The organism is Mucilaginibacter ginsenosidivorax, from assembly GCF_007971525.1.
Classification (GTDB): Bacteria; Bacteroidota; Bacteroidia; order Sphingobacteriales; family Sphingobacteriaceae; genus Mucilaginibacter; species Mucilaginibacter ginsenosidivorax.
This window is the reverse complement of sequence record NZ_CP042437.1, coordinates 570,533-628,203: the sequence shown is the minus strand read 5'-3', so window position 1 is coordinate 628,203 and position 57,671 is coordinate 570,533. Positions and strand designations below refer to the sequence as shown.

42 protein-coding genes (1 of these 42 cut by a window edge) are annotated in these 57,671 nt (G+C 44.2%); 26 read left to right on the top strand and 16 right to left on the bottom strand.

Features of this window, described 5'->3' with window-relative positions:
* Both FSB76_RS02635 and FSB76_RS02630 read right to left on the bottom strand, forming a co-directional pair.
* Positions 1–1,271, bottom strand: the 5' portion of a protein-coding gene (locus FSB76_RS02635; protein ID WP_147052051.1) for a TolC family protein. 187 nt of this gene lie to the left of the window's left edge; the window shows 1,271 of its 1,458 coding nt (coding positions 1–1,271); it begins with the start codon at positions 1,269–1,271; its stop codon lies off the left edge, out of view.
* A 105-nt stretch (positions 1,272–1,376) separates the two neighbouring features.
* Positions 1,377–2,621: an efflux RND transporter periplasmic adaptor subunit gene (locus FSB76_RS02630; RefSeq protein WP_147052050.1), complete on the bottom strand. Its 1,245-nt coding sequence runs from the start codon at positions 2,619–2,621 to the stop codon at positions 1,377–1,379.
* Positions 2,622–3,125: 504 nt separating this feature from the next.
* Between FSB76_RS02630 and FSB76_RS02625 the strand changes: the two genes are divergently transcribed.
* From FSB76_RS02625 to FSB76_RS02595, 7 genes are all read left to right on the top strand, one after another.
* Entirely contained in the window at positions 3,126–4,436 is a 1,311-nt protein-coding gene (locus FSB76_RS02625; RefSeq protein WP_147052049.1) for a hypothetical protein, read from the top strand.
* A 6-nt stretch (positions 4,437–4,442) separates the two neighbouring features.
* Complete coding sequence (locus FSB76_RS02620; protein ID WP_147052048.1) at positions 4,443–5,372, top strand: nucleoside hydrolase; 930 nt, start codon at positions 4,443–4,445, stop codon at positions 5,370–5,372.
* A 153-nt stretch (positions 5,373–5,525) separates the two neighbouring features.
* Complete coding sequence (locus FSB76_RS02615) at positions 5,526–7,010, top strand: IS1182 family transposase (protein WP_147052047.1); 1,485 nt, start codon at positions 5,526–5,528, stop codon at positions 7,008–7,010.
* Positions 7,011–7,301: 291 nt separating this feature from the next.
* Positions 7,302–9,518 carry an outer membrane protein assembly factor BamB family protein gene (locus FSB76_RS02610; RefSeq protein WP_147052046.1) on the top strand — a complete coding sequence of 739 codons (2,217 nt, stop codon included), beginning with the start codon at positions 7,302–7,304 and terminating at the stop codon, positions 9,516–9,518.
* A gap of 116 nt (positions 9,519–9,634) precedes the next feature.
* Complete coding sequence (locus FSB76_RS02605; protein WP_147052045.1) at positions 9,635–12,607, top strand: T9SS type B sorting domain-containing protein; 2,973 nt, start codon at positions 9,635–9,637, stop codon at positions 12,605–12,607.
* A 139-nt stretch (positions 12,608–12,746) separates the two neighbouring features.
* On the top strand, positions 12,747–14,729 hold the full coding sequence (locus FSB76_RS02600) for a M1 family metallopeptidase (RefSeq protein ID WP_147052044.1): 1,983 nt from the start codon (positions 12,747–12,749) through the stop codon (positions 14,727–14,729).
* A gap of 116 nt (positions 14,730–14,845) precedes the next feature.
* Entirely contained in the window at positions 14,846–15,094 is a 249-nt protein-coding gene (locus FSB76_RS02595; RefSeq protein WP_147052043.1) for a hypothetical protein, read from the top strand.
* Between the two features lie 3 nt (positions 15,095–15,097).
* On the opposite strand, the gene FSB76_RS02590 is transcribed toward FSB76_RS02595, so the two are convergent.
* Complete coding sequence (locus tag FSB76_RS02590) at positions 15,098–16,381, bottom strand: hypothetical protein (RefSeq protein WP_147052042.1); 1,284 nt, start codon at positions 16,379–16,381, stop codon at positions 15,098–15,100.
* 133 nt (positions 16,382–16,514) lie between these two features.
* Here FSB76_RS02590 and FSB76_RS02585 point away from each other — a divergent pair, with 133 nt between their 5' ends.
* The 10 genes from FSB76_RS02585 (at position 16,515) to FSB76_RS02540 (ending at position 30,372) form a co-directional block, all read left to right on the top strand.
* Entirely contained in the window at positions 16,515–17,159 is a 645-nt protein-coding gene (locus tag FSB76_RS02585; RefSeq protein WP_147052041.1) for a hypothetical protein, read from the top strand.
* 27 nt (positions 17,160–17,186) lie between these two features.
* Entirely contained in the window at positions 17,187–17,834 is a 648-nt protein-coding gene (locus tag FSB76_RS02580; RefSeq protein WP_147052040.1) for a LamG domain-containing protein, read from the top strand.
* A gap of 2 nt (positions 17,835–17,836) precedes the next feature.
* Positions 17,837–18,667, top strand: coding sequence for an alpha/beta fold hydrolase (locus FSB76_RS02575; RefSeq protein WP_147052039.1), 831 nt, complete (start codon positions 17,837–17,839; stop codon positions 18,665–18,667).
* A gap of 93 nt (positions 18,668–18,760) precedes the next feature.
* Positions 18,761–19,975: a glycoside hydrolase family 88 protein gene (locus FSB76_RS02570; RefSeq protein WP_147052038.1), complete on the top strand. Its 1,215-nt coding sequence runs from the start codon at positions 18,761–18,763 to the stop codon at positions 19,973–19,975.
* A 27-nt stretch (positions 19,976–20,002) separates the two neighbouring features.
* Positions 20,003–20,605, top strand: coding sequence for a TMEM175 family protein (locus FSB76_RS02565; RefSeq protein WP_147052037.1), 603 nt, complete (start codon positions 20,003–20,005; stop codon positions 20,603–20,605).
* Positions 20,606–20,760: 155 nt separating this feature from the next.
* On the top strand, positions 20,761–21,405 hold the full coding sequence (locus tag FSB76_RS02560; RefSeq protein WP_147052036.1) for a sigma-70 family RNA polymerase sigma factor: 645 nt from the start codon (positions 20,761–20,763) through the stop codon (positions 21,403–21,405).
* A 90-nt stretch (positions 21,406–21,495) separates the two neighbouring features.
* Positions 21,496–22,710 (top strand): FecR family protein, encoded by a 1,215-nt coding sequence (locus FSB76_RS02555; RefSeq protein ID WP_147052035.1) that lies wholly within the window; start codon positions 21,496–21,498, stop codon positions 22,708–22,710.
* Positions 22,711–23,060: 350 nt separating this feature from the next.
* Entirely contained in the window at positions 23,061–26,390 is a 3,330-nt protein-coding gene (locus FSB76_RS02550) for a TonB-dependent receptor (protein WP_225976397.1), read from the top strand.
* Between the two features lie 23 nt (positions 26,391–26,413).
* Positions 26,414–27,916: a RagB/SusD family nutrient uptake outer membrane protein gene (locus FSB76_RS02545; protein WP_147052034.1), complete on the top strand. Its 1,503-nt coding sequence runs from the start codon at positions 26,414–26,416 to the stop codon at positions 27,914–27,916.
* Positions 27,917–28,089: 173 nt separating this feature from the next.
* Positions 28,090–30,372 (top strand): GH92 family glycosyl hydrolase, encoded by a 2,283-nt coding sequence (locus FSB76_RS02540; protein WP_147052033.1) that lies wholly within the window; start codon positions 28,090–28,092, stop codon positions 30,370–30,372.
* Between the two features lie 333 nt (positions 30,373–30,705).
* Here FSB76_RS02540 and FSB76_RS02535 read toward each other — a convergent pair whose 3' ends face one another.
* A complete protein-coding gene (locus tag FSB76_RS02535) occupies positions 30,706–31,320 on the bottom strand; it encodes a trimeric intracellular cation channel family protein (RefSeq protein ID WP_147052032.1) in 615 nt (204 codons plus the stop codon).
* Positions 31,321–31,785: 465 nt separating this feature from the next.
* Entirely contained in the window at positions 31,786–33,027 is a 1,242-nt protein-coding gene (locus FSB76_RS02530) for a dicarboxylate/amino acid:cation symporter (RefSeq protein ID WP_147052031.1), read from the bottom strand.
* Between the two features lie 142 nt (positions 33,028–33,169).
* Here FSB76_RS02530 and FSB76_RS02525 point away from each other — a divergent pair, with 142 nt between their 5' ends.
* Both FSB76_RS02525 and FSB76_RS02520 read left to right on the top strand, forming a co-directional pair.
* Positions 33,170–33,748 carry an HD domain-containing protein gene (locus FSB76_RS02525; RefSeq protein ID WP_147052030.1) on the top strand — a complete coding sequence of 193 codons (579 nt, stop codon included), beginning with the start codon at positions 33,170–33,172 and terminating at the stop codon, positions 33,746–33,748.
* A gap of 10 nt (positions 33,749–33,758) precedes the next feature.
* A complete protein-coding gene (locus tag FSB76_RS02520; protein WP_147052029.1) occupies positions 33,759–34,637 on the top strand; it encodes a YitT family protein in 879 nt (292 codons plus the stop codon).
* Positions 34,638–35,021: 384 nt separating this feature from the next.
* Here FSB76_RS02520 and FSB76_RS02515 read toward each other — a convergent pair whose 3' ends face one another.
* From FSB76_RS02515 to FSB76_RS02500, 4 genes are all read right to left on the bottom strand, one after another.
* The gene (locus FSB76_RS02515; RefSeq protein ID WP_192910119.1) at positions 35,022–36,065 is read right to left on the bottom strand and encodes an adenylate/guanylate cyclase domain-containing protein; all 1,044 of its coding nucleotides are present in this window, start codon (positions 36,063–36,065) and stop codon (positions 35,022–35,024) included.
* Positions 36,065–36,442, bottom strand: coding sequence for a response regulator (locus FSB76_RS02510; protein ID WP_090651949.1), 378 nt, complete (start codon positions 36,440–36,442; stop codon positions 36,065–36,067). Before FSB76_RS02510 ends, FSB76_RS02515 begins: the two co-directional genes overlap by 1 nt.
* Before the next feature lie 81 nt (positions 36,443–36,523).
* Positions 36,524–37,894 (bottom strand): sensor histidine kinase, encoded by a 1,371-nt coding sequence (locus FSB76_RS02505; protein WP_147052027.1) that lies wholly within the window; start codon positions 37,892–37,894, stop codon positions 36,524–36,526.
* Between the two features lie 105 nt (positions 37,895–37,999).
* Entirely contained in the window at positions 38,000–38,875 is an 876-nt protein-coding gene (locus tag FSB76_RS02500) for a helix-turn-helix domain-containing protein (RefSeq protein ID WP_147052026.1), read from the bottom strand.
* 888 nt (positions 38,876–39,763) lie between these two features.
* Here FSB76_RS02500 and FSB76_RS02495 point away from each other — a divergent pair.
* The 3 genes from FSB76_RS02495 to FSB76_RS02485 all read left to right on the top strand — a co-directional run bounded on the left by FSB76_RS02495 (position 39,764) and on the right by FSB76_RS02485 (position 45,142).
* Positions 39,764–42,997 (top strand): DUF1553 domain-containing protein, encoded by a 3,234-nt coding sequence (locus tag FSB76_RS02495; RefSeq protein WP_147052025.1) that lies wholly within the window; start codon positions 39,764–39,766, stop codon positions 42,995–42,997.
* 7 nt (positions 42,998–43,004) lie between these two features.
* A complete protein-coding gene (locus tag FSB76_RS02490; protein WP_147052024.1) occupies positions 43,005–44,507 on the top strand; it encodes a DUF1501 domain-containing protein in 1,503 nt (500 codons plus the stop codon).
* Positions 44,508–44,656: 149 nt separating this feature from the next.
* Positions 44,657–45,142, top strand: a complete 486-nt coding sequence (locus FSB76_RS02485) for a DUF4126 domain-containing protein (protein WP_158642823.1) — start codon at positions 44,657–44,659, stop codon at positions 45,140–45,142.
* On the opposite strand, the gene FSB76_RS02480 is transcribed toward FSB76_RS02485, so the two are convergent.
* Complete coding sequence (locus FSB76_RS02480) at positions 45,139–46,257, bottom strand: mechanosensitive ion channel family protein (protein ID WP_147052022.1); 1,119 nt, start codon at positions 46,255–46,257, stop codon at positions 45,139–45,141. The genes FSB76_RS02485 and FSB76_RS02480 overlap by 4 nt on opposite strands.
* A 172-nt stretch (positions 46,258–46,429) precedes the next feature.
* On the opposite strand from FSB76_RS02480, the gene FSB76_RS02475 reads away from it, so the two are divergent.
* Entirely contained in the window at positions 46,430–47,050 is a 621-nt protein-coding gene (locus tag FSB76_RS02475) for a TetR/AcrR family transcriptional regulator (protein ID WP_147052021.1), read from the top strand.
* A 279-nt stretch (positions 47,051–47,329) separates the two neighbouring features.
* On the opposite strand, the gene treY is transcribed toward FSB76_RS02475, so the two are convergent.
* Genes treY through glgX form a run of 3 tightly spaced genes read right to left on the bottom strand, consistent with a single transcriptional unit; the run spans position 47,330 to position 53,970 of the window.
* Complete coding sequence (treY, locus tag FSB76_RS02470; protein WP_147052020.1) at positions 47,330–50,014, bottom strand: malto-oligosyltrehalose synthase; 2,685 nt, start codon at positions 50,012–50,014, stop codon at positions 47,330–47,332.
* Entirely contained in the window at positions 50,007–51,845 is a 1,839-nt protein-coding gene (treZ, locus tag FSB76_RS02465) for a malto-oligosyltrehalose trehalohydrolase (RefSeq protein ID WP_147052019.1), read from the bottom strand. Before treZ ends, treY begins: the two co-directional genes overlap by 8 nt.
* Complete coding sequence (gene glgX / locus FSB76_RS02460) at positions 51,823–53,970, bottom strand: glycogen debranching protein GlgX (RefSeq protein WP_147052018.1); 2,148 nt, start codon at positions 53,968–53,970, stop codon at positions 51,823–51,825. Before glgX ends, treZ begins: the two co-directional genes overlap by 23 nt.
* A 218-nt stretch (positions 53,971–54,188) precedes the next feature.
* Between glgX and FSB76_RS02455 the strand changes: the two genes are divergently transcribed.
* On the top strand, positions 54,189–54,554 hold the full coding sequence (locus FSB76_RS02455) for a response regulator (RefSeq protein ID WP_147052017.1): 366 nt from the start codon (positions 54,189–54,191) through the stop codon (positions 54,552–54,554).
* A gap of 239 nt (positions 54,555–54,793) precedes the next feature.
* Here FSB76_RS02455 and FSB76_RS02450 read toward each other — a convergent pair whose 3' ends face one another.
* The gene (locus FSB76_RS02450) at positions 54,794–55,282 is read right to left on the bottom strand and encodes a DUF2238 domain-containing protein (RefSeq protein ID WP_225976396.1); all 489 of its coding nucleotides are present in this window, start codon (positions 55,280–55,282) and stop codon (positions 54,794–54,796) included.
* Positions 55,283–55,396: 114 nt separating this feature from the next.
* Between FSB76_RS02450 and FSB76_RS02445 the strand changes: the two genes are divergently transcribed.
* On the top strand, positions 55,397–55,603 hold the full coding sequence (locus tag FSB76_RS02445; protein WP_147052016.1) for a helix-hairpin-helix domain-containing protein: 207 nt from the start codon (positions 55,397–55,399) through the stop codon (positions 55,601–55,603).
* 8 nt (positions 55,604–55,611) lie between these two features.
* Here the strand turns inward: FSB76_RS02445 and FSB76_RS02440 are convergent, their stop codons facing one another.
* Positions 55,612–56,130, bottom strand: a complete 519-nt coding sequence (locus FSB76_RS02440; RefSeq protein WP_147052015.1) for a DUF2306 domain-containing protein — start codon at positions 56,128–56,130, stop codon at positions 55,612–55,614.
* Positions 56,131–56,240: 110 nt separating this feature from the next.
* The gene (locus FSB76_RS02435; protein WP_147052014.1) at positions 56,241–56,954 is read right to left on the bottom strand and encodes an SGNH/GDSL hydrolase family protein; all 714 of its coding nucleotides are present in this window, start codon (positions 56,952–56,954) and stop codon (positions 56,241–56,243) included.
* Between the two features lie 243 nt (positions 56,955–57,197).
* Here FSB76_RS02435 and FSB76_RS02430 point away from each other — a divergent pair, with 243 nt between their 5' ends.
* Positions 57,198–57,509, top strand: coding sequence for a hypothetical protein (locus tag FSB76_RS02430; protein WP_147052013.1), 312 nt, complete (start codon positions 57,198–57,200; stop codon positions 57,507–57,509).
* The last annotated feature ends 162 nt before the right edge of the window (positions 57,510–57,671 follow it).

Here is a 57,671-nt window from a genome sequence, read left to right as displayed (position 1 = left end):
TGGTATTTTTCGGAAGCTATACTGTCGGCCTCGGCGGTGTATACCAGCTGTTCTTTCATTACATTAAAAAGCGATACCTGGGTTATAATTTGCTGTTTAAAAGTTTGCTTGTCTTGCTCAACCGCGTATTCGGTAAACTGCTGGTTGGCCAGTGCCGTTTTAGTGCGCGATTTGGAGCGGCCCCAATCCAAAATCGGCACGGCTAACTGCACCTGCAATACCTGCTGGTTTTGCGGGTTTTTGTAAACACCCGGTATGCTGGTTGATGTATTTGAGTAACCCAAATTGGCATTTAATGTAGCTGTTAACCCGTTTTGGCCCTTTGCCTTTGCCACATCCCGCTTAGCCTCGGCCACGCGGCGCAAAAACGCAATGGCATCCGACCGGTTGGAGAATGCCTCGGCCAAAACTTTATCTGCTGATACCTGCATCTGGCTAATGTGTTCGGGTACTACCAGTACAATTTTCTCTGCGCCTTCCTGCCCGGTATAGCTGCGCAGGTTAAGGGTGGCAATTTCCATATCGCGTTTGGCGGTACCCACAGCCTTTTTGGCGTTTATCTGTTCCAGTTGCAATTGCAATATCTCGTTTTTGGAAACCTTGCCCAATTCAAATTTGGTGTTGGCAATGCTCATGATTTTTTGGGTATTAGCGTAATTGGTTTCGGCAATTTTAAGGTTAACCTGGGCCAGCAGTAAATCAAAAAAGAACCCCTCTACATCTATGGCTATTTTTTCCTGTGCTTCAATGTAGGCCTGCTTACTTTCGTTATATTTTAAAGGCTCAATGCGTTTATCCCATTTTAAACTATTAAACTGAAACAGGGGCTGGGTATAGCCAATGCCATAGGGGATTCCATTGTAAAGCACATTATGCCTGTCGAAATCATCAAAACGCTGCAATTGCGTGGTCCCGTAAATCGTTCCGCCGGTGGCGGTGATACTCTGGCTAAAATTAAGCGCCAGTGACGAGTTATCATTATGTATCGGCTGAAACTGTATGGTGCCATCGGGCTGCTGTACCTGGGTAAACGTTTTGGTGTATCCCGGTAAAATGCCGCTGAGTGATAGCTGCGGCTGGTAATTTGATTTGTAGGTGCGGTATTCCCAGTATTTGGTTTCGCGCACGGTAGCCGCCTGCTTGGCAGCTATAGAGTTGGCCTTGGCCATCTCAACCACCTGCTGCAGGGTAAGCCTAAGCGTATCGCTACTGCCCGCGGCAAATGCCGCTGAACAAATGGTTAGCAATAATATGGTGTATAAAAATTTCATTTGGTATGTATTTAGTCCACAGCCCCCTCTAAATCTCCCCCGGTAGGGGAGACTTTTTAACATTACTCTTAAAGTCCTCCCTACCGGGGAGGGTTTGGGTGGGGCTTATTTTATCGTTACTTCTTTCGAGTTCTTAAACTCCGTCATATCCGATGTAATCACAACATCCCCGGGTTTAACCCCGTCCTCAATCTCCACATAGTCAAAATTGGTGAGGCCAATGTGAACGGTGCGCCGTTCGGCTTTGCCGTTGTTAATCACAAAAATGTCCTGCACTGTAGGGCCTTTAAATGCCGGGCCGTTGGCTACCCGCAGTATTTTGTTATGGGTGGCAGTTACCAAAAACACATCCACTTTCATGTTTGGACGAAGTTGTTTGTTGGCACGGTCATCCAGCTGGATATCGAAGGATATAATGCTGTTTTGTATCGATGGCGAAACATTGGTAACATGCCCGCGCAGTTGCGTATCGTTAATGCGTATAATAATCGGAATCCCGCTGTGCAGCTGTTCCATCGAATTATCTGATATACTGCCCGATACCTTAAAACTGCCCAGGTTGGCAATGCGGGCAAGGGTTTCGCCCTCGTGCACGTTGGCGCCTATGTTTTTATTTACATAGGTAATAACGCCGGTGCGGGTAGCCACCACATTAGCCAGTGCAAGCTTGCGTTGCAGGGCTTTTAAATCGTTTTCCTGTATGGCAGCAGCAATCTGGGCCTCTTTAATCTCTATCTGCATGGTTTGCTGCTTGTTTTTAATCTCGTTTTCCAGTTGCTTTTTTTCCAGTTGGGCAACTTTTAGATTAAGTTCGGCCTGTTCAATCCCCTCGCGGGTACCACCGCCGGCTTTAAACAGGCGTTTGGCATTTTCAACGGCATCGGCCAGGCTGCTGATGCGCAGTTGCTTAATGTCGTTGTTTGATTGGATATCGTAAAAGCTTTTAGCAAGGTCGAGTTTTAGTTTAGCAATCTCGTTACGCTTTGATTCGAGGGTAAAATTTAGCTTATCAAATTCTGTTTGGGTGGCCGATTTATCTAAGGTTAATATCGACTGGCCCGGAGCAATTTTATTTCCCGCATCCATCAGCGCACTTTTTATAGATGCATTTATCGGGCTGGTGATGATCTCCTCAAACTCAGGCAAAACCTCGCCGGTAGCGTTAAGGGTATTTTCTATATTGCCAACTTCTACGGTGGAGGTAGTGATCTCTGCTTTTTTTACCGATGATTTTATATATCCCCGAAGAGCAACAATCAGCAGTACCAATACCGCTATACTGATCACCGCTATCACCGCGCCTTTTTTTCTTTTTTGCGATGTTACCTCGAGCGTAATTTCTTTATCCATTGTGCTATAATTTGCATAAGGTTTTGCAATAGGTGTACCAATGCTAAAGTGTTTGTTATTAGTTATTTATGTAATTTTTATTTTGAAAAAGCGTCCGGTATCGGACAGGTTTTTCGATTTTGGACGGGAAGGTGTCTGAACTCGAATTAAACGAATTAAAGAATTAACAGAATTTATAAAAGCAAATTCGAGAAATTCTAAAAATTCGTTTAATTCGAGTTCAGACAAATGCGTTAGGGACAAAAGCGGATACCGGCCTCGCGGTTAATGCCTGTGTAGTATGAGCGGCTGGCCCGGGCCGCAGGCAACGCTAAAAAGAGAGTCAAGAATCAAGAGCCAAGAATCAAGACTTTTGAAAAAAGAGGCTTTAATATATAGATTGCCGAAAAATACGATCTTCATTCTGCTAATTCAAAAATCCTGCAAATTCTGATTCAGACAAACATTCGTAAACAATGTAATTATTATCTTGTTCCACATTTACATCGAACCGGATACTTGGCTATGAAGAAAATATTGCTCTATTTACCTCTGTTTTTTATGTTATCATGCGGACATGGACCGGCACAGCTGGACGAGAATAAGAAACTTAACACCCTTGCTACTGAATACGTTAGGCTGGGCCTTAACATTGGACAGTATGATACTGATTTTGTGGATGCCTACTACGGCCCCGACTCGTTAAAGCCAAAATTGCCGCCTGCAAAAGAGTTTCCGAAGGATAGTTTGCTGGCAAATACCAATATTTTGATGAACGAGTTGAAAATAATTTCGACTAATGCGCAAGTTGATAGTAATAAAATGCGGGCAGATTGGATGATCAATCAACTCGTGGCATTTGGCCGGCGCATCAGGATTTACTCGGGCGAGGAGCGCCCCTTTGACGAAGAGTCGAAAGAACTTTTTGGCGTATCGGCACCTGTTTATGACGAGGATCATTTTAAAGCGAAGATAGCTTTGCTGGATAGTATTTTGCCGGGCAAGGGCAGGGTAAGCGAGCGTTTTCAAAAACTGGCCAATAAATTCATTATCCCCAAAGATAAATTAGACCTCGTTATTAAAGCCGCAATTGCCGAAGCCCGCAAACGTACCATGGCGCATTACAGCCTGCCCGCCGGCGAGGCTTTTACGCTGGAATATGTAACCGATAAGCCCTGGAGCGGATACAATTGGTATAAAGGTAATTATAAAAGCACAGTTCAAATTAATACCGATTTAAAGATTTTTATCGATCGTGCCATTGATGTGGGCAGCCACGAAAGTTACCCCGGCCATCATGTATACAATATGCTGCTGGAGAAACACTTATACCATGATAAGGGCTGGGTAGAGATTTCGCTTTACCCACTGTTTAGCCCGCAAAGTTTAATTGCCGAAGGGAGTGCCAATTATGGTATTGAGGTGGCTTTCCCGGGGGAGGATAAAGTAAAATTTGCCAAAAATGTGTTACTGCCGCTGGCCGGTTTAGATACTGCCGGTATTGAGCTGTATTTTAAGGCGCTGGCTATCCGGGGACAGCTGAATTATGCCCGTAACGAGGCTGCAAGGGGGCTGGTAAACAACACCATGTCTAAAGATAAAGCGACCAATTACCTTACCAAATATTGTTTGATGAACGATGAAACGGCGGCAAAATCAATCAGCTTTATTAAAAAGAATCGCAGTTATGTAATTAACTATAATTACGGGCAGGATTTGGTAAAGAATTATATTGAAAGAAATGGTGGCACTGCCAAAAATCCTGCGAAGCAATGGGAACTTTTTGGTAACTTGCTGAGCAATGAGGTCGGCCCCGACCAGTTGCTCCAAAAGTAAACCACTATGTTTAAAAAAGTTGTACCCATTTGCCTCGCGGCTATATTATTGGCCTGCTGTTGCTATGCGCAAAAACGAATAGTTTGGCTTGATTCTGACACGGCCAATGAAATGGACGATTTGTACGCTATTACTTACCTGCTTAAGGATGCAGGTGTAAATGTAGTTGGCTTAAGTTCGGCCCATTTTAATAGTGCCGATATGCTTGTTGGCGAAAAATGGCATTATTACCCCACCAAAAACATCAATACGGTACAGCTAAGCCAGGATTTAAACGAGGAGATGTTAAAAATTATGGGCCGCACAGATATACCACACCCCCTGGGTGGCCGCGGAACCATAGGCCATGCCTGGGGTGGCAAAGAAATGGTGCTTTCGCCAGCCGAAAAGGGTATTATAGCTACCGTACACCAGCTCAAAGCGGGCGAAAAGCTGGATGTTTTGTGCATAGGCGCGGCATCAAACCTGGCATCGGCTATACAAGCCGATACCTCCATTATTCCACATATACGGGTTTACCTGCTGGCTGCCCGTTATTTTAGCGACCGTAAGGTTTGGGACAAAAGCGAATTTAATGTGCGCAACGACCTGAATGCCTTCGACTTATTACTGAACTGCAAAGGTTTGGATTTAACAATTATGCCTATTAATACTGCCATTGCCTTAAAATTCGACCGAACGGTTTGCCGCGATAATTTGAAAGATAAAGGCAAATTAGGGCAACTGTTGTATAACCGCTGGGATTTTGTAGAAGCCGGCCAAACCTGGATAATGTGGGACCTTGCCCTGGTAATGGCCTACCTTGATCCCACCAAAGCCGAAAAGATAAGCGCACCCGTGCCGCCAGAGAATGATGCTCGCGAAATATCGGTTTACAAAACCATTGATGCAACAAAAATGCAGGCCGATTTTTGGAATAGGATGGCGGGGAAGTAAGGACAAAGGCATTCGGTTGAACGCAGGCGAAGACTCACCCGGCGAGGCTTCGCCCGCCACCCTCTCTTCACCTGCGGTGGTTGTTGCACAACGCGACGATAAAAAGTTCTTTGAAGTATTGATTAAAACAGTGCTTTTTAGTAAATTAAAGGCATGCAAGGGAAAAAGGTACAGCAGGAAAGCTTGTTCATTCAGTTTCAGCTTTCAGACTATGTTCCGGCCGATAATTTCTACCGTCGGCTGAAAGGAATGCTTGATTTGGATTTTTTATATAAAGCCACTTCAAAGCACTACGGTAAAGAAGGTCAAAAAAGCATAGATCCTGTCGTGTTTATGAAATTGATGCTGGTAGGTTACCTGGAAAATATCAATAGCGACCGTCGCATCATTACCTCGTCGGGAATGCGCATGGATATCCTTTATTTTCTTGGATACAATCTTGGCGAGGATTTGCCTTGGCACTCTACTCTAAGCCGTACCCGTAAGCTGTTTGGCGAGAAAGTTTTTCTTGAAATTTTTAAACAAGTGCTGAAGCTATGCATTGACAAAGGCTTGATTTCGGGCAAGCGGCAGGCTGTCGACAGTGCATTGATACCGGCAAATGCTTCCAAACATAGTATGGTTGAAAGGATTGTAATGGAAGATGCATCCGTTTTCAGCCGGGAACTCAATGATAATATAGAAGATGTGCCTTCGAAACCGGAAACGCCGAAAGAAAACAACAAGAATGACCAGGAGAAAAAGGATAAAAAAGGACCGACGAATCAAACACATTACAGTCCTTCAGATCCTGATGCCCGCTTAACCACTAAACCCGGAAAACCGATGAGGTTATATTACCGGGCACAGATGAGTGTGGATACCGCCAGTCACTTTATTACCTATATCCAGGCTTTTAAGGGGAATGAGACCGATAACACCAGCCTGCCGGTGATGTTGCCGCAGATCATGGACAACCTTTCCGGCGGTCATGTTTCGCCGCCCAGAGAAATCCTGGCAGATACAGGCTATAGCAGTGGCAAGGCTATCAGGGCTTTAACGGCAAACAAACTTAAAGGATATATACCTAACCCCGGAAGTTATAAATCTTCAAGGGAAGATGAAGGCTTTAAATATGATGACAAATATGACAGATACATTTGTTTAATGGGAGTACAGTTACCCTTCAGACGTGTCGAGTGTGCTTATAACGAACCAACAGTACATAAAAAGATCTATGAATCAAACATCAGCGATTGCAAGAACTGCCCCCTCAAAGAAATCTGTGCCAATAAAAAAGGGTTTAAAAAGCTGGTTGATTCGGCCGATAAGCCACTCTATGAATATATGCGGCAGCGAGTAGAAAGTCCCAAAGGTAAACTGATGAAGTCGCTACGCTCCAGTACCGTTGAGCCGGTCTTTGGTTCCTTAATTAACTATACCAGTTTAAGAAGGATAAATACTAAAGGTCTTAAACAAGCTAACAAAGGGATGCTTTTAGCTGCTGCCGCTTACAATATCAAAAAACTGCTCGCCTACAAACCCAAGCGGTTAAAAGAACTGAAAATGCCAGTCATAAGAGCAATAAACGACTTATTTTACCGAATGTATACTTTATTTACTCAGCATTATCTTTCAAATCCAATGCTATCGTTTTAATCAATATCTCAAAGAACGTTGTACAATCTCACGACTGTAATTATTATTAGTAGTTGCGCAACGATCACCTGCGGTGGAAAGAGGGACTCGAACGGTTAACAGCGCAGAAATGAAAAAAATTGCAAAATTTTCAAGCCCCTCTTTCCGGCGAAGCCGAAGAGAGGGTGGCGGGCGCAGCCTCGCCGGGTGAGTCTTCGCCGCCCTGCGATACACGTAATGCCCCTTTAGTATTTCGCAAAATTTAACGGCTCAGCGTGCCCAGTATAATAATACCATTAACCTATTATAACAATGAAGTCCCGATTTTTAATAGCCCTTTTAATTGCAACCGGCATTTACCCATCGTGTAGAAATCCGAAGCCCAGGCATATCCCAAAACCAGGGCCGCCAAACAGTGGCTGGGGAACCTATGCGGGATCAAAAGAGGGCAACAGGTATTCGTCAAATGAAGAAATTAATTTAGCCAATGTAAGCAAGCTGAAAGTGATTTGGCGATACAGCACTAACGATAAAGACTCGGCCAACCGCAGCCAAAACCAGTGTAACCCCATTATGGTTGATGGTATTTTATATGGCACCAGCCCCAAACTAAAGCTGTTTGCATTGGATGCGGCAACAGGCGAACAAAAATGGCTGTTTGACCCGGCCAAGACCGACACCACCAACAATGGCGACCCAATGGCTTACTACAAAGTGAGCAGGGGAGTTATTTACTGGCAAAACAAAAGCGGTGGCGAAAAACGTTTGTTTTATAGCGTTGGCGCCAAAACTTTTGCCATCGACGCCGAAACCGGCAGCCCCATTATGACCTTTGGAAAAAACGGTTACCTGGACCTGACGAAAAATCTCGACAGGGATACCAAATCATTTGTGGCCGGTACAACGCCGGGTGTAGTTTATAAAGATTTGCTTATAGTTGGTACGCGCGTAGCCGAATCGGCAGATGCCGCGCCGGGGCACGTTAGGGCCTATGACGTACGTACAGGGAAATTGCGCTGGATTTTTCATACCATACCACACCCCGGTGAGGCTGGTTACGAAACCTGGATGGATACAGCCGCTTATAAAAAGTTCGGAGGGGCTAATAGCTGGTCGGGAATGGCGTTGGATGAAAAGCGAGGGTTGGTTTATATCCCAACCGGTTCCGTCGGCGGCGATTTTTATGGCGGTTTCCGTAAGGGGCAAAATTTGTTTGCCAATTCACTATTGGCTTTAGATGCTGCCACCGGCAAGCTTAAATGGCATTTCCAGGTGGTACATCATGATCTGTGGGACAGGGACTTGCCGGCCAACCCCAATTTGGTGACTATTACGCACGATGGTAAAAAGATTGACGCGGTAGCCCAGATAACCAAACATGGTTATATTTTTATGTTCGACAGGACAAATGGCAAACCCGTTTTCCCGATAGTGGAAACCCCTGTGCCAACCAAAGGATTGCCGGGCGAGGCGCCATGGCCAACACAGCCAATCCCGACTTTACCACAGCCCTTTGCCCGGCAAATGTTTAACCCCGAAGATGTTACTGACCGCACACCCGAGGCGCACAAAGAAATGCTGGATAAATATAACCAGGTTAAAAACCGTATTATGTTTACGCCGCCAAGTAAAGAGGGAGGCTGGATATTTCCGGGTTTTGATGGCGGAGGCGAGTGGGGAGGTGCCGCGGTTGATATACAAACCAATATCATGTACATCAGCTGTTCTGAAATGCCCTGGGCGCAGGTAATGATTGATGTGCCCAAAGCCACAAGCGATGGATCGCTGGCCGGCAACGGGCAGGTTATTTACAATAAAAACTGTATCGGTTGCCACGGCCCCCAACTGAAGGGCAACGGCTCGTCGTATCCGTCATTGGTCAACATTAGTAAAAAATATAAGGAGGACCAGTTGAGCCAAATCATAGCCAGTGGCCGCAATATGATGCCGTCTTTTAAACAGATAACACCGCAGGATAAAAAAGCATTGCTGGCGTTTCTGCTTAAATTACCCGATGCCGGGGCAAATAAAGCATTGGCCAAAGAACCAACCGGCGACCGTACCGCAGCCACCAAAACTGAGCAGAAAGTAGTTGACGAAGTACCATACACCATGACCGGTTACAACCGCTTTTTGGATAAGGATGGTTATCCGGGCATTAAACCGCCATGGGGTACGCTTAACGCGGTTGACCTTACCACCGGCAAGCTGCTTTGGAAGGTACCGGTGGGCGAATATCCGGAACTGAAGAAAAAAGGCATCCCCATTACCGGTACCGAATTGTATGGTGGCACACTGGTAACCAAAGGCGGCCTTGTATTTGTGGCAGCAACCAAGGACGAGAAAATTCATGCTTTTGATAAAAAAACAGGCAAAATGGTTTGGGAGGCCCAACTGCCCGCCGCCGGGTATGCAACCCCTGCTACCTATGCTATAGATGGAAAACAATACGTGGTTATAGCTTGCGGCGGCGGCAAAATTGGCAGTAAATCGGGCGATGAGTATGTTTGTTTTGGGTTGGGGGAGTAAGGTATTATCTGGAAATTAAAAACGATCCCCAATGTAAATCCTGGTTTATAAAACCATTAAGTAATAGCTAATTTATTTATCGCCCGCTAAATATTTCTATCTTAGTGGCTCTTATCATGATTATATTAAAAGCGTTAAAAGTAGCCATATGGCTGCTGATATTGCCGGTTTGTGTTTTTGCGCAGGTAAAATATCAACAAAGCACCTTATTGGGCTTTGCTGAGGATTCGGGCGCAGGTATTTTTGATATTGATAACGCTGGCAACGCTTATGTCGTAATGTCAAGCAGGTACGATATCAATTTTGGTGGTAAATTGTTTGACCGGCACGCCGCAAGTGACTACTCGGTAGTTGGCAAATTAAATGCCGCGGGCAAGGTAATGTGGTCAAGAACATTATCGGCCGTTACCGGGTTCGATCAGATCTATGACCTTAAGGTCGATAAAAATGAAAATGTATACATTTCTGGAGCGGGCGGCGGTATCACGCTTGATGATGGCACAGTTTTGCAGTCGGGTTTGTTTTTAATAAAACTAGACAAAAACGGAAAAACCAGTTGGGGAATCATCTCTGATGGTTACCGTGATCCCGAGATAACAGGCCCGCTGGCGCTGGCTCCCGACGGCGTTTTTTGGAGCGCTATATTTTACGATAATTTAAAGATTCAAGGTTACAGCATCAACGCTTTTTACCCTAATACAACAACCCCCGAAGGCATTGTTGCAAAAGTAACATCGGCAGGTAAAATAACTGCCGTATACCATGATCCGGCGCGGGGTTCAATTCCGCAGATAATGGTATCGTCAAATAACGGTTTAGCAACAGTGATTATGAGCAGGGGAGGTATTCCTAAAAACCAGGTAGTCCTTGATGCCAACTGTCAGGTGGTATCTGATAAACCGTGGCTTATTTATGGCGATTTTCCGCTCCCGGTAAGGGCTGCCGGCAGTGGTTATCAAATGCTTACCAATATTTATAATGACACACCCAATGGCCTTGCTTACAACGGTTTTTATGATTACAGTTTCGACGATAAACTAAATACTATCAGCGCAACCAGGGTATTTGCCGATAAAGAAAACCTGGGGCTGATTTACGGCACGTTGAAATTCAATGATCAGTACTTTATAACACTGCCTAAAACATGCTGCTTTGGCTACAATTTCGATTGGTTTTTGGCCGACGGAAAGGGTAACTATAACCTTTTGCCCGATGATAACATCGGCGCTTTTGGCGACGACCCGATAACACGAACTTATGTAAAAATGGTTGGTGATACGCTGAATATGCTGGTGAGGCATTTAAGTTATTATACTACCGATTATACTTTTAATGGCAAACACTATTCCACACCGTCAAATCTGGATGAAAGCTATTTTTGGTGTAAATACCTTTACGACGACGCCGATTCCTGTAAAAAGGTACACGCCTCGGTGCTTAAAAACGGCATAGAGGGTAGTCAGGATGTTATATTGCACCTGGCTTTGCCCAGGTCATGCCCGGCGGGCGAAGATATTGCGGTGAAATTGTCGCAAAAAGATCCGTCCCTTAATCAAAACGACTTTGTTTTACCTGCTACGGCTGTCATCAAAAAAGGAGATACCAGCACCAATGTCACGGTGAAAGTGATTAATGACGAGGTTGTTGAAAATACCGAAACATTTACAGCCAACCTGGATATTGGCGCTAATGCTGCCGGCTATAAGCTTGCAACAGGATCAACTACCCGGGATTTTACCATTGCCGACGACGATAATACGCCGGCCAACAGAATTTATACCATTAGCTATACACCCCAGATAACAGAAGGAGCATCCGGATTGATAACTGTATCGTTACCAGCCGGTACCTTGTTATCAGTGCCGCTAAGTTTTAATTTTTTACCCCTTGCCGATCCTTTTGCAGCGCTGCCAGGCGCCGATTATACGCCTATTGCCATCACAATACCGGCAGGCCAGAATTCGGTACAGTTTAAGGTTGATGCCAAAACAGATAATTTAATTGAAGGCGACGAATTTATTAACGGACTGCTGAGCCCGGTATTAAATGACCTTGGCACATTTACCACGGCTAATGATGCTATCCGCATAAAAATAAACGATTTGAATAATACTGTAGCCAATAGGGTGATATTGGTTACCCCGGTTACCGATACCCTAAAAGAAGGAGGCAACATTGCTTATGGTTTTAACTTACTGCAACCTAATAAACTGGTACGGCAGCTGCCGGTACAAACGGTGCAAACACGATGGTTTACACCGTTACAACAATCGCAAAATGATATTTTGATAGATACGCCATCGGTTGCCGCATCATTCAATATCACTTACCCTGATGATAATATCATCAGCAAAAATCGCCGGGTAAAGCTAACGCTTACCGCAAATGACGCGCATACGGGCAGCTTTCAGTTTTTGTGGAAGGGGCAGCTTACCGATTCGCTCTCTGTTGTGGCTGTTGATAATGACCAGGACTACAAATACCTTGAAATTTCGCCGCTGAGCCTTACTATTCCCGAGGGCAAATCGGCGGATGTAACACTGCAGATACCGGGCGGGCGTTATTTTGAGTACGATATTGCGATAGCTTATAAATGGGGCGGCACGGATATAAGCACAGATCAGCGGATAATTATGCCACAGGGCAGTGTAACTATCCCTGTAGGGCAAAATAAGATTAGCATCAATATGCCCGTAGCCGATGACCAAAAGATAAACGAATTTAATGATAGGTTAATTGAATTTAACGCTATTGCCGGCAGCGATGGCAGCACGGTTGCCATCAGCCCGCAAAACACGGTGGCAGTGAAAATTATTGACGATGATTTGGGGGTGTTGAAAATTCCCAACATTTTCACGCCAAACGGCGATGGAGCTAATGATACCTGGGTGATACCAAACTTGTCATTTGATGCGCAATGCAAGGTTACTGTTTATAATCGTTTTGGTGCAATTGTATTTAACAGCATTGGTTATGCTAACCCCTGGGATGGCAAAACAAACAGTGGCAGTGTACCGGCAGCAACATATTATTATATCATCAACTCGCGCGGTAAAAAGTTTTCGGGCAATGTTACAGTGTTGAGGTGATACCTGGGCGAGAACGATACATGAAAAATTCAAACTATGCATATTCTTGCCTTAGGTTGGGCCAGCGCAGGCCAAAAAGGATAATTTCTATCCATCTTAACCACATTAGCCAAAGCCATTAATTATTATATTGCAGCATATGCAAAATAATAAAACTGTTTCTCCAGATAAACGTCTGGTCAGGTTTTTCATCCCCTTCACATTAATCGTTTTAGCGGTTTGCCAATCCTTCGGGCAATCGCGCTATCAGCCATCGGCATTATTCCCAGCCTTACCGCTGTTGCCTCCCGGTAACGAATCCCGAACCGCTACCGGCGAACCCGGGCCAGCATACTGGCAAAACCAAGCCGATTATGTGATAGATGTAGCCCTGGATGATCAGAAGAACGTGGTTAGCGGAACCGTCACCATAACTTATACCAACAACAGCCTCAAAGCGCTATCGTCATTATGGTTGCAGCTGGAGCAAAATGTTTTTAAAAAAGATTCAAGGGGCATAAAATCAAAATTATTCCTTTATAAAAACCCGGAAGAAGAAACCGCCGATGGGGGATACGATATACAGGCAGTAAAGCTGAAGGACGGCGCAATTACTGGCGATATTAGATATAGCATTTACGATACCCGGATGGAAGTAACATTGCCGCAGCCCTTAAAAAGCGGGCAAAAAGTAACCTTCAGCGTTCAGTACCGTTACAACTTCCCTCAAAACTATAAAAATGCCGATTTCCTGGTTAACCGTACCGATATCCTGCCGACCAAAAACGGCAACATTTACGCGGTTGCCCAATGGTACCCGAGGATGTGCGTACTGGATGATGTGGAAGGCTGGAATACGCTGCCTTACCTGGGTAACGGTGAGTTTTACCTGGAATACGGCAATTTTAACGTGAACATTACCGTGCCCTCGGGCTATATTGTAGAGGGCTCGGGCGATCTGCTGAATCCCGAAGAGGTATTAACCCCTCTACAGCTTAAACGCTGGCTGGCGGCTAAACAAAGCGAGACACCGGTATTTATCCGCCCGGCCAAAGAAGTTACGGAAGCCTCGTCGCGGCCTGTAAAAGCTACCTGTACCTGGAAATACAGGATGGATAATACACGCGATTTTGCGTGGACGGCCTCGAAGGCGTTTATTTGGGAAGCCTTTAGCTTTCCGGTAGCCGGAGGTAAAAAAGTGTTGGGAAGTTCACTGTACCCGGTTGAATCCGACAAAAAAGACAGCTGGAAACGGTCGTCGGAGTATATCAAATTCACGTTGCAGCATTTTTCTGAAAAGTGGTTTACTTACCCATATAATAAGGCGGTAAATGTGGCATCCAACCTGGATGGCATGGAGTACCCCGGGATGGTGTTTTGTTCGGCCAGGGATACCGGCAATGCTTATTTTATGGTGGTAAATCACGAATTGGGCCATACCTGGTTCCCGATGGTAGTGGGTGGCAACGAGCGTAAATACGCCTGGATGGATGAAGGCTTTAATACATTTATTGATAACCTGGCTGTAAAAGATTTTAATAATGGCGAGTTTAAGGGCTATGCCGAGATATACAGCCCGGTTGATACGCTTTTTTCAGAAAGGGTTGTCCCCATCATTACCCGGCCCGATGCCATACCCGGCGATATGGTTTTCCCGGTTCAGTACCAAAAGGTAGCTTATGTGCTAACCTTGCTGCGCAAGCAGGTAGTTGGCCCCGAAAGGTTTGATAAAGCTTTCCGCAAGTATATCAGCGATTGGGCCTACAAGCACCCTACACCCTGGGACTTTTTCAGGAGTATGGACAGCTCGGTAGGCGAGGACCTTACCTGGTTCTGGAAATCGATGTTTTTAGAAAATTACCGTCTTGATCAAGGGGTAGCTAAAGTAGAAAACCCGGCAAATGTCAGGGCACAGATCACTATCGAAAACCTGGAAAAGGCCGCTATGCCGTTGGTGGTCCAACTCACCTACGCCGATGGCTCGACAGAGCACCGCGAGTTCCCGGTAGAGATTTGGGAATATACAGGCAGCTACAGTTTTACCGGCAACAAAAAAGCAGCGGTAACTAAAGTAACCATCGATCCGGATAAGCTCTATCCCGATGTAAATAGGGGGAATAATACATATGAGGTGAAAAAGTAAATACGGGTGGCGGTTGTTTAAAAGCTGTTTTTTGTCCCTTATCAATAACAATTAAATAACATACAGTTAAATTGATGTTGATGCCCGGCCTTTAAATTTAAGGAAGCAAAAACCCAATGGACCGTATCCTTTTCCCCCGCAGTAACTTTGATGATCTTCGTAATTGCCCGATAGATAAATTGGAGGAGGATATCTCCCGCACATCTATCCGCTTAAAACTACAGGGCAACCTGGCAACAGATCATGACCGCGAGCGTTATAAACAGGAGTTAGATAAACTAAGCGTTTTTAAATACATCAGCCAACTGCGAAAAGGGAAACTAAGCTATGAGGATTTTAACCAGAAGGTAGAATTGACGTCATGAGCTCTAAAAGCTCTCTTCATATACCATTGCACCGGGCGTTTCCAGCTTGTAATGTTTTACCTGGCCGGGACCTTCAAATTCAAAACGCAGGCCTACAATACGGCCAATGCTGCGCTTTTGTTCAACATCCATGATTTGTTTATTGTTGAGATAAATTTTTAAGCGATGGTTATTAACACTGCATTTTAAGGTTTGATATTGCCTGAAATCGCAGCCAAAGGCGCTCAGGTCATGGTCATTGCCGCCAATCCAATATTGGCCGGTTAAAACGCCCATATTGGCAATGCATCCTTTGTTTACAATAGGTATCACAATGGCCATGCCATCGCCCAAAATGGTTAAATCGGCTTTGCGGCAAACCGATTGGCCCGGTGTTGCTGTATTGCGCAGCGTGCATTCCATCGTGAAATTATCGGCCCGGATGCCCGGGAATTCACGCACGTTGGAAAATTTTAACCAGGTATCATTAAACACAGGTGTGCCCAGTTTTTGTTGCATCAGGCTATCTGTAATACCCATATAGCCATTGCCCTTTATTTCGGCAGACGACAGGTATACCGGCACAGGCTGATGATCTACAATGCCTACCCATCCTTTGGTTTTTATAAAAACAACAGATTGTTTAACTATCCGGTTGTTTACCACCAGTTTTGCTATAAAATGGCCGGGGGTATAATAAATGGAGGTATGCTGTTTACCATTGCCGGGCACAAGTTCGCGTCGTCGTGGGTCCCATGATTGCTGAATATAAACACTATCCGAATGAAAAGCGGATGCATCATAGTTGAAAACCACAGAATTGGGGAGGTCGTCAGATGTCTTTTTACTGCTGAATTTTACGGTCGATAAATCCGGCGTTTTTTTTCTGTTAATACTGGCAAAATAAAACGCGGCAAGCAAAAGCAAGGGAATAACGGTTAGCCACCAATATTTGTACCTGTTTTTGGAGGCGGCAGCGGGTACCGGTATTTGTTCAATGGCAATGGCTTGCTCGTTTTGTTCAACCACGCCATTAACCTGGTGTTGTTGCCTGAAATCGCGCCAGCTTTCATAATCCAGGAAACGGGCCAGGGCATTCAGCGTTGCGGCTGTTGGGTAGCTATCATAACGCACTTTACCCCAAATGCGTTTTAGGGTAGAAATACTGAGCCTGACTTTTGTTTTTTCGAAAATCAGTTTGCTCAATTGCTCAAAATCGTCATTACTCCAAATGCTGTTATCGCCCCAGTTTAACGAGCGTTCAATAAGCTGGCAGCATAATAAAAGCAGTTGTTTTTCTTTTTCCATCAATTTTCAGGCGATGACGCGGTATTAAAGCCTGCAAAAAACGGCTTGAACAAACTTGAACAGGATTGAAACGCCTGTTGTGCTTAATTCTGAATGCTATTTGCAAGTTTTGCTAAAGTTAAAATCTAAAACCATGAAGAACAATATTTTATTTAGCCTCTTTTTAATAACCATGTTTTTTTGCGCCGATGCCTGTGCGCAGCAAAAGGGAGCCTATGATTTGAATAGTCTGTTAAAACAGGAGACGCCGATAACATCGTCCGCAAAAAAATTAAGCAAAATTACCGACGGCACCAGGAAGGGGATTTCGCTTACAGGGATCGTTTGGCTTAAAGACATAGACTTTACCACCGGGACAATTGACGTTGATCTTAGGGGTAAAGACGTTTTTCAGCAAAGTTTTTTGGGCATTGCTTTTCATGGGATTGATACCGTTACTTATGACGCCATTTATTTCCGGCCTTTTAATTTTCAGTCGCCAGATACGCTTAGGCGTAAGCATGCCGTGCAGTACATCAGTCAGCCAAATTTTTCCTGGGATAAACTGCGGGCAGATCATCCGCTTGTGTACGAAAATGCCGTTAACCCATTACCGCTGGCTACCTCGTGGTTTCACGCTCATATTGTGGTAAAAGCTGATGAAATTGTGGTTTATGTAAATCACTCAGCCCAACCATCGCTCAGCGTTAAAAAACTGAATGACCGGCAACACGGCCTCATCGGATTGTGGAATGATAGTTTGCCCGGCGATTTTGCCAACCTCGTTATCAAACAATAAAATATCAAACCTATAAAACGTCAAAACATGAAAAAGCTATTGATACTATTTGCTCTTCTTGCAGTAATTAAGGTAAATGCCCAGCCAAAGTATAAGGTCCAGAATATACCGCCCATTAACCCGAAAGAATGGGACATTCCTAAAAATGATACCCTTGACTATGAATTTGGCAGTTACCAGGGTAAAAAAGCGCTGCTGATAAAACGGAAGATAGATAATTACAAATCGGCCAGCCTGGCTTATCCTAAAAAGCTAATTTTTAAGGATGGTATTATCGAGTTCGATCTGGCATTTGCAGGCAAAGGAAATGGTTATATCGGCCTTGCCTTCAGGATCAAAGACGCTCATCATTACGAAACTGTATATTTCAGGCCACTGTCGTCAGCCACCATCAATGCCATCCAGTATATGCCCGAAAAAAAGGCCGAATTTAACTGGTGGGATTATGAGGCCGATAAATACCAAGCCAGCGCCATATTGCCCGCTAACGGCTGGTTTCATGTTAAAGTGATAGTTACAGGGCGCAAACTGGAAGTGTATGTGAACAATGCTGCTAAACCTGCCATGGTTTACACCTCGCTTGATCCTTCCCTAAAAAGTGGCTCGGTTGGTTACTGGCATGGTAATTCATCTATAGGCGCTTACCGAAATTTAACAATAAAAACACTCGAATAGTTATGAAGAATATAATGTTGATGGTGATGCTTTTTGGCTCTTCGGCAATGGCGCAAACCATCGAATACGGTAATAACCCAGGCGCAGGTAATTATCTGAAAATGAAAGATAGTACCAGGATTTACTATGAAGTTTACGGCAGCGGTAAGCCGTTGGTTTTGCTTCACGGTGGCCTTTATGGCGATATCTCTGAATATGGAAAGCTGATCCCTGCATTAGCTAAACAATTTATGGTTATAGCCATAGGCACCCGCGGCCACGCTAAATCCGAAATAGGGCACAAGCCTTACACCTACCACCTGATGGCCGAAGATGCTTATGCCATTATCCGCCATGTAACCAGGGATAGCATTTTACTTTTAGGCTTTAGCGATGGTGCTGTGCAGGCAATGGACCTGGTTATCCATTACCCGGGCCTGGTGAAAAAAATGGTATTTGCAGGCGGAAATATCTCGGCGGCAAGTTACCGCCCCGGCGAAATGGAAGAGCTTAAAAAACTAAGCGGCAGCTCGCTGGAGAAAGATGATCCCGGATTTGTGAACGACCGGAAAAAACTAATGCCCGAACCACAACGCTGGGGTGAATTTGTAGAACTATTGAAGCAGGCATGGGTTAACCAGGTGGCTTTTACCGATGAGGAGATGAAACATATCACTTGCCCGGTAATGGTAACTGCCGGCGACAGGGATCAGTATAATTCGATAGAAAGCTTTGTGCGTGTATACAAACTGTTGCCGCACGCACAATTAGCCATCATCCCCAATGCCGACCATATTATTTTTTACCGGCAGCCTGCGCTAATGGAAAAGCTGGTGCTCGATTTTTTAAGGTAGCGTATAAATATGGGGCGGGTTAATAAAGCCATCGGTTTATGTTGGCAAATTCCAACCAAAATTTGCAACTTTATTGCCAGCCAAAAAATACCTATGAAATTAAAAATATTGCCAGCTCTTGCATGTACTGTTTGTTTAACCGCAATAACTTTTTTTAGTGATGCCCAATCGGCTTTTAAACCGCAAAAAGATATTTTAACCGCCATTAAAAAAAACTTTATAGCGGCTGATGCCCAATATAAGTTGTTGGCAACAAAAATAGGGCCGGAGGAATTCCCCAAAACTTACCACCCTGATAACGACAAACAGGAAAACAGCAACTCGGGCTGGTGGTGCAGTGGCTTTTATTCGGGCAGCCTGTTGCTTTTGTACCAGGAAACAAAAGATAAACAGCTGCTTACCGAAGCTAACCGTATTATGGGGGTTTTAGCTAAAGAGCAGTTTAATACCCACACCCATGATTTGGGTTTTATGATGTATTGCAGTTTTGGAAATGCCAACAAAATTGAGCCCAAACCGGAATACAAGCAAATATTAATTAATAGCGCCAAATCACTATCAACCAGGTTTAACCCTGCGGTAGGCTGTATTAAATCCTGGGATTCAAAACCCGGCGATTACCTGGTGATTATCGATAACATGATGAATCTTGAGCTGCTTTTCTGGGCAACCCGTGAAACAGGAGATTCCAGCTACTATAAAATAGCGGTTACCCACGCCAACACCACCATGAAAAATCATTTCAGGCCCGATTTTAGCTCGTATCACGTTATAAATTATGATGCCCAAACAGGCGCGGTAAAAGAAAAGAAAACTGCCCAGGGCTTCGCTAATGAATCGGCATGGGCAAGGGGCCAATCATGGGGCTTGTATGGCTATACCGTTATGTACCGCGAAACGCATGATAAAAAATATCTTGACCAGGCGCAAAACATCGCTCATTTTATATTGACTAACCCCAATTTGCCGGCCGATAAAATTCCATACTGGGATTATAATGCCAGCAACATTCCCAATGCTTTAAAAGATGCCTCGGCTGCGTCGGTTATGGCATCGGCCCTGCTTGAATTATGCAGGTATAGCGATGCCAAACAGGGGCAACAATATTTTAATGTGGCGCAAACGATATTGAAAACACTTTCGGCGCCGCCTTATATGGCCGCCGCGGGTACCAATGGCGGTTTTATTTTGCAGCACAGCGTTGGCCATTTCCCTGCCGGGACAGAAATTGATGTGCCTTTGACATACGCCGATTACTATTTCATCGAGGCTATGCAGCGTTACCAGGCATTCGGTACAAAAAAATAGCTTACTTTTAGCTGTATAAATTATAAAATGGCATTAGGTAAAGGCAGGTTAGAGGCTTTCAGCGATGGCGTTATTGCCATTATTATCACTATTATGGTGTTGGAGATGAAGGTACCCCATGGCGATAATATTGAGGCGTTAAAGCCGCTTGTTCCTGTTTTTATGACCTATGTGTTAAGTTTTGTTTATGTAGGTATTTATTGGAACAACCATCACCATACCCTACAGGCCGTTAAATCAATAAATGGCAAAACGCTGTGGGCCAACTTGCATTTGCTGTTTTGGTTATCGTTAATCCCGTTTGTAACCGGGTGGATGGGCGAAAATCATTTTGCCAAATGGCCTGTAATGTGTTACGGGTTTGTATTGCTGATGAATGGCATAGCCTATTCAATCCTGGTAAAAAACCTGGTTCGCCACCACGGCGAACACTCTTTGCTGGCACAGGCCTTTGGCGAAGACTGGAAGGGTAAAATATCGGTTATTTTATATGCAGTAGCCATTTGTTTATCATGGTTTAGTGCAAGCGGTGCCATGGCGCTATATGTTTTAGTAGCTGGTATTTGGTTTATTCCTGATAAAAGGATCGAAAATAAACTTACTCATCATGATGCTGACAGCCAGCTGTAAATACATCTTAATCCAAAATAATATCAACTAAATGCATTTAGTTGATAAAAAAGTATAAACTATTTCGCAATTTCGTAGTTGTAGTAGTGTTTTAACCTAAGTGATTTTTATTGCATTTTAATTAACCATTATTTGCCACTACTATACGTTTACCTATGTTGGATATTGCTTATAACCATGAGCCGGAATTGCTTACAAGGGCAACGCCGCAACATCATGACAAGGATTTGCTATTACAGGTAGCGGAAGGGGATGAACATGCTTTTCGCCGTTTGTTTGTTATGCACCATCAGCAATTGGGTGTTCATATCCATCGCATCACCAGCTCAATGGAGCTGGCCGAAGAAGTTGTACAGGATGTTTTTTTGAAAATATGGATGGCGCGCGAAACCCTGGCGCAAGTAGAAGACTTTAAGGCTTACCTGTTTGTTATATCAAAAAATCATGCCCTTAATTGCCTCAAAAAGCTGGCGAAAGAAAAAGTACAGGCAAAAAAACTGGAAGAAGAAAGTCTTGGTTTGATAACAGCCGATCAGCAGGATAATCTGTACTACAACTTATTGGATGAAGCAATAGATCACCTACCATCGCAACAGCAAAAAGTGTATTTGCTAAGCAGGCACAATCGTTTGAAGTATAACGAAATTGCCGATCAGCTTAAACTCTCCCGCGAAACAGTAAAAAAGTATCTTCAGATAGCCACCACCTCTATAACCGATTATGTGCGGAGCCATTTGGATGCATATCCCGTTGCTTTGCTGGCAATAAAAACTTTTTTTATTTTTTTTCAAAAGCGATAGCCCCTTTTTTATCGCATTTATTGTCTTATGTGTGAGTTAACCCCAAACTCGGCATTTACCAATTTATAATATGAATTAACATCTACCTGTATGAGTGCATTTAATGCAAGGCTTAACTACCTGTTTAATAGTTATTACCATCAAACTGCTACGCAGCAGGAGCGGGATGAATTGTTTGAAATCATCAACTCATCTGCCAATGATGCGGAGCTTACTGCACTTATTCATGAAGCCTGGAATACCCTCCAGGCAGATGAACCACTTTTTGATGCCGCAAAAAGTATGGATATGCTCAATGGCATTCTTCAAAGTAAATCGCCTCCGGATAGTATACATCCTATAAGGCCACCAAACAAAAACCAGTTATGGCTAAAAGTTGGTGTGGCAGCCGCTATGATGGTGTTTGTTGGCTTTGGTGCTTATGTGTTAATCAATCAACACAAAAATGCAGCAAATAAACGGGCCCAGGCCAGGTTAAAGGCTGTGCCAGCGCATGATGTTTTGCCCGGTGGCAACAAGGCAGTGCTTACCCTTGCCAACGGTAAAACTATAACGCTGGATAGCGCAAAAAATGGTTTGCTGGCTAACGAAGGTACTGCACATGTAAAAAAAACACATGATGGGCAGTTGGTTTATGAGGCTGGCAAAAATGAAAGCGCTGATGCGCCTGCTGCTATAAACACGGTATCTACCCCACGCGGAGGGCAGTATCAGCTGGTATTGAACGATGGAAGTAAGGTTTGGTTAAACTCTGCATCGTCGTTAAGCTTCCCTGCTGTATTTAAGGGCGCAACCAGGGAGGTTGAGATTACCGGCGAGGCTTATTTTGAGGTGGCCAAAAATGCGAAAATGCCATTTAAAGTAAAGGTAAATAATACCGTTGTTGAAGTACTGGGTACCCATTTTAACATTATGGCTTATAATGATGAAGACGCTATGAAGACAACGTTATTAGAAGGATCTGTAAAAATCAGCAACAAACAATTTAGCGGTCTTTTAAAACCCGGCCAGCAAGCGGTACTTAGGCAAAACGGGCCTATAAAAATAACAGATGAAGCAGATGCCGACGATGCGGTAGCCTGGAAGGAGGGCATCTTCCAGTTCAGAGACGCGGGTATAGAAACCATCATGAGGCAGGCCGCCCGCTGGTACGATGTGCAGGTGAGCTTTGTGGGCAAAATACCCGAAAAGGAATTTACCGGGCGTATTTCGCGTAATGTAAAGGCGTCTGAACTGATGGGAATGCTAAAATATATGGGCGTTAACTTTAAAATCGAAGACAAACATATAACAGTGCTGCCGTAAATAATCAGCCTCAATTAATAACCAATTTATATACAACTAATCAACAACCAATTACTCACTTTTTAAAAAAGCTATGATGGAAGAAATACCAAATATAAGTTAGCCCGGGCGGGGCTTGCATGGCAAAATGGCTTATCGCCATGTAAAAAATAATGATGCCGGTGCCAAAATATAACCAATAAAAAACCGGGAAGTATTCGCAGTACTTTCCCGGCTAAGCATCTGGGCCCCAAAAAAATGCAATCGACGAATTGAAAGTTAATGTTTAACCCAAACTCTACAAACTTATGAATTTTAATTCTAAGGCCACGCCTTTGGTATGGCCTCAATTATCCAAAATAATTTTAGCTATGAAGCTAACAGTTATTATTATGGTGGCGGTACTTACCAACGTAAGTGCCAAAACTTACAGCCAGGTTGTTACCCTGCACCAAAAAAACGCCAGTGTCGAAAAAGTACTACGTTCTATCGAAAAACAAACCGGTTATCATTTCATGTATGAGAAGCAGGATGTAGCTAAGGCAACTGCAATTAACATCGAGGTTGCAGGGGTTTCTTTGGAGCAGGCGCTTGACCAGGCTTTTAAAGATCAGCCTTTAACGTACAAAATTTTCCAGGAGACAATCGTTGTTAAAAAGAAAGATTTTCCGGGAGCAACAGTGGCAGACATAAAAATATCAGGCACCGTATCAGATAGTAAAGGGCCTTTGCCGGGTGTTAGCATCCGGATTAAAGGTACCGACGTTGGTACTCAAACAGATGTAAATGGCAAGTTTAATTTAACTGCTCCAACCAATGCCACATTGGTTTTTAGCTTTGTTGGTTACAATACACAGGAAGTTGCGGTAGCTGGTAAAACTGTATTAAACGTAATCATGACCGAGTCGCAAAAAGCGCTAAGTGAAGTTGTTGTGGTTGGTTATGGTACCCAAAAACGTGTCGATTTAACAGGTTCGGTAGGTAGTGTAAGTGCAAAAGGCTTACAGGAAAGGCCGCAAACCAACCTTGAGCAGGAGCTTGCCGGGAAAATTGCCGGTGTAAACGTTTCGGCTAATTCAGGTGCTCCGGGTGGCGCAACCAAGGTGCGCATACGTGGCTATAGTTCAATTAATACCAATACCGACCCATTATATGTGGTTGATGGAGTAGTTTGGACTGAAGGTGGAAACTCCATAAATCCTAACGATATCGAATCGGTTGATGTGTTGAAAGATGCGTCGTCAACCGCTATTTACGGTACACGTGGCGCTAATGGCGTTATTTTGGTAACCACTAAACGTGGCAAAAAAGGCGAAGGTACTGTTAGCTATGATAGTTACCTGAGTGTAAGCCACATGGCTAAAGAAATTCCGGTACTTAACTCGGCGCAGTTTTTAGCCGTCGAAGATCAGTCGTACGCCAATATTAAAAAATATGACCCGGTTGGCTGGGCCGCAGGTAATTATGTAGATGACGACCCTGTAAAGATAAGAACGAAGCTTATTGGCAAACTGTTTGATTCGAACCTGAAGCCGTTATATGATGTTGACTGGCAAAAGGCCACTACCCGTACACCGGTTAGCCAGAACCATAACCTTACATTTACAGGAGGTACCGATAAGATTAACTATGGTTTCTTTTTAAACTACGCTGATGATGAAGGTATTATTTTAAACAGCTATTTAAAACGCTACAATGCCCGTTTAACCTTTGATAACCAGATAAAACCATGGCTAAAAGTAGGTGCCACCTTAAACTATAACGCGCAGGACCAACGTACTGCTGATGACGGTACAGGCGGTAACAACATACCGCGTATGTTGATAGAAATGATACCCATTATACCTATTAAATATCCCGATGGCAGTTACGGCAAACGTACCGATTATCCTAACATGGAAGGTGGCGATAATCCTGTTGCCCAGGCAAATGAAGTTCAGGCTATTTACCGGAAACGGATATTTAGTGGCAACGGATATTTAAACCTTAATATTTTGCCGGGGCTTGAGTTTAGGAGTACTTTAGGTGTTACTACGGGAGCCAATTACAACCCGCATTTTCAAAGCGGTTTGGTAGGCGGTGCAACTGCCGACCAGGCAAACAGTTCAGCGTCAATCAGCGAAGCCAACAATACTTTTTGGCAGTGGGAAAACCACTTAACCTACAACAAAACATTTAATAAAGTACATACTTTAAATGTTGTTGTTGGCCAGGAAAAACAAAACTTCCAGCAAACCGGGTTTGGAGCCAGTACAAGTGGCTTGTCTGATAATTATTATCAGTACTACAACCTTGGTGCAGGTTCAATACCGGGTATACCATCGTCAAACTATGATGCATGGCAAATGAATTCCTTTTTTGGCCGTGTTAATTATAACTATAAAGAAAAGTACCTGTTAACAATAACAGGTCGTGAGGATGGTTCATCACGTTTTGGTACAAATGTTAAAAATGGTTTTTTCCCTTCTGCGGCTTTCGCCTGGCGTGCATCCCAGGAAGATTTCTTAAAGGATAATAAAACTATATCCGATCTTAAGTTCAGAGTAAGCTACGGTTTAACAGGTAACTCCGAAATTGGCGAATATCGGTCATTGGCTAACATCAATACTGTGAATTATGTATTCGGCGGTAAGCAAGCTATCGGAACACAGCAAACTACAATAGGCAACGATGACCTTTCGTGGGAGAAGACAGCCGAGTATGATCTTGGCGTTTCATTGGGCCTGTTCAATAACCGTATTAATATTGAGGCCGATGCGTATTTGAAGAAAACCAAGGCTTTACTGCTTAATGCGCCGTTACCGGAAACAAGTGGTTTTACCAGTGTTTATAAAAACATTGGCAGGCTGCAAAATAAAGGGTTGGAGTTAACTATCAATACACAAAACATCAAATCGCAGGATTTTAGCTGGAATACCAGTTTCAATATATCATTCCTTAAAAATAAGATATTGCAATTGGGTGCGTCTAATGATGATATCTTTTTGGCCCCAACTTTTCTTTCTCAATTTAACCTGATGAGGGTAGGGTTACCTGCAGGTAGCTTTTACGGATACAAGGTTTTAGGTACCTGGGGTACAGCAGAAGCCACTGAAGCAGCTAAGTATGGCTTGCTGCCCGGCGACTTGAAAATACAGGATACCAACGGAGACGGTAAAGTTTCGTCAGCCGATAAGGTGATCCTTGGTAAATCAATTCCCGACGGTTACGGTACGCTGAGCAATACTTTCCGTTATAAAAACATTGATTTGGGTGTCGACCTGCAATTTAACTACGGAAACCAGATCATGAACCTGACACGTCATTCGGGCCAGGACCGTACCGGGCAGGCAAACAGCTATGCAACTGTATTAAATGCCTGGACACCTACAAACCAAAATACCAGCATTGCCGAAGACAGGCCCGCCTTTGTACGCTACCAAACCGAAATCTATTCAACAAAAGTTGAAAGCGGTAATTTTATACGCGGTAGGGCTGTAACGCTTGGTTATACCTTCCCAACCAACATGATTTCGAAAATAAAACTGAGCAGGCTAAGGGTGTACGCGCAGGCGCAAAATCTTTTTGTAATAACCAAATACACTGGTTATGATCCGGAAGTGTCTACGTACAATACTTCAAGCAACTTTACACAAAACATCCAGTTTTATGATTATCCAAAACCAAGAACCTTCCTGCTTGGCTTAAATGTTAGTTTCTAATTTAAACGTTAACACATACAATTATGAAGTTTAACTTAAAAAAATATCGAATTAGCTGCGTATTGCTAATTCTTGTTATCCTGGTTGGCAGTTGCAAAAAAGACCTTGTTGAAAAAGACAAAGGCAATTTTGTAAAAAGCAATTATTTTACAAATGCATCACAGGCCCATACATTTGTTACAGGTATTTACCAAAAGCTTTATTTGTTTTTAAATGGAGATGCTTACGGTGAAAGCCCCTTTATTACTTTGGAGTTATTTGCAGGCCACACCACATCACTTGGACAAAGTGTTAATAACAATAACGTAATTAATAACCGTACAGATGCTGTAAACCCGGGTTTTGAAGATGTATGGTCAAATAGCTACAATGCTATTTCAAACGCCAATATTGCGCTAACCGAAATCCCCAAAATAGGATCGATGGCTGACGCTGATAAAAAAACGACTATGGGTGAAGCCTATTTTTTAAGAGCGTTTTTTTACTATCACCTGGTTAGGCTGTATGGCGATGTGCCGTTAATAGTTACGCCCGTTACCATTACCAGTCCCGATTTATATCCTGCGCGTACCGCCACAGCAGCTGTTTACGATCAGATCATCAGTGATTTAAAAGCCGCGGAAGCATCTGGCTTGCCCGAAACTGACCAAACTGGCAAGGTGTCATTAGGAGCTGTACGTACTTTGCTGGCCAGTGTTTATTTAACTACAGCCGGTTTCCCGTTAAAGAAAACAGAAAACTATGCGCTGGCCGCTGCCGAGGTACTACCGGTGTTAAGCGATTATACCCTGTTTGATAAGTATGACTATTTGCATGATAACGCTCACAAAAACCAGGGCGAGTTGATTTTTCAGTCGCAATATCAGGTAGGTGTAGTTACCAATGCTATTCCGCAATTAACTTTACCATTTAACCTTCAGGTAGGCGCCTATGGCGATCACCTTGGAGCGATGATACCAACAAACGGTTTCTTTAATAGCTATGACAATGCCGATTTGCGTAAACAGGAAAGACAGTTTTACTTTTCAAGCTATCCTAACCACAACGATCCAACGCAAACCATCAACTTTGGAGTGCATGCGTTGTATAAGTATTTCCACAAGGAAAGCGAAAATATAGGTAACTCCGCAGCTGATGAAAACTGGACATTTTTGCGTTTACCGGAAGCTATGCTGATTTATTGCGAAGCCACTAACGAGGTAAGTGGTCCAACGGCTGCAGCTTATGCCCAGATTAACAAAATAAGGGCGCGTGCTTTATTGCCTGCGTTGAGCGGTTTAAGTAAAGATGATTTCCGTACTGCTATCTGGCGCGAACGTTATCATGAGCTGGCTTATGAAAATAAAGCTTACTTTGATATTCAACGCACCCACATGATATATAAAGTGGCTACAGACTCTTTTGGCGATGCAACATCTACTGCCAATGAACAGGGAGTAACCATGAAAGCGCAGTACTATTTATGGCCTATTCCGCAACGTGAGATAAGTACAAATAGTAAACTCACCCAAAATACCGGGTGGTAAAATAGAAGCCTCACCCTGCCCTCTCCAAAGGAGAGGGTTCTTGATTTGAATTTTTTTAGTCCTCTCCTTTGGATAGGATTTAGGTGAGGCCAAAAATTAAATATAAAAGACCGGCCATTGCAGCTGGTCTTTTATATTTACAGGTAAATTGAAAAATATTAAATGTCGCCCGAATGAAGAAAAGCATTGTACTTATTGGTTCATTATTAATGGCTGCCACCTGTGCCATAGCACAACAGGTAACCAAGGTTACCGACCCGGTTGAATATATTAACCCACTGATGGGTACCGACTCGCATTACGACCTATCCAACGGTAACACTTATCCGGCAATTGCGCTCCCCTGGGGGATGAACTTCTGGACACCCCAAACCGGTGTAATGGGCGATGGATGGGCTTATACTTACGATGCCCATAAGATACGTGGCTTTAAGCAAACCCACCAGCCATCGCCATGGATGAATGATTACGGGCAGTTTGCTATAATGCCGGTAACCAAACATTTAAAAGTATCGCAAAACGGCAGGGCAAGCTGGTTTTCGCACAAAGCCGAAACGGCCAAACCATATTACTACAGCGTTTACCTGGCCGATCATGATGTAACTACCGAGATTACACCAACAGAGAGGGCAGCCCAGTTCAGGTTTACTTATCCCAAAACAGACAGCTCATTTATTGTGATAGACGCGCTGAACAAAGGATCGTTTGTAAAGATTATTCCCGGCGAGAAAAGGATAGTAGGTTACTCTACCAAATACGCCCGTGGCCCCTTGAAAAACTTTAAAAACTATTTTGTTATTTATGTAGATAAGCCCATCACTATTGCGCAAACCTACAGCGACACTACTTTAAGCAACGGACTGGAACTGAAAGCCGAGCATGCCAGCGCTTTAATAGGGTTTACAACTACCCATGGCGAGAAAGTACATCTGCGCGTAGCTTCGTCGTTCATCAGCATTGAGCAGGCCGAACTGAATTTGAAAAGGGAAGTAGGTAACGACAGCTTTGATGTAACCAGACAAAAAGCAAAAGACGTTTGGAATAAAACCCTTAGCCGCTTAACTGTGGAAGGTGGCACCATCGACCAGACACGTACTTTTTACTCCTGTATGTACCGGATGGTTTTCTTCCCGAATAAATTGTATGAGATAGACGAGAAAGGAAATATTGTACACTACAGCGCATCAACAGGTAAAGTATTTCCCGGTTATAAGTTTGCCGGTACCGGCTTTTGGGATACCTTCAGAGCACTGTATCCGTTCCTGAACCTGGTTTATCCGTCTATCAATAAAGAGATGCAGGAAGGTTTGATTAATGATTATAAAGAAGGCGGCTGGCTGCCCGAATGGTCGAGCCCCGGATACTCTGCTGTAATGATAGGCAACAACTCCGCATCTGTAGTATCCGAAGCGTACTTAAAAGGCGGCAAAGGTTATGATATCGAAAAACTGTACGAGGCCCTTGTACATGGCGCCAATAACAAAGGCCCCGCTGCAACCGGCCGCGAAGGGGTGGAATACTACAACACATTAGGCTATGTACCATATGATGTTAAGATAAACGAAAACGCAGCCCGTACCCTGGAGTATGCTTATGATGATTTCACCATTTATAAATTAGGTAAAGCCTTAGGCAAACCTGCTTCTGAAACCGAAGTGTACAAAAAGCGCAGTATGAACTATAAAAACCTGTTTGATCCATCAACCGGGTTAATGCGTGGCAAAAACAAGGATGGTTCCTTTGAAACGCCTTTTAGTCCGTTTAAATGGGGCGATGCTTTTACCGAGGGCAATAGCTGGCATTACAGCTGGAGCGTATTCCACGATATTCAGGGGTTGATAAACCTGATGGGCGGCAAAAAGCAATTTGTAAACAAGCTCGATTCTGTGTTTACGCTGCCGCCTATATTTGACGACAGTTACTACGGAGAAACCATTCACGAAATTCGCGAGATGCAGATTGTGAATATGGGGCAGTACGCACATGGTAATCAGCCGATACAGCATATGATTTACCTGTACAATTATGCAGGCGAACCATGGAAAACCCAGCTGCATGTACGCGATGTAATGAATAAACTTTACAAAGCTACCCCCGATGGCTATTGCGGCGATGAAGATAATGGCCAAACATCTGCCTGGTATGTATTCTCGGCCATGGGCTTTTACCCGGTAACGCCGGCCAGCGACCAATATGTACTGGGTGCGCCTTTGTTTAAAAAGATCACCTTAAAACTCGAGAACGGCAAGACCGTAACCATCAATGCCGCCAATAATAATTACGCCAACAGGTACATCAATACCATGAGTGTAAACGGCAACCCTTATGATTTAAACTGGTTAAGCCACAAGGAATTGCTGAAAGGCGCCACCATCAACTTTAATATGGCCCCTGCACCTAATAAAACAAGAGGGGTGAAGGATAGCGATGTGCCTTACTCCTTATCCAACGAGTAGGCCCCCTAACCCCCTGAAGGGGGAACGATAGTGGATTTAGTTATCAAATATCAGCCTTGCGAAGTTTTTTAAAACTTCGCAAGGCTTTTTTCATTACGTGATTGCCCACCAGATAGAACCTGGAAAAAAAATATGAACTACCGTCATTGCGAGGTACGAAGCAATCCCGAACTATGTGGGATTTAGCAGATAAGGGATTGCTTCGTGCAATGACGGTAGTTAGCTATTGATAATCAATAATTTACAATGACATGGTTTTTATCGTCGTTTCCTCTTCAGAACTCACAAGATTTGGCCGTTCATAATTACAATTGATAGCTGTCTCAAGTAAGCTCAATGCCACTCTTCTCTATAAACAAATTTAGGCATTTGCCAATTGTATTTGATGGATAGCAGGCGTAACGCCAGCCCAATAATACAAGCTATTATAATGGCAACCGCATCACTGGCGCCTAAATATTCAACTCCTAAGTAAACAGCCCCGGTAACTATTGATGCACTTGCATAAATCTCCTTGCGGAATAGTAGCGGTACTTCGTTACAAAGAACATCGCGCAGTACGCCGCCGGCGCAGCCCGTTATCATGCCGCTTAATAATACAATAGTGGCAGGCAGGTTTATTTGCTGCGCTATCTGGCAGCCTATAATGGTAAATACCACCAACCCCAGCGCATCAAGGTACAGGAAAAGCGTTTTCATTTTGGTCATCAATCGGGCTATAACGGCTGCCAATATCGCTGCGCCGGCAGTTATCAGCAGGTATTCCGGATGCTCAACCCAGCTCATGGGGTAGTGGTTAAACAGGATATTGCGCACCGTGCCGCCGCCTAAGGCAGTAACCCAGGCAATGATGCAAACGCCTATCCAATCCATATCCCGGCGCCCGGCAGATAGGGCAGCGGTCATGGCTTCGGCAATAATGGCTATGATATATAGTATGTGTAGCATGGCAGATAGATGTTTAGCAAATATAATGAATCTGTTGACGTGAAGTGTGTGGGCAAAATTGATAAAGAAAATTCACACAAACTCAAGCGAATTACACCATTTCGATGCGGTAGAAAACAACATAGAAACTGTTTTATTTGTGGGGAAACAGTACAAATTTACACGCTTCTTTTTATATTTAAAAACCGCTCTTTATTCATGCACAAATAGGTAAAAATAAGGTAATTAATCCAAACTTTTCGGTAACAAATGCGCTATTTATTGAAACAAAACTTGCATTTATTAACACAAAAATAAAATGAAAAATTTGCAAAAGAAATCAAGAAAAAGCAACCCGAAAAATCGGGTATCTTACATTTTAAAACTGCCCGGTTTGCTGCTCATGTATGCCGGTAGTTGCGGGTGAAATTAAAACACGCCGGTAAAGTATTTGAAAATCGGTAACCATACAATTCGTCGTAAAACCTAAATTTCTCTCAACTCCTTTGGCGGTTCAGGTCCCATCCAATTCTTTCCATCTACAAAACGGGAGATCAGCATGGCGGCCACGGTATCGCCTGTCGCATTCAGCAGGGTAGCCATGGGATCAACCAGTGTGCCGATGATCATCGCCGGGGGTAAAGCCTCGGGCGGAAAACCGTAGGCTGATATAAACAACAATTCGCCTATATAACCGCCATTGGGTATGCCGCCTTCAACCAGGCTTACCAGTACGGTTAAAGCCAGCGCCACTACAACGGTTTCTACATTATTGAAGCTTTTGCCAAACAAGGCAAACACCACCGCCATTTTTACGATGGATGATATGCTCGATCCGTCCTTGTGCAGGGTGCCGCCAAGTGGGATGGTTACGTTGGCAATAACATCGCGGATACCCATTTTTTTTGCGGCATCTAAATTTGCCGGGATGGTTGCAATACTGCTACAGGTGCCTACTGCCGTTGCCGATGGGATAATGTTATTTTTCCAGTACCTTTTTACCGCGCTTACGCCACCTGCTATAAAAGCGTAAAGGCTAAATAGGACAACAAAATAAAACGCGCCCACACCATAGTACAAAGCCATCGATCTGGCGTACCCCCCAAATAGCTGCGGACCGAATACGCCCACCTGGTAAGCAAAATAAGCCCCCAACCCAATAGGCCCCAGTTTCATGATCAGGATAAAAATGTTTTTAAATACTTCGTTACCGCTATGCAAAAAGCGGGTAAAAGCAGTGCCTTTTTCGCCGGCGTTAAGGGCGGCAAAGCCTATCAGTACCGAAAATATGATCATGGCCATCATGCTTTTGCGCGATAACAGCTGGTAAAACTCGCTGGTAGTGAATAGGTTGGTGAGTTGGTCGCCTAAGGGTTTTTTGTCGATAGCTTCGGTAATAGGGTTGGCCACTAAATGCTGATGGATGGGGAAGATCCATATGGCTATAATAGTCACCATGGCCGCTACCAGCACCGTGCCCACAAATACCAGCGAGGTTATACCCAATAGTTTACCAAGCTTGTTTGTGGCATCAAGTCCGGCTATGGCCGATGCAATGGCGAAAAAAACCAATGGTACCACAGCGGTGAATAACAGGTTCAGGAAAATATCGCCTATGGGTTTAATAATACTTACCTTATCGCCTAAAAAAATGCCGGCAATACTGCCAACAATGATACCCGCCATCAGCAATATGATGCCCTTGTAGTTTTTGAACCAATCATTCATGTAGCTAATATAGTTTTTTACACGTATAACAGATGCATGTGTATACCATCGGGCGAAACAAAAACTCAGCGGCATGTAATTATGCCGTTTTGAAATTTGCCTGGTAACACATTTTATTATATTAGCAGCCAATTTATAACCAATGCAGATTGATAAGGCCGGGGAATTTATCCTGGATAAAATAAAACGCGAACTCCCGGTACATTTTTACTACCATAATGCGACTCATGCGCAGGATGTATACAACGCTGCTAAACATTTAGCATTGGGCGAGGGTATCGATTTAGCAGAAACTACTTTGTTGCTTACAGCCGCCTTGTTTCATGACTCGGGTTTTTTGTGCGGACAGGATGATCATGAAAGCAACTCCTGTAAAATAGCCCGCGAATACCTGCCGGCCTTTAATTATACAGATGCCGAAATAGCCGTTGTTTGCGATATCATTATGGCCACCAAAATACCCCAGAAACCGCATAACAAGCTTGGCGAAATTATTTGTGATGCCGATTTGGATTATTTAGGCCGGAATGATTTTTTTATCCTTAGTAAAAGGTTATTTTCGGAACTTGAAATAACCCATAAACTGAAAACGGAACAGGAGTGGGATAAGCAGCAGGTAAGCTTTCTGAAAAGCCACCGCTATTTCACAAAAACAGCTGTCAGTTTAAGAGCAGCTGAAAAAGAAAAGCACCTGTGTACAATAACTGAAAGATTAATATAAAGTACTATACATGACTAAACCGGAACATAGTTTATCTGAAATAATTAAGGATGTAGTAACCGTAATTATCGGGATTTTATTTTGCGGATTTGCCCTGAAAGGTTTTTTGGTACCTAACCAATTTTTTGATGGAGGAGTAACGGGTATATCCCTGCTGATTCATGAGCTTTATCACATCAACATCGCTTTTGTGATCATAGCTGCCAATATTCCGTTCATCATTATGGGAATGTTCCAGGTGAACAGGTCTTTTGCGCTCAAAACCTTTGCATGCGTTATAGGGCTTGGGATTTGCTTGTTGTATGTACCTTATCCGGTTATTACATCCGATAAGTTATTGGTATCCATATTCGGCGGTGTGTTTATGGGCCTGGGGGTTGGCCTTTCCATTCGGGGCGGCTGCGCGTTAGATGGGATAGAGATACTGGCACTTTACACCTTAAAACGCAGTAGTTTTACTATCAGCGAGATTATTTTAGGCATCAACATTATTATATTTTTAATTGCTGCTTTTGAACTTGGCCTGCCGACAGCATTATATTCCATATTAACTTACTACACGGCATCCCGTACCATTAGCTTTGTAATTGATGGCCTGGAAGAATACACCGCCGTAAACATCATATCCGGCCAAAGCGAGATCATCAAAGAAAAACTGGTTATGGAACTGGGCAGGGGTATCACCATCTACAAAGGCGAGCGCGGCTTTTTAAAAGAAAGTTTCGACGTACACCAGCCCGTTGATATCATTTTTACCGTAATAACCCGCTTCGAGGTACGCCGCCTCAAAAACCTGGTGCACAGCATTGATCCCAAAGCATTCGTATTTACCAACAGCATCAAGGAAGCAGCCGGTGGGGTATTGAAGAAACGTGTGCGAGAGCATTGAGGTTTAGTATCAATTGAAATTTTTATAGTTCCCCGCTGTCATGCTTCGTACCTCACTGACAGGGGGGAGGTGCTGATTTTTTACTCTGTCATCCTGAACGTAGTGAAGGATCTATTCTACGCCATGCTTGTTACCCTGCACAGTTTGCGAATAGATGCATCGTGCCTACCCATGACATGTTTCATTTTCTGTCATCCTGAGCGATAGCGAAGGATCTATTCTACGCCATGCATAACCGCCAAAAAAGTTCGCGAATAGATCCTTCGTTCCTCAGGATGACAGTCGTTTTTTTTTGATTGTCATTCTCCCTTCAGAATTTCGCGAGATTTTACCACTCAGCATGACAGGAGGGCGCTGCCTTAATACTTACTACTTGATACTACTCTACGAAACTACTTCATAAATCTCCACCGGCAATGCCTTGTTCTTCAATGTTACTTCGCCAATTTTTTTGAGCTCGAAGGATTCTTTGGCTTTTTGGTAAACTTCTTCGGTAACCACAATCTGGTTGGCCTTTGCTACACCCTGCAGGCGCTGGGCAAGGTTTACGGCATCGCCGATTACGGTGTAATCCAGGCGTTTTAAGGATGCAGAACCAATGTTGCCTGATATCATTTCGCCCGAGTTTATACCGATGGATACATCGGGTTTAAACGTTTTATCGCCGTAAACTATGGTTTCGGTGCTGTGCATTTTTTCGCGCACAGCAAGGGCTGCATCTATGGCCCGGTCCAGGTGGTACTCTCCGCGGAAAACCGCCATCACGGCATCGCCCATAAATTTATCGATATGGCCGGTTTGGGCTATAATTTCCTGCACCATCATATCAAAAAGCTTGTTTATTAAACTTACAACGGCATTGGCCGGTACATGCTCGGATATAGCCGTGAAGCCGCAGATATCGATGAATAAAACAGTAGCATCTATAGTTTCGTTACTTAGCAGACTTGTTTCAAACTCCTTGTGGGTCATAAAGTTGAGCACGTTTTCATCAACGTACATCCTCAGGATGTTATTCTCTTTGATGGCCTGCATGGTTTTTTTCAACTCCAGCACGTGCATCAAAGTTTTTTCGATGGTAATATCCAGGTCGTCGAAATTCACCGGTTTAACAACAAAGTCAAATGCGCCGCGGTTCATGGCCGTGCGGATATTATCCATATCGCTGTAGGCCGATACCATTACAGCTTTTAAAATAGGGTTGGCTTCGGGCAGTTTGGTAAGCAGTGTAAGGCCGTCCATTTCGGGCATATTGATATCGCTTAAAATCATATCAATCTCCGGATCCTCGGCAAGTTTTACCAGTGCTTCAAAACCATTGTGGGCGAATACAAAATCATATACTTTTTCACGGATCTTTTTCCTGAATTTTTGTTTTATCAATAATTCCAGGTCCAATTCATCATCAACCACCAGTATTTTGGCCATTATTGTTCTATGTGTTTTAGTTTTTCTTTTAAATTATTAAAATCAAGGGGCTTGGTTAAAAAATCATTAGCGCCCAACTCCATTGATTTTTGGTAGTTTTCATCATCGCCATAGGCTGTAATCATCATGACTACCGGTGGCGGTTTTTCGTAAGTGTGCCTTATTTTGTCAAGTAATTCCAATCCCGTCATGCCGGGCATGTTAATATCAGATAGGATCAGGATCACTTCAGAATGGTTAACCGCCAAAAACGACATGGCTTCCTCGCCCGATTGCGCAAAATTAAATTCGATTTCGCCATTCTTTATCTCTTTGCGGAAGCGTTGCAAAAACAATGGTTGTACATCAGCCTCGTCATCAACAACAAGTATTTTCATAGTAGTATTTCTCGTTTCAAATTTAGGTTTTGTATTGATTTAACAGGCAGCTAAAACGCGATTATTGCAGCTGTTTTGCCATTAATTAGCTTTAACATCCGGAATAGTGATCATAAACCTGGCAAACTCACCCTCGGCAGTTTCTACCTTCAAATCGCCGCCGTGCCCTTTGGTAATAATATCATAACTCATGGATAGGCCGAGGCCGGTTCCCTGCCCGGTTGGTTTGGTGGTGAAAAATGGCTGATATATCTTGTCTAAAACCTTTTGAGGGATGCCCGTACCATTATCGCTTACGGTAATTTCAACGGCGTTTGGTAATTTTTTTGTAACCACCGTTACGGTTGGCTCATAACCGGCAATATTTTGCTTTTTCTTTTCGGCAACCGAATAAAAGGAGTTGTTAAACAGATTTAGTAATACCCGACCCAGATCCTGCGGAATGGCTTCAATTTTACCAATGTTTTCATCAAAACTGGTTTTCATGCCGGCGTTAAACATTTTGTCTTTGGCGCGTAAGCCATGGTAGCTTAAACGCAGGTATTCATCGGCAAGCGCGTTAATATCGGTTGGTTCTTTTTTACCTGTAGTGGTACGCGAGTGCTGCAGCATCCCTTTTACAATGGCATCGGCGCGTTTGCCATGCTGGTTTATTTTGGTTAGGTTTTGGGTAATATCGCTTATAATATCGTCCGCTTCCTGTTTAATATCGTCTGGCAGCTTGCTTAATACCTCATCTTTAAGTTCGTCCAGTAATTCGATACTCACCTCGCTAAAGTTGTTTACAAAGTTAAGCGGGTTTTGAATTTCATGGGCTATACCTGCAGTAAGTTCGCCCAGCGATGCCATTTTTTCCTGCTGTACCAGTTGTGCCTGGGTGCTTCTCAGTTCGGATAGGGCGTGTTGCAGTTCTTCCTTCTGGTTAGTTAGTTCGGCGGTACGTTGCTTTACTTCGCTTTCCAGGTTAACTTTCATGGCCGCCATCATGCGGTTTTGTTCTTCTTCATTACGGCGCTTTATCCGTTCTGTTTCAAGTGCTTTGGCTTGTTTGCGGTTTATCCACCACATGGCAAAAAGCCACAGAACAGTAAAGCCTACAGAGTTTTCAAAGAGATCGTTATGATCGTCATAAAAGCCGGACGCAACAAGGCGTACCAGGTCGCTAAAAATTACCGCCACCGCAAACGGCAGTACCCAATTGATAATAGACCGATTTGCTTTAAATTCTTCTTTTGTAAAAGGTAAGGATATAAGCCATGCTAAAAGGGCGTGGTTAAACCACCTGATCAACCCTTCTTTTTCAAGAAAAATGCTTCCCATCATTACAGCAACAGCGCCGTATAATACATACAAAAGGTATTTATCCCATTCGCTGGCGATGCCCCGGTCTTTTAAACTTTTGCGTAGCTGGGTTGTAAGAAATATGGTTACAGCAGGTTCTATTCCTATCATAAAAGAATCAAATTTTCAATTTGCGCCGGATGTTTAGGCAAACAGTTTTAAAACTAATATTTTATTTGCATTAATCAGAATTTAATAGCGAAATGAGGCAGCTCATTACATCACCAGGCTGTTTTTTTTATATGATCCGGGTGTTTGCCCGGTAATATTTCTGAATACCCGTGAAAAATAGGCGAGGCTTTCAAAACCTGTTTCGGCGGCTATTTCATAAAAAGGCATATTGGTTGTGGTAAGCAACAGTTGTGCGCGTTCAATGCGTTTTGATTGGATGTAAGTTAAGGGCCGCTCGCCGGTATTTTCAAAAAACAGGCGCGAAAAATAGTCGGCATTATGGTTGGCGCGTTTGGCCAGTTGGGCAACTGTGATATTCTGGTGCAGGTTGGTTTGTATATAATTTATAGCATCAGATATTTTGGAGTGGATGATGCTTTTATCTTCCATCAAAAAAACATCCGGTTTTAAAAACATCGATACCAGTTGCAAAAGCAAGCCATAAGTTTCCATATAAGCCGAGGCGTGCATCAGTTGGTTCAACTCCTCGAAATTCTTTTGCACCGGGCGCTTCTCATAAACTTTAGGATTGTAGGATATATACAAACTCCTGTTGGGGTTTAACTGCAGTATACGTTTAAAACACGCCAGGGCATTATCGCCGGCTTTTAATTTGAATATTTTACGGTTTGATGAAAACAGCGAGGCCCCGTCGATGGATTCTTCGGCAAAACAGATGTAGTACTGGCTTAAATAGTTGTCGCAATAATAATTACAGGTGGTAAAACTCGGTACCAGGTATATAAAGCCCGGTTCCAGTTTAATGCTGCTATCTGCATTATACAACACACCTTCGCCGCCGTCGATGTAATACAGCCGGTAAAATGTACTGGTTACGTTTTTATAGTCCCAGTTTTTGTTCAGCTCTACATGATCAATGTTCAGCAAATTGAATGTCGATCTTAAAACGCTTTTGTTCATACCTGTAAGAGGCTGTTTAAATTTGATTTGATAATGTTTTTATGCTTCTAATGAATAGACAACAACGTATTCGCATGGCAGCGAAGACTCACCCGGCTACGCTGCGCTGGCCACCCTCTCTTCGGCTTCGCCGGAAAGAGGGGCTTGAAAATTCTTTATTTTTTTCGATATAATGCATTGATAGTCAATATTTAAGCCACTCTTTCCACCGCAGGTGAAGAGAGGGTGGCGGGCGCAGCCTCGCCGGGTGAGTCTTAACCTTCATGCGATATTCCGCATTCCCGCTCCTACGTTTCGCCAGGTTTTGATTTCAATCATGGCCTTCCTTTTCAAATTTAGACAGCTTCTAAGAGGCTGTTTAAATTTGATTTGATAAAAATGTTATAGTGGTTTGGCTACCAAATTACCTTGTTGTTTTCTTACGTATTTATCAGGCATTGAACCTGCATTATAAACATTCGATTGAACGCGGGCTACAACTCACCCGGTCGAGGCTACGCCCGACCACCCTCTCTCCGGCTGCGCCGCATAGAGGGTTTACAATTATTAGTTTATTAATCATCAGTAATTTATAAAACAAAAATCTTTAAAACCCTCTTTGCGGCGTAGCCGGAGAGAGATTCGGCCAGCGCAGCGTAGCCGGGGTGAGTCGTCGCCACCATACAATATCAAATATTCCACGCCCCTGCGTTTGGCCTGGCTTTAACATTCAATAATGGTCTTTTTCTTTCATTTTTAAACAGCTACCAAGAGGATCGCAATTTAATAAATTTAATCATCAGGTTGACCCGTTAAAGTCGGGTTTGTGCAAATTGATGTGGCCTTTGTGAAATTTTTATTCCACGGCTCCGCGTAGCTTTATCCAGATTATCAAACCTGATAAATTGTATGATGCTGAGGTCTTTTTTAGTAACGCTAAGTGCCGTAGTGGTAACAGGCAGCGGTTTATTTTTTTATTCTTCGGCTGTCGATTTGCCTGCCGATGTGCAAAAAGCATACGACGCTTTGCCGCCAACGGTTGATTATAACATTGATGTAAAGCCTATACTATCCAACAAGTGCTTCGCCTGCCACGGCCCCGATAAAAACAAACAAAAGGCGGGTTTAAGGTTAGATATAGCTGCAAATGCCTACGCCGAAATCCCCGACGATATAGGCGTTGTTGCCATTAAACCCGGCGACCTTCAGCATAGCGAGGTGGTAAAACGCATCTTATCAACCGATTCAACCTACCTGATGCCCGCTCCCGAATCGCACCATACATTGTCGGCCTACGAAAAGGCTGTAATTATAAAATGGATAAAAAACGGGGCTGTATATAAACCTCACTGGGCCTTTGTAAAACCGGTAAAGACAGTCGTTCCCGTGGTTGATGGCGTGGTGAATAACCCTATTGATAACTTTGTGCTGGCCAGGCTTAAACGGCAAAACCTGCTGCCATCCAAAGAAGCTGATAAAGAATTGTTGTTGCGCAGGCTTTCGCTTGACCTTACCGGCTTGCCGCCAACGCTAAAAGAGATTGATGATTATTTAAAAGATTCATCGCCCAATGCTTATGAAAAACAGGTAGACCGCCTGCTGGCATCGCCGCATTATGGCGAAAAAATGGCTGTGGACTGGCTGGATGCTGCCCGTTTTGCCGATTCGCATGGGTACACGGTAGATAGGATAAGGGATATGTCGCCCTATCGCGATTGGGTAATTAAGGCTTTTAACAGCAACTTTAGCTACGATAAATTTATCCAGTGGCAATTGGCCGGCGACTTGATGCCGCACCCAACAAAAGATATGATCATTGCTACCGCCTTTAACCGTAATCACCAGCAAAATATGGAAGGCGGCGTTGTTGAGGAGGAATACCAAACCGAATATGTGATTGACCGTACAAATACCTTTGGCAGCGCGGTATTAGGCATGACTGTAGGCTGCGCCAAATGCCATGACCACAAATTCGACCCGATATCGCAAAAGAATTATTACCAGCTGTTCAGTTTTTTCAATAACGTAAAAGAGGCTGGGCAAATATCCTGGGACGATGCTTTGCCAACGCCAACATTAATGCTGCCAACAGCGCAGAAGGAAAAAATACTTGCTTTTATTAATGACAACATCGCGCAGCAAAAAAACACCATTGCCCAAACAGAAAGCAAGGCTTTGGCTGATTTTGATAAATGGCTTGCCAATGGCGAATATAAAAAACTGGCTACTGAAAAAATTCCGGCTAATGGCTTGCAGGCCAGTTTTAATTTTGATAAGGGCGACCTGGCAAGCAGCGTGAACCCTAAATATATAGGCACCATGAAACGCGAAGGCGGGCAGGCCGGCGATGCACCTTTAATTGAGGCTAAGGGCGATGGCAAGGCATTGGCCTTAAATGGCGATACCTGGCTGGATTTGAATAAGATTGGCGTATTCCGCAAGTCGCAGCCCTTTAGCATCGGTATTTGGGTTAACATTCCTAAACAGTTGGGCGAAGGTGTAATTTTCCATAAAGGCAATTCCGAACGGCTGTACAACTTCAGGGGCTATCATTTATACCTCAAAAATAATAAGCTGGAGTTAAACATGGCCCACACGGGGCCTTCAAATGCAATAACCCTGGTTACTGTGGATGACGTGCCCCGCGATAAGTGGATACAGCTTACGGCAACCTATGATGGATCGGCAAAGGCGGATGGTTTTAAACTGTACCTGGATGGCAGCGAAATGAAAATGGAAACCACCATGGATCAGCTTACCAAGGATATTTTATTTATGGGCGATAGCCAGCCCGGCTTGCAGGTTGGCGCCTGGGAACGTGGGCGTGGTTTTAAAGACGGCAAGGTTGATGATATTGTGGTATACAACCGGACCCTTACCGCTTTCGAGGTGAAAATACTGGCGCAAAAGGATAGCTGGCAGCAGGTGGCTGCAAAAAACAAGGAGGCCTTATCTGCCGATGATATTGGTAAGCTAAAAGCCTACTACCTTACCGCCGTTGCCCCGCTGATGCTGGCCGAGACAAAAAAGTTAACCGCATTGCGCACTACTTTATCAGATTCGACCGAAAACGTGGCCGAGTTGATGGTAATGCAGGAAATGGCCAAGCCTAAAAACTCGTACCTGCTCAATCGTGGTAATTACGATATGCCCGGCGAACAGGTTTTTCCCAACACGCCCGAAGCTATACTGCCATTTGCGGCCGGTTTGCCTAAAAACAGGTATGGCCTGGCGCAATGGGCTACAAATGCCGATAATCCGTTGGTAGCAAGGGTAGCGGTAAACCGTTTGTGGCAAAACTTTTTTGGAACCGGGCTGGTGAAAACCAGCGAAGATTTTGGTAACCAGGGCGAAATGCCCAGCCACCCCGAACTGCTGGACTGGCTGGCCACAACCTTTGTTGAGCAAGGCTGGGATATGAAAGCTTTGAATAAACTAATCGTGATGTCGGCTACGTACCGCCAGGATTCGCGGCCGGCTAAAGAGGCTGCAGAGAAAGATCCTGAAAATCGTTACCTGTCGCACGGCCCGGCGTACCGGATGCCTGCCGAGATGATTCGCGACAATGCCTTATTTGCCAGCGGATTGTTAAACACCCAAATAGGCGGCAAAAGTATAAAACCATACCAGCCCGCGGGTTTATGGGAAATTAACAATACCACTTATACACCCGATACCGGGAAAGCAGTTTACAGGCGCAGTTTGTACGTTATTGTAAAACGATCTGTCCCCAACCCAACATTGGCTACGTTTGACGCGCCATCGCGCAGCTATTGTATTATTCGCCGGCAAAAAACCAATACGCCACTGCAGGCGTTGGTAACCCTGAATGACCCTACGTTTGTGGAGGCTGCCAAGGTTTTGGGCGAGCAAATGACCCGAAATACTGATGGCAAGGCAGCCATTACTACCGCCTACCGCAAACTAACCAGCCGCAGCCCCACAGCCGACGAAGTAAGCCTGTTAATGGCTCTGCAACAGGTAGAACTCAAAAAGTTTAAAACACACCCCGAGAAACAAAAGGGCTGGCTTACGGCCGGCCAGTACCGGGTAGATAAAAAGCTGGATGGCGCTTTAATAGCAGCCAATACCGTAGTGGCCAGCGCTATTTTAAATTCAGATGCATCATTAACCAAAAGATAAAACACCCATGTCAGATTTTCACCATGATGAGGAATTCAGGCTGCATACGCCGGAATTTAATGAGCTTCACCAGAAGATGGACAGGCGCAATTTTTTAACCAAAACTTCACTGGGTTTGGGCGCGCTTGCCGTTGGATCGTTATTTGGCAATAGTGTTTTTGGAAGCCCGCTTAAACGCCCGGGCAGCCTGGAGGATGATATTTTGAGCGCCCTGCCACAGATCGCACCGAAGGCAAAACGGGTAGTATACCTGTTCCAGGCGGGCGGGCCATCGCAATTTGAGACTTTTGATTACAAGCCCAAACTGGCTACCATGCTTGGCCAAAACCTGCCCGATTCGGTGAGGCAGGGGCAAAGGCTTACCGGGATGAGCGCCAACCAGAGCGTGCTGCCGCTGGCGCCATCGTACTATAAATTTAACCGGCACGGCCAAAGCCAAACGTGGATGAGCGAATTGATGCCCTTTACCGCCCAGGTGGTAGATGAGCTGTGTATTGTAAAATCGCTGTATTCTGAAGCTATAAACCATGATCCGGCTATAACTTTCCTGCAAACGGGTAACCAATTGCCGGGCAGGCCTTCAATAGGTTCCTGGATTAGCTATGGTTTAGGGTCGGATAATCAAAACCTGCCTACTTTTATTGTACTGGTTTCAAAAAATGCACCTAAAGACCAGCCTTTGTACGCCCGATTATGGGGTAACGGTTTCCTGCCATCCAAGTTCCAGGGGGTGCAGTTTGGTTCGGGCAAAGATCCAGTTTTGTTCCTGAATAATCCCGAAGGCTATGATGGCGCAGATAGAAAGGAAATGCTGGAATACCTGTCTAAACTCAACAACCTGCAAAACGCCGCGTATGCCGACCCTGAGGTAGATGCCCGCATAGCCCAGTATGAAATGGCTGCCCGCATGCAAACATCGGTACCCGAGGTAATGAGCACCGCTAACGAGCCCAAAGAAATTTTTGAGATGTACGGCCCCGATAGTAAAGACCCCGGTACCTATGCCGCCAATTGCCTGCTGGCGCGAAAGCTGCTGGAAAAAGATGTGAAGTTTGTGCAGCTATACCACCAGGGCTGGGATCAGCATAGTAACCTGCCATCGGGCATAGCCGGGCAGTGTAAAGCCACCGACCAGGCAACTGCTGCCTTGATCAAAGATTTGAAACAACGCGGGATGCTGGATGATACACTGGTAATATGGGGCGGCGAATTTGGCCGCACCGCATACTCGCAGGGCAAGTTAACCGCCGATAATTATGGCCGCGACCATCACCCGCGTTGCTTTACCATGTGGATGGCCGGCGCAGGGGTAAAACACGGCATCAGCTATGGCGAAACGGATGATTTTAGCTACAATATTGTAAAAGATCCGGTGCACGTACACGATTTTCAGGCAACGCTGTTGCACCTGATGGGCATCAATCACGAGTTGCTGACTTACCAGTTCCAGGGCCGCCGTTTCAGGCTTACCGATGTGGAAGGGAAGGTGGTGAGGGATATTTTGAGTTAGTATCAAGTAGTAAGTAGTAAGTATCAGGTATCAAGATTTTTTATTGCTTTTATCGAAGGTTGAAGACAGTGCGACACTGCCAGTGTTTTGTTGTTTTATACAGAACATAATCAGCAATGCATGGTTATTATCATATAATAAGCATCAACATGGAACTCAAAATATCACATCCTTTTTGGCAGGTTATGGGGTTGGGCGCTTTGGCCGGCATGCGGTCAACATCGGCACCGGTTATTGCCAGTCATATATTAAGCCATCATCAAACTAAAAGACTTGATCACTCGCCATTAAAATTCATGCAATCCAGGAATGTCGCGCTGGCGCTGAAGATACTGGCTGTAGGCGAAATTATCGGCGATAAGCTGCCATCGGCTAAAGACCGGGTTAAACCGGTTTCGGTTGTGTTCAGGATGATGTCGGGAGCGCTTGCCGGCGCCAGTGTATACAAAGCAACAGGGGGCAACCCTGCTACTGGTGCTTTAATTGGTGGCGCTGCGGCTTTTGCATCAACATTTGGCAGTTTTTGGTTACGTAAAGATGCCGTAAAAGCAAGCAATGTAACCGATCCGTTTGTTGGCGCTATAGAAGATGCCCTGGTAATTGGCAGCGGTATTGAATTTTCAAATGCAGCTTAAGCTTCGGCTTTAGGCTGCAAATATTTTTCAAGGTTACTAACCTCGTTCCTGATTCTTGGCAAGCTGCCGGGGTAGTTTTGCTGGATAAAGCCAACCAGGTTTTCGCGGATGTAACAGCGCAGGTCAAACGCCTCTGACGAGTTGCGGGCACTCATGAGCACACGTACTTCGATGTTGTTTTCTTTGGTATCGGTTACCTGTACCACCTGCACCTTTTTATCCCACAGCGGGCTTAAATTAATCAACCGCTCAAACTCCGTGCGGATGGCATCCAGCGGAATGGTATAATCTACATATAAAAACACGGTACCCAAAATTTCGGATGAGGTGCGTGTCCAGTTCTGAAATGGCTTGGTGATGAAGTAATTGATAGGGAGTATCAGCCTTCGTTTATCCCAGATGTTAAGCACCACGTAGGTTAGCGTAATCTCTTCAACGCGGCCCCACTCGCCTTCTACCACCAACACATCATCAATACGGATTGGCTGTGTAAACGCTATCTGGAAACCGGCCAGCAGGTTACCCAACGAGGTTTGTGCCGCAAAACCAACAATTATACCGCCTATACCAACTCCCGTGAGCAACCCTGTACCAATTTTGCGCATGCTGTCAAAACTGAGCAGTATGATGGCAATGGTTACAAACACAATAAGCACCACCAAAAACTTGCGGATAAACTGAATTTGTGTGCGCACCTTGCGTTCAACCAGGTTATCGGCTTTGTTAAGATCGTACGTGTGGTAAATGTAATCTTCAAGCACCCTGATGGAACGTACCAGGATGCCGGCGAATGATATGGTCAGGAAAATCTCGATTGTTTTATCAAGTGGGGTGAGGTAGGCTTTATCCATCCGCATCAGCGGGATAAACAAATTAAACAGGAATAACGGGATGAAATAGGTGATAGCCTTGCCCAGGTTTACAATAACCGACCTGAAGAAAGAATAATCCGTCTCTTCTTTTTTTGCATATATCCTAAACAAACGTGTAACTGCAAGTTTTATGAGCAAACCTACCAGGATAGCTGTTACTGTTATAATAAGGTTCCATACGAAGGCAGGGATTTGTTTTGAAAATTCAAGCAGATCAGGGGGGAGTCTGTTAATGATATTCATGCTTAATAACGTTAGTTAATTACTATCATAAATACTACGAATGTAAAATTGTTTTAACAACACGTAATGAAAGGGGTGTTGCTACAGTTATGTATAGATTTTTTGATAGATTTGTTTAAAAAGTCAGGAATTTAGTTTTTAAGCTGGCTGGAATTTAATAATTGATACGGCAATGGCTACAACCCACGACCATCAGGACATAAAAAGGGAAAAGATATTAGAGGCATCGTACGAGCGTTTTTTACATTATGGCTATTCAAAAACCACGATGAATGAAATTGCCGGCGACCTTTCAATGTCAAAAGCACTGCTGTATTATTACTTTCCGGATAAAAGCCAGCTGTACATGGCCGTAATGCGAAAACTGGCTGTAGACTACCTTAAAAAACTGGAAGAAAAGGCCGATACATTCGGCAGCCTTAAAGAAGCTTTTGTTTTCCAGATTAATACCCATCACGATTTTATTGTAAGCAATTATAACTTTTTTGATTTTTTCAGGCTTAACGAGCAAAATTTGCCAGATACCATTTGGGAAATTGTTGAGCAGGTGCACAAAGCCGAACTTACTTTGTTAACCAACGCTGTTAAAAATGAAATGGAAAAAGGCTGCATTGGGCCGATTGAAAATCCCGAAGAATTGGTAGATCTTTTACTGGATGCCATGCACGGTATCAGGGTAGGGGCCGTATCTCAAAAGAAAAGCAGTTTCCCCCGCAAAGAACACCTGGAAGAGATCAGGAGCAAGAAGCTTTTGCTTACCGACATCTTCATCAAAGGGTTACTTTATTGTTAATACAACCTATTAAATACCGGTTAGTATTAAATGTCAGTATCCCGTAAAAATGACCGGGTTATCACATGCTTGCTGTATATTATAGATAACTTTGTTGTAACATTTAATTAATAGTACTTGTTAAAGTATCTATATATAATTTGTTTATACTTCCTATTTAATTAAGAGGTGATTGTTTTAGAGTGATTTAGCCGGATGAAGATTTATTTTTCATCCGGCTTTTATATTTACAACCTGCCGGGCTGGTAATCTGCTTTAAAATGCCGCTTCTTTTTGTTATCAACCCTTAACCGATTTAAGTACAGCAAGGGGTAATTGTTTAAATATTGCCCTTACTTCAATTTCATTGGCAGCTATAAATGTTTTTCCGTCGGTTATTGCCTGCCAGTGGGAAGGTGCATTAGCTGGCAATATAATCCGGGTGTTTTGCCAATCCAGTTCATCAGGTTTAGTGCTGTCGGTGTTAATTTGGGCCAGGTGCAAAGGCAGAGCCACAATATACCAGCCATAGGCACTGCTTCGGGCAAAGGCAATCACATTTTCTTCGTATTTGCCCTTAACAGTCAAGGATATATAATCACCATTTTTAAATACCTGCGGATTATCCCTGCGTTGGTTAAATAATACGCTGGTAAGCCAAAGCTTGATGTGGCCGCTATAGCGGTTTTTCCAAAGCGCTTTAATAGTGATTTTATTACCGGCTATAGCATCCAGTGCTTTCGCCCTTAAGTTATAGTCCACCGGGCGGCGGTTGTCCGGGTCAACCATGCTCAGGTCCCAAAATTCGCAGCCCTGGTAAACGTCCGGCACACCGGGGCAGGTAAATTTTAAAACCGTTTGCGCAAGCGAATTGATAATGCCATAATCTGCAACCTTTTTCAAAAATGGCAAAAAGCTTTTCATAAAATCGCTGCCGGGCTTTAATATGGCGTTTACAAACTTTTTGGTGCTTTCTTCATAAACCTGGTTGGGCTCGGCCCACTGGGTATGCAGTTTGGCTTCGCGCAGGCCTTTTACCAGGTATTCTTCAATACGGTTGGCAAAGTCGTCGCTTTCGCCGGGCATGGGGTAGCTGCCGGCAATGGTTTGGTAAAGCAGGTATTCGTCGTTGTCGTCGGGTGCGTTGTTGGTTTTGTGCCTGTTGTTAATGGTTTGCCAATGTTTAACAATCGCTATCCATTCGGCGGCCATATCGGTAAGTGCGTTTAGCCTGGCCCTCACGCCTTCGCCGCGCTTGGTATCGTGTGTGGCAGTGGCATTCATGGCCAGCGGCCATTGTTGCTGCCGGGCTACCATGATAGCATGAAACTCATCAACCGGCAGGCCAAAGGTTTCCGGGGTATCGCCAACCTCGTTGTGGCCTATAAACCTGTCGTATGTATACATCAGCGTATCCTCAACGCCCTTGGCCATTATGGGGCCCGTAAACTGCATACAGCGATGGTAAAATTGCAGCACGCGGCTATTATAATCCGCATTGCCGTTTTTCAATAATACGCTTTCTAACAAACGGGCGGCTGCTTCAATTTCGGGTTTTGCTTCGCCGATGTTTTTGAATATCTCTTTTATGCCTTGCTGATCGTCCGCAGCTAAAGGAAAAGTATTGCCATAATAACGGTACACGGGGCAACGGATCAAAAATTCGGCTATGATAAGCTTAATGTTGTTTTCTTTGATGGATGATGCATCGGCCAGCTCCAGGTCGCAAAATAGCTGGTAAAGGTTTTGCAATTCGCCGGCCATGTGCTCATATAATATCAGCGATTTCTTTTTTAAGATAGCCTTGTTAACGGGCAACTTATCCCGGGCAATATCACGGTAAAAGGCGGCAAATTGCTTTTTACTTTCGGCCTGGGTAAAAAGGTTGTTCACAGCGGCCAGGAAGTCGTACCCGGTAGTGCCCTCAATGGGCCAATCTGCGGGCAAGGCCTCGCCATCTTCCAGTATCTTTTCAACTACTATATAAGTTTCTTTGCCCGCAAAAGTACGCAGGCGTTGCAGGTACCCAGCGGGGTCGTATAAGCCGTCAATATGATCTAAACGCAGGCCCTGGATAATATTTTTATCTAACAGATCCCGAACCAGCTCATGGCATTTATCAAAAACCCTGGGTAGCTGCATATTTAGGCAGATAAGGCCGTTCACCGTAAAAAACCTCCTGAAGTTGATCTGCTTTTCGGTTTCCTGCCAAAAGCAAAGCCGGTAATATTGCTGGTTGGACAGTTGGCCGAGCAGATTTTTTTCGCCATTAATATGGCTTACTACTGCCCGGAATATCTTTTTTATTGCGGGTTGTTTATGCAGCGATGCGAGTTGCTCTTTAAGTTCGGCAAAACGTAATGCAAATGATACATCGTCATCTGCCTGCTGAATTTCTTTAGCTTCTTCAACCAGTTCGCTGATGATCTGCGTTGGTTGCCCCACCTGCTCCAGTATGGTAATGTAAGAGCGGAGGTTTAACGGGTATTGCTGATCGCCGCAGGCAAAAGCAAAACCGTTGCCGGCAAATACCATTTTAATTTGGCCCTGCAGCAAGGCCTCCTCAAACGGAACGCCTAAAAATGGTACCATTATCCGACCATCATAAACGGGGGCCGACCATGATATGTCAAAAAAATCGGCATAGGCCGATCGCCTTCCTTTTTCCAGCACATCCATCAGCCACTGGTTGTTGGCGTGGTAGGCCATGTGGTTGGGTACAATATCCTGCAGCCAGCTGATGTTTAATTTTTTAAGTTTTTTGCTGATGCCTTCCAGTTGCTTCAGCGTGCCAATCTCGGGATTAATGCGCAGCGGGTTAACCACATCATAACCGTGGGCGCTGCCCGGCGTTGCTTCAAAAATAGGCGAGGCATATAACGTGCCGATGCCCAATTGCTGCAAATAAGGAATAATGGCATTTAAATGCTTAAAGGTAAAATCCTTATTGAACTGAATTCTGTACGTTGCAGCCGGGTTATGCATAATATTGGGTGTATATCAATATAGATTCGGGCGGTACCGATACTTCGCTTGTGTTTATTATTGCCGGTGACGCTACCGGGCCGTTCCATTTAGGCTCGGCAGAATCAAAGAGCTTTTGCCATGGCTGGTTGTTGTTGCCACCTATATTCAACTCCTGGTCTTTTTTACTGAAGTTGAGCAGGCAAAGTACCCGCTGCTCATCCGTCCATCGCTGAATGATGATTGTTTGGGCGGCCTCATCAACTTTTACACTCATATTATTCCGGTCGGTTTTTTTAAATGCTGGTTGTTGTTTTTTTAAGCTGATGAGTGTTTTATAATAATTCAGCATCAACAGGTGTTGCCCCTGGTGGGGCAATGCCCAGTTGAGTTTGGAGTTTTCAAACGTGCTCACAGCTTGTGGGTCTGGCGCTTCGCCTTCGGCATGAAAATCGGCAAATTCGGCTTTACGGCCTTTGCGCACGGCTTCAATCAGTTTTTTATCGGTATGGCTCACAAAAAACTGGAAAGGGTTAGTTTCGCTCCATTCCTCGCCCATAAACAGCATGGGTAAAAATGGGCTTATCATAACTGCGCCGGCCATTAGCTTTTGCATCCCGAAGCTAAACAATTGGCTCGAACGCTCGCCCAGCATACGGTTACCCACCTGGTCGTGATTTTGCGAGAATACCACAAACTGCCGCCCGTTAATACCATCTGTTTTGGTGCCGAAAGTTTTTTGCCGCTGTTCAGAATATTGGCCGTGATATACATAGCCGTTTTGGTAGGCATTGGCTAAATCGGCAATACCATTAAAATCGGTATAGTAGCCGTTGCGCTCGCCGCCTGCTGCAACCCGCAGGGCATGGTGAAACTCATCTATCCATTGAGCGTCAAAGCCGTAGCCGCCCTTTTGCACAGGATTAATGTACCGTGCATCATTCAGGTCGCATTCGGCAATTAAATAGTGCGTTTTACCGCTTTGCTGTGCCAGTTGGGCAACGTGTTCGGTTATCTCCTGTAAAATGTGTACAGGGCTAAAGTCCCTGATGGCATGTACGGCGTCCATTCGCAAGGCATCTATGTGAAAATCGCGCAGCCACATAAGCACATTTTCAATAAAATATCGCCGCACCTCGTCGCATCCGGCATCGTCAAAATTAATGGCTGCTCCCCAGGGCGTGTGGTATTTATCGGTAAAGTAAGGGCCAAACCGGCCAAAGTAATTGCCCTCCGGGCCCAAATGGTTATAAACTACATCAAGAATAACTGCCAGCCCCTTATTGTGGCAGGCGTTTACCAATTGCTGCATGCCTTGCGGGCCGCCGTAACTGTTTTGCGTGGCAAATGGAAAAACACCGTCGTACCCCCAGTTTCGGTCGCCGGGGAACTGCGACACGGGCATAATTTCAATGGCTGTAATCCCCAGGTCAATTAAATAATCCAGTTTTTCTTCAATGCCCTTAAAATTACCTTCGGCGCTAAAAGTTCCGGTATGTAATTCGTAAATAATATAATCGGCCAACAATGGGTTTTTCCATTGCTGGTCTGTCCAGTTGAATGATTTTAAATCAACAGCTTCAGACGGGCCGTGTACGCCTTCGGGTTGCAGCAGCGATGCCGGGTCGGGCAATTGTTTACCATCCACCTTAAACCAATAGGTATCTCCTGCTTTTATTTTATCGGTATCCAGCGCCCAGTATCCGCGTTCCTGTTTGATTAGGGTAAGGTGCGCGTTGCCTGTTTGCAGTGTTACCTCCGTAGCGTCCGGTGCCCAAACGTTTACCGTGGCAAATTTATCGTTGTTAAAATTAACCCCTAATGTTCTGTTAATGATGTTTTGTTTCGCCATTGTGGATGAGCTGATGCTGAAGCAGTACTACCGACCGCCCTTCAACCTGTATAGTTTCATGTGCTTTAAATGTTCCTTTGGTTTCTTCGTTGGGGTTTTTGTTACTGTCAATCAGTAAGTCCCAATCGTCAGCGTATTCTGATGGCGGCAGCTGGTAGCTTAAAGGCTGGTCATGCGCGTTAAATATGATGTAGAAGCTATCATCTACCACCTTATTACCTTCGGCATTAACGCTGTGCAGTCCCAATCCGTTTAAAAATACGGCTACCGATTTGGCAAAATTGTGATTCCAGTTATCCTCTGTCATTTCGGTACCATCGGGCAAAAACCAGGCAATATCGGCCACGCCGCTTTTCTTTTCAACCTCGCCCTTAAACCAGCTTTTGCGCGAGAATGCCGCATGCTCTTTCCTCAGCTTAATCAGTTTGCCGGTAAACACCATCAGGTCTTTGTCCATGGTTTCCCAATTTATCCAGCTCAGTTCGTTATCCTGGCAGTATGTGTTGTTGTTGCCTTTTTGGGTACGGCTCATTTCGTCACCGGCTACCAGCATAGGAACCCCTTGTGACAGGAAAAGCGTGGTTAAAAAATTTCTTTTTTGTTTTTCGCGCAGCTCATTAATGGCTTTGTCTTCGGTTGGGCCTTCAACCCCACAGTTCCATGATCGGTTATGGCTTTCGCCGTCGTTGTTATCCTCGCCGTTGGCTTCGTTATGTTTTTCGTTGTAGGTTACCAGGTCGTTAAGGGTAAAGCCGTCATGAGCGGTTACAAAGTTAATGCTGGCTGTTGGCCTGCGGTATGATTTGTAAAGATCGGAGCTGCCGGTAATCCTGTCGCCAAACTCGGCCAGTGAACTTTCGGTGCCGCTCCAGAAATCGCGGATGCTATCGCGGTATTTGCCGTTCCATTCGGCCCATCCCGGCGGAAACTTGCCCACCTGGTAGCCACCTTCGCCAATATCCCATGGCTCGGCAATTAGTTTTACCTGCGATATGCAGGGGTCCTGGTGAATAATATCAAAAAAAGCGCTCAGCCGGTTTACCTCGTGCAACTCGCGCGCCAGGGTAGCGGCAAGGTCAAACCTAAAGCCATCCACATGCATTTCCAATATCCAGTAACGCAGGCTATCCATCATCAGGCGTAATACATTGGGCAGGTTGGCATTCAGTGTGTTCCCAGTGCCGGTGTAGTCCATATAATACCGGTTATCTTCGGCCAGGCGGTAGTAACAACAGTTATCAATACCGCGGAACGATAGGGTAGGTCCCATTTCGCTGCCTTCGCCGGTATGGTTGTAAACCACATCAAGTATTACCTCAATACCGGCCTTATGCAGTTCTTTTACCATGGTTTTAAACTCGGTAACCTGCTCGCCGCGCACGCCGCTTGATGAGTAGCGGGCATCGGGGGCAAAAAAGCCGATGGTATTGTAACCCCAATAGTTAGTAAGCCCTTCTTCAACCAGGTGCCTGTCGTTCAAAAAATGATGGATAGGCATCAGTTCGATAGCGGTAATGCCCAGCTCCTTTAAATATTTAATAGTTACCGGATGACCGATGGCCGCGTAGGTGCCCCTGATCTCCTCCGGGATTTCGGGATGCATTTTGGTAAAACCTTTAACGTGAGCTTCGTATATCACCGAGTTATAATATTCTATACAAGGAGCTTTATCGCCCTCCCAATCAAAGTTATGGTCAATAACCACCGATTTGGGCATAAAGGCTGCATTATCGGTTTCACTAAAGCTCAGGTCTTTTTCATCGCTGCCTATCTGGTAGCCAAAAAGCGAATCGTCCCAGTTAATGGTGCCAGATATGGCTTTGGCATACGGATCAAGCAAAAGCTTATTGGGATTAAAACGGTGGCCGTTTTCGGGCTCGTAGGGCCCGCTTACACGGTAGCCGTAAAGCTGGCCGGGTTTTAAACCGGGAATATAGATATGCCAGATGAGTTCGGAATATTCGGTAATAGGGATCCTTTCTGTTTCTATTTCATCTTCGGGGCTGTGAAACAGGCAAAGATCAACACCGGTAGCGTTCTCGGAATATAGGGTAAAATTTACGCCCTTACCATCCCATGTGGCGCCAAGCGGGAATGATTTGCCAGGGTATGTTGTTATTTTCATAGGGGATACTGTCCGTTTTTTTTAAATCTTAAATGATCAGTTATTTAAGGAAAATGGGATTGATTTGTTTGGTTGTTAAAAAAAAATATTACGTAGCGATTGATAACGAAATTGTAAAAAAACGAACACAATGGTTGCTTTGGGTTTAAAATTGTTAATTTATAATTGATGGTTATAAATTAACTTATGTAGCTTTGTATATCTATTATAATAAACCTATGAGTAAAAAAATATTTGTAGTTGAAGATGATGCAGATCTGTCTGACGCGATACAGATGATCCTGCACCAAGAGGGGTATCAAACCGTTGCCTCGTTTGATAAAAACTCGATAAAGGGCGTTATATTACACATGCCGGATATGGTATTGGTTGATCATAAACTAAAAGACGGTTTTGGCAGCGAACTTTGTGTTGCCATTAAAAAGCATCCTTTAACGTACCACATTCCGGTAATATTGATCTCCGGTTATCCTGATCTGGCCGATATTGCCAAGGCATGCGGTGCCGACGCCTGGTTAAGCAAGCCATTTGAACTTGCGGATTTGACCCGGCTGGTTGATCATTATTTGAAACGCGCAGCTTAATTAATAGTTAAATTTAGTTTCCTGTCAGGGCCGGGTAATGTTAGGCAACTTAGCCCCTGGTTATGCTATTGATGATAGCCGCCGGTACCAGGCAAATATTAAATAAGGTGTAGTTCACTTTATTTTGCCAAACCTGAATTTTTTATCTGCTTATCCTGTAATTTTGCAAAAAATATAACCATAAAGCTTGCGCCTATCATGGCAAAAAGCATGTCTGATTGCGTATCCCAGATATCGCCCTAGGTGCCTAAAAATGAATCGCCGCTTGAGCCGGAAGCCACGGATACAAACCACTCTATAAACTCATATAATACGCTGATGGTGGTACAAACGCAAACGGTTAGCACGGCCAGCCAGCCGCGTTTTTGAATAATGTTTTTCCTGATAAATAGTTCCCGGGCTATCAGGGCAGGTACAAAGCCCTGGGTAAAATGGCCAACTTTATCGTAGTTATTACGTGCCTGGTGAAAAATATCTTTTACCCAATCAAACAGCGGCACAAGCGCGTAGGTATAATGGCCGCCTATAAACAAAACATAACAATGCGCCAGTATCATGATGTAGGTAAAATAGCTGAACCTGAATTTATTGAATGTTAAAACCAGGGCGATAAAACCTAAAATTGCCGGAAAAACTTCCAATATCCAGGTAAAATAATCATGCGGATATATGGCCGAGCCTATTAAGCCGGCAAAAAACAAGAACACTAACAGGTAGTATTTTTTCATGCTACAATATGGGTATTAATTTCGGATAGTCGCAACCAGCCCGATGATTTGTCGCGCCGGTACCGCGTTGTAAAGGGATACAAGTGTTAAATTTGAGTATTAAACCTAATAAAGATGAAAGACAACAGCATCGACAACCCATTGCATAAACTGTCGAACCCGGCACAGCGCGCCTTAGCCAACGCCGGAATAACGGATATAAATCAGTTAGCTGCCTGGCGCGAAGCTGATTTTATGAAATTACATGGCACAGGCAAAAAAGGCCTGCAAATACTTAAAGCATTAATGGCCGAAAGGAATATTGCGTTTAGGCAAATGTAAATGCACTATCAGCTTAAATTGATATCGGGTGTTCCGGTCGTTTTTCTTTTCGACCTGATTTTCAATAGCTGGTATAAAACGCCTATCACAAATACGGCAACAAGCGTCATCAGGCCCATTTTTGCTACGGGATCATTAGGGTCTGCGGCCAGCGGATGACTGATGGGTAGCCTGGTTAAGGTTTCGATAGTAGCCGGTATCATAGAAAAAAACAAGGTGAGCGACATGATAAAAACCTGTACATATTCGGCCGACTTGCCTAAAAAGCCAATTGATTTGGCGTAAATACCCAAAGGCAACACTACTAAAACGATAATAGCCAGGCCATGGCCCGCAGTAAAGTGCCCAGTTTTCATGATGGGAAGGGCTGTAAGGCAACCGATAACAGTAAACAGGATATACAATTTGCCGGGACCGCTTTTAGGATCGATTTTTCCCTGGCGAAACAAAGCATAAAGGGCAACAAGTACGGCAAGGATACTGATAGCAGTGTGAAAAATTCCGAGTGGGGACAGGTGATTAGGCATGATGTGATGTTTTAAGGTGATAGCATGTGTTTAAAACTACCGGTTGTGCCACCGGTAGTTCTAAGCTACATAAATGCCGTTACATTTGCAAGTTGCTATTAAACAAGCGGTTATTTTAAGGCCTTGGCTATAGCTTCTTCGGTTACCTTTGCCATAATTTTATAGCCCGCCACATTGGGGTGTACACCATCGGTTGTTAATTCGGCCTTTTGCCCGTTGCGCTCATCGGCCAGTGGCGAGAAATAGTCGAGCAAGGTAAAGTTATTAGCCTCGGCATAGGCCTTAATTTCTTTGTTTAAGCTGATAATCTTATCGGCCGGTTTAAGGCCTTTACGCCATGGATAATCAAATACCGGGAGGTACTGGCAAAGGATTACTTTGATACCATGCAGCTTAGCCAATTCGGCCATCGAACGTATATTATCCATAATAGTTTGGTTGCTCACGTGCCCGGTATTCGCGGCAATATCGTTACTGCCGGCCAGTATAATAACCGCTCTGGCTTTTAAATCAATTACATCCTGCCTGAAACGTATCAACAACTGCGGCGAAATCTGACCGGCAATGCCACGGTCGAGATACTGGCGGCCGGCAAAAAAATCGGGCACCCTGGCCTTCCAGAACTCAAATATCGAACTGCCTAAAAACACCACGCGTTTTTCGCCGGGTTTGGGTTCGCCTAACTGTTGGTTTTCTTTTTTGTAGTGCGATAGGGCAGCCCAATCGTCTTTAAAATCTTCTTTTGCGGTATCAGGTTTGCTTTGTTGGGCAAACAGGTTCACGGAAAAAAAAATAGCCAGTACCAGGGAGTAAATGTATTTCATAGCTGCTTTTTCGGTTTAAACAAAAATAGCGGAAATTTCTCCGCCGCAGTAAGGTTATGTTAGGTGCACGAAAGGTGCAGCAAAGGAGAGCCAACAGTATGTGAAAAGAACTATTTTTTTGATGAAGAAAAATGGTTTTAATGCTGCATTCTTAATTAATTAAGTTTGTTTAAAATAAAATTAATTAATAGTTATAAAACCTTTGCACTGCTTTCTTGTTATCAGTGTATATCTATTAACACTATGAAAACTTTTAACGAGCATGAGTCAGTAATTTACACAGATGCCCAGGGTAATGTAATTGATACATTTGTGATATTTGATACCGATAAAACTACCGGCCTCACACACATCAATCACATGAACTTAAGGGTGCCAACTGATAGTTTGCAACTACACCCGGCGTCTATTGCTAAATGGAATTTACCAATGAAAGACGCCTTTAGCTTCCAGATATTTAAAAAATTGAAAGATAAATACCAGGAGCCTGCCATCCCTACTGTAAAGCGTACATTAACTGCCGAGCCCGGTTACAAACTGGCAAAAGCTTCTTAATAATTAAACCAAAATATTTTTCAATAAAAAACTCCGCCCTCTGAGCAAGCAGGACGGAGTTTTTTTTATGAGCCGAGTAATGGCATTATCGGGCATTTACAAGCAAGAGATGGCCATGAAATTTGTTTGGACAAACAAGTTATCAAACAATTATCCCATAAT

Excerpts from the sequence above, each read along its gene's own strand:
- FSB76_RS02485 (WP_158642823.1), top strand. The coding sequence starts at position 44,657 with ATGGAACTCAAAATATCACATCCTTTTTGGCAGGTTATGGGGTTGGGC.
- FSB76_RS02630 (WP_147052050.1), bottom strand. The coding sequence starts at position 2,621 with ATGGATAAAGAAATTACGCTCGAGGTAACATCGCAAAAAAGAAAAAAA.
- FSB76_RS02525 (WP_147052030.1), top strand. The coding sequence starts at position 33,170 with ATGCAGATTGATAAGGCCGGGGAATTTATCCTGGATAAAATAAAACGC.
- FSB76_RS02445 (WP_147052016.1), top strand. The coding sequence starts at position 55,397 with ATGAAAGACAACAGCATCGACAACCCATTGCATAAACTGTCGAACCCG.
- glgX (WP_147052018.1), bottom strand. The coding sequence starts at position 53,970 with ATGAAAATAACAACATACCCTGGCAAATCATTCCCGCTTGGCGCCACA.
- FSB76_RS02430 (WP_147052013.1), top strand. The coding sequence starts at position 57,198 with ATGAAAACTTTTAACGAGCATGAGTCAGTAATTTACACAGATGCCCAG.
- FSB76_RS02610 (WP_147052046.1), top strand. The coding sequence starts at position 7,302 with ATGAAGTCCCGATTTTTAATAGCCCTTTTAATTGCAACCGGCATTTAC.
- FSB76_RS02580 (WP_147052040.1), top strand. The coding sequence starts at position 17,187 with ATGAAAAAGCTATTGATACTATTTGCTCTTCTTGCAGTAATTAAGGTA.
- FSB76_RS02545 (WP_147052034.1), top strand. The coding sequence starts at position 26,414 with ATGAAGTTTAACTTAAAAAAATATCGAATTAGCTGCGTATTGCTAATT.
- treY (WP_147052020.1), bottom strand. The coding sequence starts at position 50,014 with ATGCATAACCCGGCTGCAACGTACAGAATTCAGTTCAATAAGGATTTT.
- FSB76_RS02550 (WP_225976397.1), top strand. The coding sequence starts at position 23,061 with ATGAAGCTAACAGTTATTATTATGGTGGCGGTACTTACCAACGTAAGT.
- FSB76_RS02475 (WP_147052021.1), top strand. The coding sequence starts at position 46,430 with ATGGCTACAACCCACGACCATCAGGACATAAAAAGGGAAAAGATATTA.
- FSB76_RS02600 (WP_147052044.1), top strand. The coding sequence starts at position 12,747 with ATGCAAAATAATAAAACTGTTTCTCCAGATAAACGTCTGGTCAGGTTT.
- FSB76_RS02595 (WP_147052043.1), top strand. The coding sequence starts at position 14,846 with ATGGACCGTATCCTTTTCCCCCGCAGTAACTTTGATGATCTTCGTAAT.
- FSB76_RS02615 (WP_147052047.1), top strand. The coding sequence starts at position 5,526 with ATGCAAGGGAAAAAGGTACAGCAGGAAAGCTTGTTCATTCAGTTTCAG.
- FSB76_RS02555 (WP_147052035.1), top strand. The coding sequence starts at position 21,496 with ATGAGTGCATTTAATGCAAGGCTTAACTACCTGTTTAATAGTTATTAC.
- FSB76_RS02540 (WP_147052033.1), top strand. The coding sequence starts at position 28,090 with ATGAAGAAAAGCATTGTACTTATTGGTTCATTATTAATGGCTGCCACC.
- FSB76_RS02575 (WP_147052039.1), top strand. The coding sequence starts at position 17,837 with ATGAAGAATATAATGTTGATGGTGATGCTTTTTGGCTCTTCGGCAATG.
- FSB76_RS02500 (WP_147052026.1), bottom strand. The coding sequence starts at position 38,875 with ATGAACAAAAGCGTTTTAAGATCGACATTCAATTTGCTGAACATTGAT.
- FSB76_RS02605 (WP_147052045.1), top strand. The coding sequence starts at position 9,635 with ATGATTATATTAAAAGCGTTAAAAGTAGCCATATGGCTGCTGATATTG.
- FSB76_RS02515 (WP_192910119.1), bottom strand. The coding sequence starts at position 36,065 with ATGGCCAAAATACTGGTGGTTGATGATGAATTGGACCTGGAATTATTG.
- FSB76_RS02505 (WP_147052027.1), bottom strand. The coding sequence starts at position 37,894 with ATGATAGGAATAGAACCTGCTGTAACCATATTTCTTACAACCCAGCTA.
- FSB76_RS02455 (WP_147052017.1), top strand. The coding sequence starts at position 54,189 with ATGAGTAAAAAAATATTTGTAGTTGAAGATGATGCAGATCTGTCTGAC.
- FSB76_RS02570 (WP_147052038.1), top strand. The coding sequence starts at position 18,761 with ATGAAATTAAAAATATTGCCAGCTCTTGCATGTACTGTTTGTTTAACC.
- FSB76_RS02490 (WP_147052024.1), top strand. The coding sequence starts at position 43,005 with ATGTCAGATTTTCACCATGATGAGGAATTCAGGCTGCATACGCCGGAA.
- FSB76_RS02560 (WP_147052036.1), top strand. The coding sequence starts at position 20,761 with ATGTTGGATATTGCTTATAACCATGAGCCGGAATTGCTTACAAGGGCA.
- FSB76_RS02435 (WP_147052014.1), bottom strand. The coding sequence starts at position 56,954 with ATGAAATACATTTACTCCCTGGTACTGGCTATTTTTTTTTCCGTGAAC.
- FSB76_RS02495 (WP_147052025.1), top strand. The coding sequence starts at position 39,764 with ATGATGCTGAGGTCTTTTTTAGTAACGCTAAGTGCCGTAGTGGTAACA.
- FSB76_RS02440 (WP_147052015.1), bottom strand. The coding sequence starts at position 56,130 with ATGCCTAATCACCTGTCCCCACTCGGAATTTTTCACACTGCTATCAGT.
- FSB76_RS02510 (WP_090651949.1), bottom strand. The coding sequence starts at position 36,442 with ATGAAAATACTTGTTGTTGATGACGAGGCTGATGTACAACCATTGTTT.
- FSB76_RS02620 (WP_147052048.1), top strand. The coding sequence starts at position 4,443 with ATGTTTAAAAAAGTTGTACCCATTTGCCTCGCGGCTATATTATTGGCC.
- FSB76_RS02535 (WP_147052032.1), bottom strand. The coding sequence starts at position 31,320 with ATGCTACACATACTATATATCATAGCCATTATTGCCGAAGCCATGACC.
- FSB76_RS02530 (WP_147052031.1), bottom strand. The coding sequence starts at position 33,027 with ATGAATGATTGGTTCAAAAACTACAAGGGCATCATATTGCTGATGGCG.
- FSB76_RS02480 (WP_147052022.1), bottom strand. The coding sequence starts at position 46,257 with ATGAATATCATTAACAGACTCCCCCCTGATCTGCTTGAATTTTCAAAA.
- FSB76_RS02585 (WP_147052041.1), top strand. The coding sequence starts at position 16,515 with ATGAAGAACAATATTTTATTTAGCCTCTTTTTAATAACCATGTTTTTT.
- FSB76_RS02565 (WP_147052037.1), top strand. The coding sequence starts at position 20,003 with ATGGCATTAGGTAAAGGCAGGTTAGAGGCTTTCAGCGATGGCGTTATT.
- FSB76_RS02450 (WP_225976396.1), bottom strand. The coding sequence starts at position 55,282 with ATGAAAAAATACTACCTGTTAGTGTTCTTGTTTTTTGCCGGCTTAATA.
- FSB76_RS02625 (WP_147052049.1), top strand. The coding sequence starts at position 3,126 with ATGAAGAAAATATTGCTCTATTTACCTCTGTTTTTTATGTTATCATGC.
- treZ (WP_147052019.1), bottom strand. The coding sequence starts at position 51,845 with ATGGCGAAACAAAACATCATTAACAGAACATTAGGGGTTAATTTTAAC.
- FSB76_RS02590 (WP_147052042.1), bottom strand. The coding sequence starts at position 16,381 with ATGGAAAAAGAAAAACAACTGCTTTTATTATGCTGCCAGCTTATTGAA.
- FSB76_RS02520 (WP_147052029.1), top strand. The coding sequence starts at position 33,759 with ATGACTAAACCGGAACATAGTTTATCTGAAATAATTAAGGATGTAGTA.